Origin of the sequence: Streptomyces sp. NBC_00448, assembly GCF_036014115.1 — a bacterium.
Lineage (GTDB): Bacteria > Actinomycetota > Actinomycetes > Streptomycetales > Streptomycetaceae > Actinacidiphila.
In genome coordinates this window covers 8630664-8687582 of record NZ_CP107913.1, presented here as the reverse complement: position 1 = coordinate 8687582, position 56919 = coordinate 8630664, and the positions used below count along the sequence as shown (strand labels likewise).

The 56919-nt window shown below is 73.4% G+C and carries 46 protein-coding genes and 3 pseudogenes (2 of these 49 running past the window's edge); 25 read left to right on the top strand and 24 right to left on the bottom strand.

Translation table 11 applies throughout. From position 1 onward, the window contains the following. Window positions 1-1137: the 3' portion of an ROK family protein gene (locus tag OG370_RS37315; RefSeq protein ID WP_328472260.1), read on the top strand. Its footprint begins 87 nt before the window's first position; 1137 of the gene's 1224 nt are visible here — the last part of the coding sequence; the start codon falls outside the window, past its left edge; it ends in the stop codon at window positions 1135-1137. A gap of 163 nt (window positions 1138-1300) precedes the next feature. Then, entirely contained in the window at window positions 1301-1954 is a 654-nt protein-coding gene (locus OG370_RS37310) for a Type 1 glutamine amidotransferase-like domain-containing protein (protein ID WP_328472258.1), read from the top strand. Window positions 1955-2057: 103 nt separating this feature from the next. On the opposite strand, the gene OG370_RS37305 is transcribed toward OG370_RS37310, so the two are convergent. The 4 genes and pseudogenes from OG370_RS37305 to OG370_RS37290 all read right to left on the bottom strand — a co-directional run bounded on the left by OG370_RS37305 (window position 2058) and on the right by OG370_RS37290 (window position 5135). Next, the gene (locus OG370_RS37305; protein ID WP_328472256.1) at window positions 2058-2234 is read right to left on the bottom strand and encodes a hypothetical protein; all 177 of its coding nucleotides are present in this window, start codon (window positions 2232-2234) and stop codon (window positions 2058-2060) included. Between the two features lie 132 nt (window positions 2235-2366). Further along, window positions 2367-3419: a helix-turn-helix transcriptional regulator gene (locus OG370_RS37300; protein ID WP_328472254.1), complete on the bottom strand. Its 1053-nt coding sequence runs from the start codon at window positions 3417-3419 to the stop codon at window positions 2367-2369. A 254-nt stretch (window positions 3420-3673) separates the two neighbouring features. Further along, window positions 3674-3943: pseudogene (locus tag OG370_RS37295) on the bottom strand (NUDIX domain-containing protein); the annotation flags it as partial. A 226-nt stretch (window positions 3944-4169) separates the two neighbouring features. After that, the gene (locus OG370_RS37290; protein ID WP_328472252.1) at window positions 4170-5135 is read right to left on the bottom strand and encodes an ROK family protein; all 966 of its coding nucleotides are present in this window, start codon (window positions 5133-5135) and stop codon (window positions 4170-4172) included. 401 nt (window positions 5136-5536) lie between these two features. Between OG370_RS37290 and OG370_RS37285 the strand changes: the two genes are divergently transcribed. Then, window positions 5537-6526 carry a LacI family DNA-binding transcriptional regulator gene (locus OG370_RS37285; protein ID WP_328472250.1) on the top strand — a complete coding sequence of 330 codons (990 nt, stop codon included), beginning with the start codon at window positions 5537-5539 and terminating at the stop codon, window positions 6524-6526. Between the two features lie 95 nt (window positions 6527-6621). Continuing rightward, window positions 6622-6918: pseudogene (locus OG370_RS37280) on the top strand (helix-turn-helix domain-containing protein); the annotation flags it as partial. Window positions 6919-6998: 80 nt separating this feature from the next. Here OG370_RS37280 and OG370_RS37275 read toward each other — a convergent pair. From OG370_RS37275 to OG370_RS37255, 5 genes are all read right to left on the bottom strand, one after another. Beyond that, window positions 6999-8270 carry a DUF6986 family protein gene (locus OG370_RS37275; protein ID WP_328472248.1) on the bottom strand — a complete coding sequence of 424 codons (1272 nt, stop codon included), beginning with the start codon at window positions 8268-8270 and terminating at the stop codon, window positions 6999-7001. A gap of 198 nt (window positions 8271-8468) precedes the next feature. Then, window positions 8469-9431 (bottom strand): electron transfer flavoprotein subunit alpha/FixB family protein, encoded by a 963-nt coding sequence (locus tag OG370_RS37270; RefSeq protein ID WP_328472246.1) that lies wholly within the window; start codon window positions 9429-9431, stop codon window positions 8469-8471. A 70-nt stretch (window positions 9432-9501) separates the two neighbouring features. Further along, window positions 9502-10287 carry an electron transfer flavoprotein subunit beta/FixA family protein gene (locus OG370_RS37265; RefSeq protein ID WP_328472244.1) on the bottom strand — a complete coding sequence of 262 codons (786 nt, stop codon included), beginning with the start codon at window positions 10285-10287 and terminating at the stop codon, window positions 9502-9504. A 189-nt stretch (window positions 10288-10476) separates the two neighbouring features. Further along, complete coding sequence (locus OG370_RS37260) at window positions 10477-10998, bottom strand: flavin reductase family protein (protein ID WP_328472242.1); 522 nt, start codon at window positions 10996-10998, stop codon at window positions 10477-10479. A 391-nt stretch (window positions 10999-11389) separates the two neighbouring features. Further along, the gene (locus OG370_RS37255) at window positions 11390-11803 is read right to left on the bottom strand and encodes a TlpA family protein disulfide reductase (protein ID WP_328472240.1); all 414 of its coding nucleotides are present in this window, start codon (window positions 11801-11803) and stop codon (window positions 11390-11392) included. A gap of 182 nt (window positions 11804-11985) precedes the next feature. On the opposite strand from OG370_RS37255, the gene OG370_RS37250 reads away from it, so the two are divergent. Continuing rightward, window positions 11986-12396 carry a DUF4395 domain-containing protein gene (locus OG370_RS37250; RefSeq protein ID WP_328472238.1) on the top strand — a complete coding sequence of 137 codons (411 nt, stop codon included), beginning with the start codon at window positions 11986-11988 and terminating at the stop codon, window positions 12394-12396. A 33-nt stretch (window positions 12397-12429) separates the two neighbouring features. On the opposite strand, the gene OG370_RS37245 is transcribed toward OG370_RS37250, so the two are convergent. The 4 genes from OG370_RS37245 to OG370_RS37230 form a co-directional block, all read right to left on the bottom strand. Next, complete coding sequence (locus tag OG370_RS37245) at window positions 12430-13029, bottom strand: transglutaminase-like domain-containing protein (RefSeq protein ID WP_328472236.1); 600 nt, start codon at window positions 13027-13029, stop codon at window positions 12430-12432. A gap of 68 nt (window positions 13030-13097) precedes the next feature. After that, on the bottom strand, window positions 13098-14210 hold the full coding sequence (locus OG370_RS37240) for a threonine aldolase family protein (protein WP_443060814.1): 1113 nt from the start codon (window positions 14208-14210) through the stop codon (window positions 13098-13100). Continuing rightward, on the bottom strand, window positions 14189-14944 hold the full coding sequence (locus OG370_RS37235; protein ID WP_328472232.1) for an SDR family oxidoreductase: 756 nt from the start codon (window positions 14942-14944) through the stop codon (window positions 14189-14191). Before OG370_RS37235 ends, OG370_RS37240 begins: the two co-directional genes overlap by 22 nt. A 23-nt stretch (window positions 14945-14967) precedes the next feature. Next, a complete protein-coding gene (locus OG370_RS37230) occupies window positions 14968-16365 on the bottom strand; it encodes a DUF6421 family protein (RefSeq protein WP_328472230.1) in 1398 nt (465 codons plus the stop codon). Window positions 16366-16691: 326 nt separating this feature from the next. Between OG370_RS37230 and OG370_RS37225 the strand changes: the two genes are divergently transcribed. From OG370_RS37225 to OG370_RS37210, 4 genes are all read left to right on the top strand, one after another. Continuing rightward, window positions 16692-17393, top strand: coding sequence for a glycerophosphodiester phosphodiesterase (locus OG370_RS37225; protein ID WP_328472228.1), 702 nt, complete (start codon window positions 16692-16694; stop codon window positions 17391-17393). A 174-nt stretch (window positions 17394-17567) separates the two neighbouring features. Then, window positions 17568-18473: an ABC transporter substrate-binding protein gene (locus OG370_RS37220; protein ID WP_328472226.1), complete on the top strand. Its 906-nt coding sequence runs from the start codon at window positions 17568-17570 to the stop codon at window positions 18471-18473. Further along, entirely contained in the window at window positions 18470-19420 is a 951-nt protein-coding gene (locus OG370_RS37215; protein ID WP_328472224.1) for an amino acid ABC transporter permease, read from the top strand. The genes OG370_RS37220 and OG370_RS37215 overlap by 4 nt, the downstream gene beginning before the upstream one ends. Before the next feature lie 194 nt (window positions 19421-19614). Further along, window positions 19615-20367, top strand: coding sequence for an amino acid ABC transporter ATP-binding protein (locus tag OG370_RS37210; RefSeq protein WP_328474776.1), 753 nt, complete (start codon window positions 19615-19617; stop codon window positions 20365-20367). 40 nt (window positions 20368-20407) lie between these two features. Here the strand turns inward: OG370_RS37210 and OG370_RS37205 are convergent, their stop codons facing one another. After that, window positions 20408-20941: a GNAT family N-acetyltransferase gene (locus tag OG370_RS37205; RefSeq protein ID WP_328472222.1), complete on the bottom strand. Its 534-nt coding sequence runs from the start codon at window positions 20939-20941 to the stop codon at window positions 20408-20410. 283 nt (window positions 20942-21224) lie between these two features. On the opposite strand from OG370_RS37205, the gene OG370_RS37200 reads away from it, so the two are divergent. From OG370_RS37200 to OG370_RS37165, 8 genes are all read left to right on the top strand, one after another. Further along, window positions 21225-21869: a DUF5134 domain-containing protein gene (locus OG370_RS37200; protein WP_328472220.1), complete on the top strand. Its 645-nt coding sequence runs from the start codon at window positions 21225-21227 to the stop codon at window positions 21867-21869. A 108-nt stretch (window positions 21870-21977) separates the two neighbouring features. After that, window positions 21978-22916, top strand: coding sequence for a M56 family metallopeptidase (locus OG370_RS37195; protein WP_328472218.1), 939 nt, complete (start codon window positions 21978-21980; stop codon window positions 22914-22916). Window positions 22917-23000: 84 nt separating this feature from the next. Further along, the gene (locus OG370_RS37190) at window positions 23001-23804 is read left to right on the top strand and encodes an HAD family hydrolase (protein WP_328472216.1); all 804 of its coding nucleotides are present in this window, start codon (window positions 23001-23003) and stop codon (window positions 23802-23804) included. 139 nt (window positions 23805-23943) lie between these two features. After that, window positions 23944-24597 carry a TetR/AcrR family transcriptional regulator gene (locus tag OG370_RS37185; protein WP_328472214.1) on the top strand — a complete coding sequence of 218 codons (654 nt, stop codon included), beginning with the start codon at window positions 23944-23946 and terminating at the stop codon, window positions 24595-24597. A gap of 96 nt (window positions 24598-24693) precedes the next feature. Beyond that, window positions 24694-25371: a uracil-DNA glycosylase gene (locus OG370_RS37180; protein ID WP_328472212.1), complete on the top strand. Its 678-nt coding sequence runs from the start codon at window positions 24694-24696 to the stop codon at window positions 25369-25371. Between the two features lie 26 nt (window positions 25372-25397). Then, entirely contained in the window at window positions 25398-26249 is an 852-nt protein-coding gene (locus OG370_RS37175) for a phospholipid scramblase-related protein (RefSeq protein WP_328472210.1), read from the top strand. A 3-nt stretch (window positions 26250-26252) separates the two neighbouring features. Further along, window positions 26253-27311, top strand: a complete 1059-nt coding sequence (locus OG370_RS37170) for an N-acetylglucosamine kinase (protein WP_328472208.1) — start codon at window positions 26253-26255, stop codon at window positions 27309-27311. 136 nt (window positions 27312-27447) lie between these two features. Continuing rightward, the gene (locus OG370_RS37165) at window positions 27448-28341 is read left to right on the top strand and encodes a sirohydrochlorin chelatase (RefSeq protein WP_328472206.1); all 894 of its coding nucleotides are present in this window, start codon (window positions 27448-27450) and stop codon (window positions 28339-28341) included. Between the two features lie 159 nt (window positions 28342-28500). Here OG370_RS37165 and OG370_RS37160 read toward each other — a convergent pair whose 3' ends face one another. Next, window positions 28501-29541 (bottom strand): lactonase family protein, encoded by a 1041-nt coding sequence (locus OG370_RS37160; RefSeq protein ID WP_328472204.1) that lies wholly within the window; start codon window positions 29539-29541, stop codon window positions 28501-28503. A gap of 153 nt (window positions 29542-29694) precedes the next feature. Then, complete coding sequence (locus OG370_RS37155) at window positions 29695-31494, bottom strand: hypothetical protein (protein WP_328472202.1); 1800 nt, start codon at window positions 31492-31494, stop codon at window positions 29695-29697. 250 nt (window positions 31495-31744) lie between these two features. On the opposite strand from OG370_RS37155, the pseudogene OG370_RS37150 reads away from it, so the two are divergent. Then, a pseudogene (locus OG370_RS37150) lies at window positions 31745-32212 on the top strand (Lrp/AsnC family transcriptional regulator); the annotation flags it as partial. A 263-nt stretch (window positions 32213-32475) separates the two neighbouring features. Here the strand turns inward: OG370_RS37150 and OG370_RS37145 are convergent. Then, a complete protein-coding gene (locus OG370_RS37145; protein ID WP_328472200.1) occupies window positions 32476-33096 on the bottom strand; it encodes a DJ-1/PfpI family protein in 621 nt (206 codons plus the stop codon). Window positions 33097-33321: 225 nt separating this feature from the next. Then, the gene (locus tag OG370_RS37140) at window positions 33322-34395 is read right to left on the bottom strand and encodes a GlxA family transcriptional regulator (protein WP_328472197.1); all 1074 of its coding nucleotides are present in this window, start codon (window positions 34393-34395) and stop codon (window positions 33322-33324) included. 479 nt (window positions 34396-34874) lie between these two features. Here OG370_RS37140 and OG370_RS37135 point away from each other — a divergent pair, with 479 nt between their 5' ends. The 3 genes from OG370_RS37135 to OG370_RS37125 are packed head-to-tail and all read left to right on the top strand — an operon-like array spanning window position 34875 to window position 36852. After that, window positions 34875-35297 (top strand): hypothetical protein, encoded by a 423-nt coding sequence (locus tag OG370_RS37135; RefSeq protein ID WP_328472195.1) that lies wholly within the window; start codon window positions 34875-34877, stop codon window positions 35295-35297. A 26-nt stretch (window positions 35298-35323) separates the two neighbouring features. After that, entirely contained in the window at window positions 35324-35956 is a 633-nt protein-coding gene (locus OG370_RS37130; RefSeq protein ID WP_328472193.1) for a cell wall protein, read from the top strand. A gap of 11 nt (window positions 35957-35967) precedes the next feature. Then, the gene (locus OG370_RS37125) at window positions 35968-36852 is read left to right on the top strand and encodes a MauE/DoxX family redox-associated membrane protein (protein ID WP_328472191.1); all 885 of its coding nucleotides are present in this window, start codon (window positions 35968-35970) and stop codon (window positions 36850-36852) included. A gap of 112 nt (window positions 36853-36964) precedes the next feature. Here the strand turns inward: OG370_RS37125 and OG370_RS37120 are convergent, their stop codons facing one another. Together OG370_RS37120 and OG370_RS37115 are read right to left on the bottom strand one after the other, a co-directional pair. Continuing rightward, a complete protein-coding gene (locus OG370_RS37120) occupies window positions 36965-41536 on the bottom strand; it encodes an endo-alpha-N-acetylgalactosaminidase family protein (RefSeq protein WP_328472189.1) in 4572 nt (1523 codons plus the stop codon). A gap of 305 nt (window positions 41537-41841) precedes the next feature. Further along, complete coding sequence (locus tag OG370_RS37115) at window positions 41842-42873, bottom strand: LacI family DNA-binding transcriptional regulator (RefSeq protein ID WP_328472187.1); 1032 nt, start codon at window positions 42871-42873, stop codon at window positions 41842-41844. 279 nt (window positions 42874-43152) lie between these two features. On the opposite strand from OG370_RS37115, the gene OG370_RS37110 reads away from it, so the two are divergent. Beyond that, complete coding sequence (locus OG370_RS37110; protein ID WP_328472185.1) at window positions 43153-45057, top strand: glycoside hydrolase family 35 protein; 1905 nt, start codon at window positions 43153-43155, stop codon at window positions 45055-45057. Window positions 45058-45183: 126 nt separating this feature from the next. On the opposite strand, the gene ligD is transcribed toward OG370_RS37110, so the two are convergent. Then, window positions 45184-46203 carry a non-homologous end-joining DNA ligase gene (gene ligD, locus OG370_RS37105; RefSeq protein WP_328472183.1) on the bottom strand — a complete coding sequence of 340 codons (1020 nt, stop codon included), beginning with the start codon at window positions 46201-46203 and terminating at the stop codon, window positions 45184-45186. 130 nt (window positions 46204-46333) lie between these two features. On the opposite strand from ligD, the gene OG370_RS37100 reads away from it, so the two are divergent. Then, window positions 46334-47410 carry an ATP-dependent DNA ligase gene (locus OG370_RS37100; protein WP_328472181.1) on the top strand — a complete coding sequence of 359 codons (1077 nt, stop codon included), beginning with the start codon at window positions 46334-46336 and terminating at the stop codon, window positions 47408-47410. A gap of 24 nt (window positions 47411-47434) precedes the next feature. Here OG370_RS37100 and OG370_RS37095 read toward each other — a convergent pair whose 3' ends face one another. After that, the gene (locus OG370_RS37095; RefSeq protein WP_328472179.1) at window positions 47435-48136 is read right to left on the bottom strand and encodes a TetR/AcrR family transcriptional regulator; all 702 of its coding nucleotides are present in this window, start codon (window positions 48134-48136) and stop codon (window positions 47435-47437) included. A 1129-nt stretch (window positions 48137-49265) separates the two neighbouring features. On the opposite strand from OG370_RS37095, the gene OG370_RS37090 reads away from it, so the two are divergent. Both OG370_RS37090 and OG370_RS37085 read left to right on the top strand, forming a co-directional pair. Continuing rightward, complete coding sequence (locus OG370_RS37090) at window positions 49266-51902, top strand: helix-turn-helix transcriptional regulator (RefSeq protein WP_328472177.1); 2637 nt, start codon at window positions 49266-49268, stop codon at window positions 51900-51902. 244 nt (window positions 51903-52146) lie between these two features. Then, entirely contained in the window at window positions 52147-53199 is a 1053-nt protein-coding gene (locus tag OG370_RS37085; protein WP_328472175.1) for a helix-turn-helix transcriptional regulator, read from the top strand. A 4-nt stretch (window positions 53200-53203) separates the two neighbouring features. Here OG370_RS37085 and OG370_RS37080 read toward each other — a convergent pair whose 3' ends face one another. Both OG370_RS37080 and OG370_RS37075 read right to left on the bottom strand, forming a co-directional pair. Then, window positions 53204-54100 (bottom strand): proline iminopeptidase-family hydrolase, encoded by an 897-nt coding sequence (locus OG370_RS37080; protein ID WP_328474774.1) that lies wholly within the window; start codon window positions 54098-54100, stop codon window positions 53204-53206. Between the two features lie 111 nt (window positions 54101-54211). Beyond that, window positions 54212-56919, bottom strand: partial view of an SDR family NAD(P)-dependent oxidoreductase gene (locus tag OG370_RS37075; protein WP_328472173.1) — the end only. The gene runs 11908 nt beyond the window's last position; 2708 of the gene's 14616 nt are visible here — the last part of the coding sequence; the start codon falls outside the window, past its right edge; its stop codon occupies window positions 54212-54214.

Sequence of the window (56919 nt, the reverse complement as noted above, 5' to 3'; positions counted from 1 at the left end):
CGCGCCCTGCTCACCGCGGAACTGGGTGTGACCCGCGCCACCGCCGGGGCGGTGGCGGCCGAACTCGAGGCGCTCGGCCTGATCCGGGTCGACACCCGGCCGACCGGGCCCTCCGGCGCGCAGGGTCGCCCCTCCCACCGGCTGGAGGTGGCCCCCGAAGGACCGGTCGCGCTCGCCGCGCAGGTGCACGCCGACGGCTTCCGCGCCGCGCTGGTCGGCCTCGGCGGTGAGACGGTGGCGACCGCGCCCGGCTGCATGACGGTCCCGGCCGACCCCGCGCACGTACTCGGCGAGGTGGTGGCGGCCGGCGCGGAGCTGCTGCGCGCCCACAGGCGGGAGTGCGTCGGCGCCGGGCTCGCGGTGCCGTCCGCGGTCGCCGAGCCCGAGGGCACCGCGCTCAACCCGCTGCACCTGGCCTGGCCGGCCGGCGCGCCCGTGCTGCGGGTGTTCACCGAGCAGGTGGCCAGGGCCGGTATCACCGGTCCCGGCGGGCGCCCGGTGCCCTGCTTCGTGGGCAACGACGTCAACGTGGCCGCGCTCGCCGAACACCGCCACGGGGCCGGCCGCGACGCCCAGCACCTGCTGGTGGTCGCCTCCGGCCACCGCGGGGTCGGCGGCGCCCTCGTGCTCGACGGCCGCCTGCACACCGGCAGCGCGGGGCTGGCCCTGGAGGTCGGCCACCTGACCGTCCGGCCGGACGGGCGGCCCTGCCACTGCGGCTCCCGCGGCTGCCTCGACGTCGAGGCGGACCCGCTCGCCTTCATCGAGGCCGCCGGACGCCCGGCGGGCCCGGAGATCTCGCTGCTGGAGCAGTCCCGCGACCTGCTGCGCACCGAGTACGACGACCCGTCCGTGCGCCGCGCCGCCCATATCCTCATCGACCGGCTCGGCACCGGCCTGGCCGGACTCGTCAACGTGCTCAACCCCGACCGCATCCTGCTCGGCGGCCTGCACGGCCACCTGCTGGACGCCGACCCCGACCGGCTGCGCGCGGTCGTCGCCGACCGCAGCCTGTGGGGGCGCAGCGGAAGCGTGCCGCTGCTGGCGTGCGCGCTGAACCACAACAGCCTCGTCGGCGCCGCCGAACTCGCCTGGCAACCGGTCCTGGACGACCCTTTGAGCGCGCTCGGCGGCTGAGCGGCCACGTGCCCCGGACCGCGGGTGGAGGGCCGTCGGTACGCAACCCGGCGACGGCCTCGGACGCGGCCGCCTCGGCCGCCCCGGACATGGCCCATCGAGGTCCGACGGGGCGGTACGGTGTCGACCACTTCCGTTGTGCGGCCAGTTGGGGGCGGACATCATGCGGCTTCTTCTCACCTCCGCCGGCGTCACCAACCAGAGCATCCGGGACGCGCTGGTCGACCTCCTGGGCAAACCGATCGCCGAGGCCCACGCCCTGTGCATCCCCACCGCGGGGTACGGGAGTTCCTTCGGACCGGTCGGGCCCTGGCGCTTCCTCCGCGGGGCCGATCTGGGGTGGAGGTCCGTGGGGGTGCTGGAGCTCACCGCGCTGCCCAGCATCGACCGGGAGCGCTGGGTGCGGTGGGTCCGAGCGGCCGACGTCCTGCTGGTGAACGGCGGCGACACCCTGTACCTGAGCCACTGGATGCGGGAGTCCGGGCTGGCCGACCTCCTGCCGTCGCTGCCCGAGACGGTCTACGTGGGAATCAGCGCCGGGAGCCTGGCGCTGACCCCCCGCGTCGTGCGGGACTTGGACGACTGGATGCCGCCCACCGGTGACGACCGCACGCTCGGGTTGGTCGACTTCTCGATCTTCCCGCACCTGAACCGCGCGGAGCTGCCGGAGAACACCATGGCCGCGGCGGAGAGTTGGGCGGCCGAGATCGCGGGGCCGGCGTACGCGATCGACGACGCCACCGCCGTCAAGGTGGACGGCGGCGCCGTGGACGTCGTCTCCGAGGGGAACTGGAAGCTCTTCACGCCCGCCCCGTGAACTCCCGCCGCATGAACGCCTGTCCCATGAACGTCAGCGACTGAACGTCAGCGACCTTCCGTACGCACCCGGCGGCTCGTGAAACACGGCCGGGGCCGCCCGGTCAGCGCGAGGCGGCCGGCCCGACACCGGCGAGGACGAGATCGACCCCGGCCGGGAACTGCTCGCCGTCGTCGTGCTCGCGCGGCTGATCCGCGACCGGTTCGCGTGAGCGGATACTTCTCCGGGTCCAGCGCCTCCCAGCCTTCGCCACGCTGTCGAGGAACGTGGCGCGGTCCATGTCGGGCCGAACGTGCGGGCGCTCGCGCTGTTCGCGGCGTTCCGGCCGGCGGCACCGAGGATGTAGTGCACCAGCACCGAGGTCGCCGTGGACCAGCCGCCCTCGGGCACGCCCAGCGCGGGCGGAAACCGCTCAGGAGACGCGCGGAGGCACCGGCCGCGCGGGCCGCGGCGACGGCACCGTGTGGCTCGGCGCCAGCCCCACCGAGTCCCCGTCAGCGCCCATGACGCGGGCCAGTTTCAGACCGGCCTCGAAGCGGCTGGTCGCGTTCAGCCGCTCCATGAGCTTGGCCACCGCGCGCTGCACGGTCCGGCGGTGCACACCGAGCTTGCGGGCGATCTGGTCGTCGCTGAGACCGCTGGCCATGAGCCGTACGACCACCCGCTCCTGGGCGCTGAGCGCGGTCCGCTCGGACTGGGCGACCGCCCGATGGTAGGGCACCGCACGCAGCCAGTAGTCCTCGTAGAGCGCCACCTGGGCGCTGACCAGGGCCGAGCCGTGCAGCAGGATCACGGCCCGCGAACCCGTGCCCGCGGCGGCCGGGTTGAAGGCGATCAGGCCGTCGAGCACGAGCAGGTCGTAGACCGCGTGGTCGATCAGCCGGACCTCGACGCCGGCCTGCGCGAGGTCGTGCAGATAGCGCGCGTGCTTGGGAGTCTCGAGCAGCGCCTGCCGGTAGATCGCCCGGCACCGCACCCCCCGTGCGACGAGCGCCCTGTCCTGGGCCAGCGAGCGGTTGAGCACCTCCATCGACGGCATGGCGCCGGGGTGCAACGCGTCACAACTCACCTTGATCGCGGTCGCAAGCTCCTGCAACCTGCGGTCCTTCTGCTTCGGATCGGTGATCAGCTCCACTTCGGCTTGGAGCGTGTCCGGCGAAAGGGGAGGTTGATAGAGCGTCAGCAGCACGTGCGCGAGCTGCTCCAGGTCGCTGACGCTCGCCGCGTGCGCTGCGGCAGTCGCCTGGTGGGCCTGCGCCTTCCCGAGCAGCGCCGCGTTGGCTTCGACGGGCTCGATCGACTCCTGCACGTCACGTACCAGGCCCAGCCGGCGCAACTGCCGTATGCCGCGCTCCACCTGATCGAGATCGAGTCCCGTCTCGGCGGGCAGGTCGACCACCGCCGCCTTACCCACGGTCCGCAACACCTGATAGGCGGAGAGTGCGTACTTCTCGTCGTCCTCCATCGGCCCCCCTGCTGTCTTGCCGTGTCATCGCCCGCAACCGGTTCTCCGCAGTGGCGGGGAAACAGTATGCCGGGTCCGTATCCTCGCCCCCGCGCCGGCGACGCCCGCGTCCTGCCCGCCGCGCGCGGGTCGGCGCGTACGGGCGGCGCGTACGGGCGGCGCGCGGGTCGGCGCGTACGGGCGGCGCGTACGGGCGGCGCGTACGGGCGGCGCGCGGGTCGGCGCGCACGAGAGGCTCGCGGGTCGCCTCCCCGTCAGGGAGTGCGGACGGACGGGAGGATGTGGCCGAAGAACTCGCGATCGCCGGGGAAGACCGGGGTGAGGGTGAGGAACTCGCGCGGCGTCACCCAGCGGACCTCGACGACCTCGCGAGGGTCGGGGACGACCTCGCCGTCATCGACGCGGGCGGTCCACCAGTGCAGCAGGAACACGCCGTCCGCGGCCCGCGACTCCCAGACCTTCGCGGCCGGGGCGACCGTGAGGCCGACCTCCTCGCGCATCTCGCGGACGAGCGCGTCCTGCTGGCTCTCACCCGGTTCGAGCGTGCCGCTCGGCGGCGCCCAGTAGCCGGCATACGGGCGCCGGGCCCCCGTCTGATCACCAGCACCCGCCCGGCCCGCGGCAGGACCGCGACGACCGCCTCACGCCCGGCCATGACACCCGTCCACGACGCCCTCCCGTGAAGTCCGGAACCGAAGCCCGGAACCGCAATCCGGGACCGAAGTCCGGGACCGAAGTCCGGGACGGAGCCTACGCGGTGGTGGGGAAGAGCTGCAGCGCCTGCGCGGCGGCCGCGGCGGCCCCGACCAGTCCCGCGTCGGTGCCGAGCTTCGCGGGCACCACGTCGACACCCGCCGCGAAGGACAGCGTGGCGTAGCGGGACAGATGCTCGCGCAGCGGGTCGAAGAGCAGCGGCCCGGCCGCCGAGACACCGCCGCCGATCACGGCGACGTGGATCTCGACGAGCGTGGCGGTCGCCGCGATGGCGGCGGCGAGGGCCTGGGCGGCGCGGTCGAACGACGCCAGGGCGACCGGGTCGCCCTGGCGGGCGGACGCGGCGACCGCGGCGGCGGTCGGCTGCGCGCCGGCCGGCGGCCGCCAGCCCTCCTCGACCGCGCGCCGGGCGATGTTGGGGCCGCTGGCGATCCGCTCCACGCAGCCGCGCGACCCGCACGGGCACGGGTCGCCGTCGAGGTCCACGCTGATGTGCCCGATGTGCCCGGCGTTGCCGGTCGGCCCGGGCAGGAGGGCACCGCCGAGCACCAGACCGCCGCCGACACCGGTGGACACCACCATGCACAGCGCGTTGTCGTAGCCGCGGGCCGCGCCCTGCCAGTGCTCGGCGGCGGTCATCGCGACACCGTCGCCGGTCAGTACGACGGGCAGGCCGCCGGCCGCCGCCGAGACCCGCGGTACGAGCGGGAAGTCGCGCCAGCCGGGCACGTTGACCGGGCTGACGGTGCCCTGCGCCGCGTCCACCGGACCGGCGCTGCCGATGCCGACCGCGACGGCCCCGGGCCAGTGCGGGGCGGCGCGCAGTTCGGCGAGCACCTCGTCGACCGCGGCCATCACCCGCTCGCCGTCCGCGCTGCCGGGCGTCGGGCGCAGCGCGCGCGCCAGCAACCGCCCCTCGGCGTCGATGAGGGCCCCGGCGATCTTGGTGCCGCCGATGTCCAGTGCGGCCACGATCGGACCGGTCGCGCTGTCAGGGTGCATCGCTGCGGCGTCTCCTTGTGCGTTGTGCGTGCGTCGTGCCCGCGGTGGGCGCTTCGTCATGCGTCGTGTGTGTGGGGGGGTCGTGGGGGCGGGTGTGGCGGGAGTGAACGGGGGCGTGATGCGTGGTGCGTGTGGTCGGCGAGCGGCGGACCGCGGTCGGCACTCGGTCCCCACTGCGGTCTGTCCCTTCCTGCGTTCTGTGTACGTTCTGTGGCGGTCGGATGTGCGCGGAGCGTAGATATTCGGTCGCTGGGCGTTCGTACTACGTGGGTTGTAGGGGCCGTATCGACAAGGGTGCGGACGAGGGTAGTCTCGCCTGATCGTGACAACGTTGTCCATCTCTTGTCGCAGGGAATACTACGACCGTGACCCAAACACCAGGACGTACCCCCCGGCCCACGATGAAGGATGTCGCCGCGCGGGCGGGCGTCGGCCTCAAGACGGTGTCGCGGGTGGTGAACGAGGAACCCGGCGTGACACCTGATACCGCCGCCCGCGTTCAGGCCGCCATCGACGCGCTGGGGTTCCGGCGCAACGACAGCGCGCGACTGCTGCGGACGCGGCGTACGGCGAGCGTCGGCCTGGTGCTGGAGGACCTCGCGGACCCCTTCTACGCGGCGCTCAGCCGGGCCGTGGAGGACGTGGCGCGCTCGCACGGCGCGCTGCTGTTCACCGGGTCCAGCGCGGAGGACCCGCGCAGGGAGCAGGAGCTCGTGCTGGCGTTCTGCGCGCGGCGGGTGGACGGGCTGGTCGTGGTGCCGGCCGGGGACGACCACCGCTACCTCCTGCCGGAGATCGCGGCCGGGGTCGCGACGGTCTTCGTGGACCGGCCGGCCGGGCGGCTGGACGCGGACGTGGTGCTCACGGACAACGCGGGCGGTACGCGGGAGGGCGTCGCGCATCTGATCGCGCACGGCCACCGGCGGATCGGGTTCATCGGCGACCAGCCCGGCATCCACACCGCGGGTGAACGGCTGCGGGGGTACCGCGAGGCGATGGCGGCGGCCGGGCTGACCGTACGGCCCGAGTGGTACGCCATGGGGCCGACCACGCCGGAGCGGGTCGAGGCGGCGCTCGACGCGATGCTGAACGGGGTGGAGCCGGTGACGGCCCTCTTCGCCGGGAACAACCGGGTGACGGTCACCGCGGTGCGCGTGCTCGCGGGGCGGCCGGAGCGGATCGCGCTCGTCGGGTTCGACGATTTCGAGCTGGCGGATGTGCTTGACCCGGCGATCACGGTGGTGGCGCAGGACGCGCCGGGCATCGGGCGGGTCGCCGCGCAGCAGTTGTTCCGGCGGTTGGACGGGATCGCGACGGACGAGGCGAGCCGGACCGAGCTGCCGGTCCGGTTGATCGAGCGCGGCTCGGGCGAGTTCCCGCCCGAGCGGTGAGCGATCCGTCCGGGGCCTGGTGCCGTCGTTTCCCGGAGCGGCGGCCGAACGCAGACAACACGTGAGCCCGGGGCCCGTCGGCATACCTTAAAGGTGTGGCGAGTGAAGACCTGGGACGGACGCTGCGTCGCTTGCGGCGATTGGCCGATCTCACGCAGGAGCAACTGGCGGAGCGTTCCGGTGTGTCGGTGGACGTCATCCGGCAGTTGGAGCAGCGGCGCAAGCACTCGGCGCGACTGCCCACGTTGCACGCGCTCGCCAACGGCCTGGGCGTGGAGCTGACGACGTTGCCCGGGGACCCGCCGGCGGTCGCGGCGACCGGTGAGAACGACGGTCCGCGCTTCGTCGCCGTGCGCCGCGCGATCGGCCTCGCGACCGACCGCCCACGCCCCGGCTCCGACGTCGGACCCCGGCACCCTCCCGCCCGGCGGGTGGTCCCGGGGGGGGTGACAGAGCCGGGGCGCCCGGGGGGTCAGCGGCCGGCGAGGGCCGCGAGGGTGGTGGGGGCGGGGAGCTCCGCGGGGGTGAGGGCGCCGCAGTCGAGGCCGCGCAGGAGGTAGGCCGCGAGGGCGCGGGCGGTGGCGGGCTCGTCGAGGACCGCGGAGGTCGCGGGACCCGCCGAGTCCGCGGTGCCGGTGGAGTCGGCCGTGTACGCGGCGAGGCGGGCGGTGGCGGCGGCCAGGCCCTCGCGGTAGAAGGCGTAGGTGGCCGCGTAGCGGGTGGGGAGGTGGGCCGGGTGCATGTCCCAGCCCTGGTAGTACGCACGGGCGAGGGAGCGGCGTACCAGGCCGTGGTGGAGCCGCCAGGCGGAGTGCACGTCGGTGGTGGAGCCGACCGGGAGCACGTTGGTGGAGCCGTCGGAGAGGCGTACGCCGGTGCCGGCCGCGGCGACCTGCATGACCGCCTTGGCGTGGTCGGCGGCCGGGTGGTCCAGGGACTGGTGGGCGGCGCTGACCCCGCAGGCGGCGCTGTAGTCGAAGGTGCCGTAGTGCAGCGAGGTGGCGCGGCCGCGGGCGGCGTCGATGAGGCGGGGCACGGTGGCGGTGCCGTCGGGGCCGAGGATGGCCTGGGTGGTCTCGATCTGGATCTCGAAGCCGAGCCGCCGCTCGGGTAGCCCCGCGGCCCGCTCGAACTCCTCGCACAGGTCGGCCATCGCGGCGACCTGCTCGGGGAAGGTGACCTTGGGCAGGGTGAGGAGGAGCCCGTCCGGCAGCGCGCCGCCGTCGAGCAGGGTCGTCAGGAACAGGTCGAGCGTGCGGATGCCGCGGTCGCGTACGGCGGCCTCCATGCACTTCATGCGGATGCCGACGTACGGCGGCGCGGTGCCGTCGGCGACGGTGGCGGCGACCGTACGGGCGGCGGCGACGGCCGTGGCGTCCTCCTCCGCGTCCGGGCGCACCCCGTAGCCGTCCTCGAAGTCGATCCGCAGGTCCTCGACGGGCTCGCGGCGCAGCTTGGCGCGGACCAGGTCGTAGACGTCGGCGGCGAGTTCGCCGGACAGGCCGAGCACGGTGCCGAACGCGGCCGGGTCGGGCGCGTGGGTGTCGAGCGCGGCGAGCGCCCGGTCGCCCCAGGCGCGCACGGTGCCGGCGTCGAAGGCGTCGGCGGGCACGTACACGGTGTGCACGGGCTGGCGGGTGGCGCGGTCGCCGGGGTAGCGGCGGGCCAACTCCGCGTCGGTGCCGGCCAGCGCGGCGCCGATCCGCGTGCGTACGGCGTCTGCGAGTGTCGTCACGGCCGGCATCTGCACCCTCCCGGAATTCAACAAATCGTTGAAATGCAAGCTAGCGGGGGCGTACGCACCGGTCAACAGGGCGGCGGCTCGCGTCGGTCGGGTCGCGCGGGGGCGCATCGGCCCCGCGGACGCGCGCATCGGCCTCCCGGACGCGCGTCGGCCCCCGCGCACCACAGCAGCGCGGGGACCGACATGCGTTCAAGCGGCTCAGCCCTTGCGGGCCTTGACCTCATCGGTGAGCTGCGGGACGACGTTGAACAGGTCGCCGACCACGCCGTAGTCGACGAGGTCGAAGATCGGCGCCTCGGCGTCCTTGTTGACCGCGACGATGGTCTTCGAGGTCTGCATGCCGGCCCGGTGCTGGATCGCGCCGGAGATGCCGTTGGCGATGTAGAGCTGCGGGGAGACCGACTTGCCGGTCTGGCCGACCTGGTTGCTGTGCGGGTACCAGCCGGCGTCGACCGCCGCGCGCGAGGCGCCGACCGCGGCGCCCAGCGAGTCGGCGAGCGCCTCGATCACGGAGAAGTTCTCCGCGCCGTTGACCCCGCGGCCGCCGGAGACCACGATCGCGGCCTCGGTCAGCTCCGGCCGCCCGGAGGACTTGCGCGCGGTGCGCGAGACGACCTTGGTGCCGGTGGCCAGCTCGCCGAAGGCGACCGTCAGCGGCTCGACGGTGCCGGCGGCCGGCGCGGACTCGACCGGCGCGGCGTTCGGCTTGACGGTGATCACCGGAGTGCCCTTGCGCACCGTGGACTTGGTGGTGAAGGCGGCGGCGAACACCGACTGGGTGGCGACCGGGCCGTCCGCGCCGGCCTCCACGTCGACGGCGTCGGTGATGATGCCCGAGCCGAGCCGCAGCGCCAGGCGCGCGGCGATCTCCTTGCCCTCCGCGGAGGACGGCACCAGCACCGCGGCCGGGTTCACGGCCTTCGCGGCGGCTTCGAGCGCGTCGACCTTGGGGACGACGAGGTAGTCCGCGAACTCCGGCGCGTCGGCGGCCAGTACGCGGGTCGCGCCGTGCTCGCCGAGCACGGCCGCGGCGGCCTCGGCGCCCGGGCCGAGGTGGACCGCGACAGGCTCGCCGATCCGGCGGGCGAGGGTGAGCAGTTCGAGGGTCGGCTTGCGGACGGCACCGTCCACGTGGTCGACGTAGACGAGGACTTCAGCCATGGGAATCGTTCTCCTGCGAATTCGGGAAGGGGCGGCGGGCCATCGGATGGGGCGGCGGCGCGGCCGAGGCTCAGATGAACTTCTGCGCGGCCAGGAACTCGGCGAGCTGCTTGCCGCCCTCGCCCTCGTCCTTGACGATCGTGCCCGCACTGCGCGCGGGGCGCGCCGTGGCGTCCTGCACCGCGGTCCAGGCGCCGCCCAGACCCACCTCGGCCGCGTCCACACCGAGGTCGGACAGGTCGAGCGTCTCCAGCGGCTTCTTCTTCGCGCCCATGATGCCCTTGAAGGACGGGTAACGGGCCTCGCCGGACTGGTCGGTGACCGACACCAGCGCCGGCAGCGCCGCCTCCAGTTCCTCGCTCGCCACGTCACCGTCACGGCGGCCGGTGACCTTCCCGTCGGCGACCGCGACCTCCGACAGCAGCGTCACCTGCGGGATGCCCAGCCGCTCGGCCAGCAGCGCCGGCACCACGCCCGCGGTGCCGTCGGTGGACGCCATGCCGGTGACGACCAGGTCGTAGCCGATGTGCTCGATGGCCTTGGCCAGCACCAGCGAGGTGCCGATGATGTCGGTGCCGTGCAGCGCGTCGTCCTCGACGTGCACGCCCTTCGCCGCGCCCATCTGCAGCGCCTTCAGCACCGCGCCGCGCGCGTCCTCGGGGCCGATCGTGACCGCGGTGACCTCCGCGTCGTCGGCGGCCTCCGCGATCTGGAGCGCCTGCTCCACGGCGTACTCGTCAAGCTCCGACAGCAGGCCGTCGACCGCGTCGCGGTCGGTGGTCAGGTCCTCGGCGAAGTGACGGTCACCCGTGGCGTCGGGCACATACTTCACTGCGACTACGATCCTCAAGCTCACGCCTGCTCTCCTACTGCTTCCGTCCTGCACGTCTTCGTGAACTGCCCAGGTTAGGCGCCCGCGGTGGCGGCTCCCTGCCAGGGCACGGCTACTACCCCGCCGAATATATTACTCGTCAGTACACAGAGGTGCTTACCCAGGCGCAAGGGCCTTGAACTGTGACGTGCCCGACGCGCCCACCTGTCCCGTTCAGTGGAACAACCGGTGGTACCCGCCCTGATGGTGGACCAGCGGCCCGCCGGGCCCGTGCGGGTCGCCGGCGACGGCCCGGGCCACCACGATCCGGTGGTCGCCGGCCGGCACCCGGCCCACCACCCGGCCGACCAGCCAGGCGGCCACGCCGTCGAGCAACGGCACTCCGTGCGGGCCGGACGACCAGCCGGTCGGCGGCCCGAACCGGTCCGCCCCCGAGCGGGCGAAGACCGCGGCGAGTTCGCGCTGGTGGTCGCCGAGGACGTGCACGCCGACGTGCTCGGCGGTGGAGAGCGCCGGCCAGCAGGAGGACCCGACGCTGATGCCGAAGGAGAACAGCGGGGGTTCGACGGCCACCGAGACGAGCGAGGTCGCGGTGAAGCCGACCGGACCGTGCACGCCCTGGGCGGTGACCACGGCGACGCCCGCGGCATGGCGGCGGAAGACCGAGCGGAAGACGTCCGGGTCGATGTCGGGGGCGTCCGGGCCGGCCGAGGCGAGGTCGTGCGTTGCGGTCACGGGTGGGTACGTCCTTCCGCGGCGAGCGGGCGGGGCGGCGGCCCCTCGGGCCGGGCCGACCGTCGGGGCTGGGAGGCGGCGGTGCTCAGCGAACCGGGCGGCACACACGGGCGTGTCGGCCGGATGCGGCAGCGGCAGGGGGGCTCTGCGGCGAGTCTCGGGACATCACGTCAGAGTGACGATTCGCGGCGTCAACCGTCAAGAGCGCACGGGCAGATGCAAGGACCGTCACACCGGCCCCGCGTCGCGCCGGACGGGTGCCCGCGACCCGATGCCGCCGCCGCGACCGACCCCGCCCCCGCTGCCGACCGCGCCCCCGGTCACCGCCGCCCGTGCGCCCGCCGCGCTCACCGCCGCCCGCCCGCAGAACGCCGTCCGCGGACCCCCGCGCTCAGACCGCGGCGCCCAGCGCGGCGATCACGTCGGCCGTACGCGGCTGTCCTGCCGCCCTGCGCACCACCGCGCCCTGCGCGTCGAGCACGAACACGGTCGGGGTCTTCAGCACGTCCAGCCGCCGCACCAGTTCGAGATGCGCCTCGGCGTCGATCTCCACGTGCCGCACGCCGTCCACCATGCCCGCCACCTCACCCAGCACCCGCCGGGTGGCGCGGCAGGGCGCGCAGAAGGCGCTGGAGAACTGCACCAGCGTGGCCCGCTCCCCCAGCGGCTCCCCGAGGTCGTCGGCCGTCAGCCGCTGCCCGCCGTCCTTGGCCCGCACCCTGATCCTCCCGTCCCGGCGCCGGTGCACGATCCCGTAGCCGCTCGCGGCCACGAGCACGGCCAGGCAGACGATCAGTCCGGTCACGGCGGTCGCGCCTCCCTCGTCGTTCGTTCGTACCCCGTCGCGTCCCTCGCGCCGCGGGCGTCCTCGCACCACGTGCCTACGGGCCCGCCGGCCGCGCCGGCAAGTCCACCGTGGGCAGCGTTCACGCGACCGCAATGATTCCCGCGGGTGCGGCACACCGTCCTTGGGCGATGATTCCAGCCATGCAGATCGATGTACGAGGGCCCCGCTTCGGTGCCGCGGTGACCACGGTGGTCCTCGCGGTGGTGCTGGTCACCGGCAGCGGCCGGCTGCTGGCGGCGCAGGCGGTCGTCTTCGCCGTCGGCGCGGCGGCCGGCGCGTCCAGGTCGCCCTACGGATGGGTGTTCCGGGCCCTGCTCCGGCCGCGGCTCGGGCCGCCGACCGCGACGGAGGACGCGGCGCCGCCGCGTTTCGCGCAGGCCGTCGGGCTGTTCTTCGCGGTGCTCGGCACCATCGGCTACCTGGTGGGGCCGCAGTGGCTGGGCCTGGCGGCCACCGCGTGCGCGCTGGCCGCCGCCTTCCTCAACGCGATGTTCGCCTACTGCCTGGGCTGCGAGATGTACCTGCTGCTGAAGCGGGCCACGGCCGCCTGAGCGGGGACCGGCCGGGGTCCGGGACCGCCGGTCTCACTCCAGCGCGGTCGGCAGCCGTGTCGCCAGTTCCGTACGGTCGGCGGACTCCCGCAGCGCGGCGAGCACCGCCGCGGGCGGGGCCGCGTACACCGTCGGGTAGTCGTACTCGCCGCTCTCGGGCCGCACGGGGAAGGCCAGCCGCTCCTGGCCGAGGGAGAAGCGGGCGTCGACACCGGGTTTGTTGCCGCGCGGGTCCTGCCGGGCCCAGCGGTCGCCGCCGGGCAGCAGCAGTGCGACGAGCCCGTGCACGACCGGCCGGCCGTCGTCCTCGGTGAGCCGCTGGTAGCACAGCCCCGCGGGGATGCCCTCGGCGCGCAACAGGGCAGCCAGGGCGTGGGACTTGGCGTAGCAGATCCCGTTGCGGGTGCGCAGCACCTCGGAGGCGCGCCAGCTGACGCGGTCGTCGCCGCTGTCGAAGGAGTGCGGCACCTCGTCGCGCACGTAGTCGTACGCGGCCTTCGCATACTCATACGGCGTGGATGCACCGGAGCGCAGCAGCGCGGCGGTCTGCCGGACCTGCGGATGGTCGTGGTCGAGCACCTCGTCGGCGCCGAGATACGCGGAGAGGTCGGTGGTTTCCGGGATGGGCTCCATGCTGGAGGAGCCTACGGAGCCACCGACCTCTCGATCAATCACTTTACGAAGCTACGCATATTCATGCACTATCCGGCCCGCATCTCCTCGGCGATCGCGGCGGCGAAGCCGTCCACGTCCTCCTCGGTGGTGTCGAAGGAGCACATCCAGCGCACCTCGCCGGTCGCCTCGTCCCAGAAGTAGAAGCGGTAGCGCTTCTGCAGCCGCTCGCTGACCTCGCGGGGCAGCAGCGCGAACACCGCGTTGGCCTGGACCCGTTGGGTGACCGTCACCCCGTCGATGTCCCGCACCGCGCGCTCCAGCCGGCGGGCCATCGCGTTGGCGTGCGAGGCGCTGCGCAGCCACAGGTCGCCGGCGAACAGCGCCTCGAACTGCACGGACACGAAGCGCATCTTGGACGCGAGCTGCATGGACAGCTTGCGCAGGTGCTTGAGCGCGCGGACCCGCTCGGGGTTGAGCACGACCACGCACTCGCCGAGCAGCAGGCCGTTCTTGGTGCCGCCGACCGACAGGATGTCCGCGCCCGCGTCGGTGGTGAAGCGGGACAGCGGCTGCCCCAGGCTCGCGGCGGCGTTGGCGATCCGGGCGCCGTCGATGTGCACGGCCATGCCCAGCGCGTGGGCGTGGTCGCAGATCGCCTTGATCTCCTCCGGGGTGTAGCAGGTGCCCAGCTCGGTGCTCTGAGTGATCGACACCACCTGCGGCTGCGCGCGGTGCTCGTCGTCGAAGCCGTACGCCTGCCGGTCGATCAGCTCGGGGGTGAGCTTGCCGTCCTCGGTGGGCACGGTGAGCAGCTTCAGGCCGCCGACCCGCTCGGGCGCGCCGCACTCGTCGACGTTGATGTGCGCGGACTCCGCGCAGATCACCGCACCCCAGCGCTCGGTGACCGCCTGGAGGGAGGTGACGTTGGCGCCGGTGCCGTTGAAGACCGGGAAGACCTCGGCGGTCGGGCCGAAGTGGCCGCGGAAGAGCTCCTGCAGGTGGTCGGTGTACGCGTCGGCGCCGTAGGACACCTGGTGGCCGCCGTTGGCCAGGGCGAGGGCGGCCAGCACTTCGGGGTGCACCCCGGCGTAGTTGTCGCTGGCGAAGCCCCGGGTGCCCGGGTCGTGGCGCCGTACGGCGTCGGTGTCGCGGGTGGAGGTGGGGTCGGTGGACTCGGTCACGGTCGGGGCGTCAGCCACTGTCGGGTCCCGTTCACTTGCTGAGGGCTTGCGTTCCACACGTCCGCGATGGCCTCGGCGAGGTCGCGCACGTCGGTGAAGCCGGCGAATTTGGCGTTGGGGCGCTGGGCCCGCATCTCATCGTGCACCAGGGCCTTGATCACCAGTACGGTGGCCGCCGCGCTGGGGGCGTCACCGCCGAGCTTGCGGAACGAGTCGCCCATGGCCAGTGTCCACGCCTCGGCGGCGGCCTTGGCGGCGGCGTACGCCGCGTTGCCGGCCGTGGGCGCGCTGGCGCCGGCCGCGCTGATCAGGACGTACCGGCCGCCGGGGCTGCGCAGCAGGCCGTCGTGGAAGGCGAGGGTGGTGCGCTGGACGGTGCGTACCAGCAGGTCGTGCAGCACGTCCCAGTCGGCGAGTTCGGTCTCCGGGAAGGACGCGGAGCCGCGCCATCCGCCGACCAGGTGCACCAGGCCGTCGACCCGGCCGTGGTCCTTCTCGATCCGGCCGGCCCAGTCCTGCGCGGCCTCCAGGTCCAGCAGGTCCACCACCTCGCCGGTGATGTCGGCGCCGCCCGCGTCGTAGCGCGCGGCGTCGACCGCCTGCGCCAGCCGCTCGGGGTCCGCGTCGGCCGCGACCACATGGCTGCCGGCCCTGGCCAGCCGCTGGAGCACGGCCCGTCCGGCCGGTCCTGCCGCGCCCGCGACCGCGATCACCGCGCCGTCGAGCCCGCCTGTGTACGTGTCGGTCGTCATCTCCGCCTCCTCGCCTGCACCGGTCACGCGGCACCTCGCAGCGCGCTGTTCCCGGTGATGCCCCGGGTTGAGGCAATCGTCTCGCGGAGCTTCTTCGCAAGGGCCTCGTAGAACATGCTGAGCGGAAACTCGTCCGGCAGCACGTCGTCCACCAGCTTGCGCGGCGGGAGCGACAGGTCCAGGGCGTCCGCGCCCTTGGCCCAGACCGAGCCGGGGTTCGGCGAGAGGTACGTCGCGACCAGGTCGTAGGCGGCCAGCCAGTGCACGAGCTTGGGCCGGTCGATGCCGTCGCGGTAGAGCGTCTCGATCTCGCCGCACAGTTGCGTGGTGACCTGGGGCGCGCGCTCCCAGTCGATGTGCAGGGTGTTGTCCGTCCAGCGGACGGCGTCGTGCTTGTGCAGGTAGGCGAAGAGCAGCTGGCCGCCGAGGCCGTCGTAGTTGCGCACGCGCTCGCCGGTGACCGGGAAGCGGAAGAGCCGGTCGAAGAGGATCGCGTACTGCACGCCCAGGCCCATCGGGTGGCCCTCGGCCTGGAGCGTGACCGCCTCCTTGAAGGTGGTCAGGTCGCAGCGCAGCTCCTCCAGGCCGTACATCCAGAACGGGGCGCGCTGCTTGATCATGAACGGGTCGAACGGCAGGTCGCCGTGGCTGTGGGTGCGGTCGTGGATCATGTCCCACAGCACGTAGGTCTGCTGGGCGAGCTCCTGGTCGTCGACCAGGCGGGCGGCGTCCTCGGGCAGGTCGAGGCCGAGGGTGTCCACGGCGGCGGAGGTGACCGCGCGGAAGCGGGCGGCCTCGCGGTCGCAGAAGATCGCGCCCCAGGTCCAGCGGTCGGGCGCCTTGCGCACGGCGACGGTCTCGGGGAAGAGCACCGCGGAGTTGGTGTCGTAGCCCGGGGTGAAGTCCTCGAAGGTGATCGGCACGAACTGCGGGTTGTCGTAGCGGGTGCGCTCCAGCTCGGCGAGCCACTCCGGCCACACCACCCGGAAGACGACCGCTTCGAGGTTGCGGTCCGGGTTGCCGTTCTGGGTGTACATCGGGAAGACGACCAGGTGCTGGAGGCCGTCGCGCCGGTCGGCGGCGGGCTGGAAGGCCAGCAGCGAGTCGAGGAAGTCGGGTACGGCGAAGCCGCCGTCGGCCCAGTGGCGCAGGTCGGTGGTCAGGGCGCGGTGGTACGCCTCGTCGTGCGGCAGCAGCGGGGCGAGCTGTTCGAGGGCGTCGATGACGCGGCCGAGCGTGCGGGCGGCGTCGTCGCGGGTGGGCGCGTCCTCGGCGTCGAAGTCGATCGAACCGTCCTTGCGCTGCCAGGGCCTGATCGCCTCGACCGCCTGCTTCAGCACGGGCCACTGGGGGTGTCCGAGCACGCCTTCGCCGGATATCCCGCCTCCGGTCGCCACCTTCGACGAAAGAACTTCGCCCATGACCCCTCCTCCACAAAAGAAACTGTCGTGCGAACAGCGTAGCCATGGCCGGGCCCCGTCTTCAAGGCCACTTCCTTGAGATTGTGCGGTCAAGGCCGCTGAAGGCCGTAGTTTTTACGGCCCGACTCCGGGATGGGGCGCTAAAAGTTGCGATGGGCGCCGAGGTGTGCCCGGGCGCGGCAAGGCCGGCCGAGACCCCGCGGCGGCACCCGGGAGGGCCGTCCGGGACGGGCTGGGGGGCGGGCGTCGTGGCGGCGTCGGGCAGGCCGCTCAGGGGCGCCGGGGCGGTCAGACGGCAGGCCGGACGGTGGCACTAGGGTGCCCTCATGAGCTTCCTCACCGTGGGCCATCGCGGGGTCATGGGCGTCGAGCCGGAGAACACCCTGCGGTCCTTCCGCCGCGCGGAGCGCGAGGGCGTGGACCAGGTCGAACTGGACCTGCACCTGAGCAAGGACGGCGCCCTGGTCGTCATGCACGACGCCTCGGTCGACCGCACCACCGACGGCACCGGCCCGATCAGCGACCTCACCCTCGCCGAGATCCGCCGCCTGGACGCGGGGCAGGGCGAGGGCGTACCGGTCTTCGAGGAGGTCCTGGACCGCGTGACGTGCCCGATCCAGGCCGAGATCAAGGACACCGCCGCCGCAAGGGTGCTCGCCTCGGTGCTGCGCGAGCGCGACGAGACCGGCCGGGTCAGCGTGCTGTCCTTCCACGACGACGCCCTCGCCGAGATCCACACCCTGCTGCCCGAGGTCGCCACCGTGCTCGTCGCGAGCGACCTCGGCCCGGACATCGTGCCGCGTGCCCAGGCCGTCGGCGCCCGCCTGGTCAGCCTCGACCTCACCCAGCTCACCCTCGACGTCGTGAGCCGCTGCCACGCGGCCGGGATCGCCGTCATGGCCTGGAGCGTCAACACCCCGCAGGACTGGGCGCTGACCCGCGCGCTGGGCCTGGACGGCGCCGCCACCGACCTGCCGCCCGCGCTGGGCCGCGACCGCACACCGGCGGACGGGGTCTCGGCGCCGTAAGGCGTCAGCCATACGCCGTAAGGCATGATCCCTAAGCCGTCAGCCGTCACCTGGCGCGATGACGTCGCGACCGACCGCGTACGGCCGGAAACACCGCGGACACAAAGGTCCGGCATCCGGACGGAGTGCCGAATGACGTGGACAGATCGGCCCGCCGGGTGCCAAGGTCCCGCCATGCGTCCCGCGATCCTCCCGTCCCGTCATCGCGCGGCCCTCGCCGCGGCCGCCCTGCTCACCCTGGCCCTGGCCGCCTGCTCCCCGCAGGACGACGGTGACTCCTCGGCGGCGTCCTCGCCGTCCGGCAGCGCCTCCGGCACCACCGCCGGCGCGTGCAGCCCCGGCGGGCTCGCCACCCGCACCGCGGGCAAGTTCACCGTCGGCACCGACAACCCGGCGTACGACCCCTGGTTCGTCGACGACAAGCCGTCCAACGGCAAGGGCTACGAGTCCGCCGTCGCCTACGCGGTGGCGAAGCAACTCGGCTACACCGGCGACCAGGTGGTCTGGCAGAAGGTGCCGTTCAACAGCGCCTTCTCGCCGGGTGCCAAGAACTTCGACGTGGACATCAACCAGGTCTCGATCACCCCCGAACGCCGCAAGACGGTGGACTTCTCCCCCGGCTACTACGACGTGCGGCAGGCGGTCGTCGCGCCCAAGGGCTCGAAGATCGCCGGGGCGCGCTCGCTGGCCGACCTGAAGAACGCGAAGCTCGGCGCCCAGGTCGGCACCACCAGCCTCGACGTCATCGACGACCTGGTGAAGCCCACCAAGCAGCCCGCGGTCTTCCAGCGCAACGACCTCGCGGTGGCCGCCCTCAAGAACGGCCAGGTGGACGGCATCGTGGTCGACCTTCCCACCGCCTTCTACGTCACCGGCGCCCAGGTCCCCGATGCCAAGGTGATCGGGCAGTTCTCCACCACGGGCACCACACCGGAGCAGTTCGGGATGGTGCTGGACAAGGGCAGCAAGCTCACGCCGTGCGTCTCGCAGGCGGTCACGGCGCTGCGCAAGGACGGCACGCTCGCCGCGCTGGAGAAGAAGTGGCTGTCGGACGCGGTGAACGCCCCGGTGCTCAAGTGACCGTCCAGGACGGACCGGAGCGCGGCGGCGGGGACGTCACCGCTCCCGCGCCACCGGCCGCGGCGCGGGACCTTGGCGGCGGCACGACGAGTGCCCCGGACGAGTACCGCCCCTCGGCGCGGCGGGTCGCGCGGGAGCGCTACCGGCGCACCCGCACCCGCCGCGCGTTCGCCGTCGCCACGGCCAGCACCCTGGCGACGGCCGCCGTGCTGTACGCGCTGATCGTCAACTCGCCCGGCTGGGACCGCACCCGGCAGACGTTCTTCGACGCCCACTACGCGCGGATCTCCCTCCACCCGATCCTGCACGGCCTGTGGCTGAACCTGCGGCTGCTGGCGGTGTGCGGCGCGGTCGTCCTGGTCGCCGGGCTGCTGATGGCGCTGCTGCGCACCCTGCGCGGCCCGGTGTTCTTCCCCGTCCGCGCCCTGGCGACGGCCTACGTGGACTTCTTCCGCGGGCTGCCGCTGATCATCTGCATCCTGCTGTGCGTCTTCGGCATCCCCGCGCTGCGGCTGACCGGGGTGACCAACAACCCCGTGCTGCTCGGCGCGTTCGCGCTCTGCCTGACCTACACCGCCTACGTGGCCGAGGTGTTCCGCGCGGGCATCGAGAGCGTGCACCCCAGCCAGCGCGCCGCCGCCCGCTCGCTCGGCCTCAGCAACGCCCAGGCGATGCGCTACGTCGTGCTGCCGCAGGCCGTCCGCCGGGTGGTGCCCCCGCTCCTCAACGACCTGGTCTCCCTGCAGAAGGACACCGGCCTGGTCTCGATCGGCGGCGCGGTGGACGCGGTCTACGCCGCGCAGATCATCGCCAGCCGCGACTTCAACTACACGCCCTACGTCATCGCGGGCCTGATCTTCGTGGCGATCACCATCCCCATGACGCGCTTCACCGACTGGGTGGCCGCGCGGATGAACCGGCGGCAGTCGCAGGGAGGCGCGGTATGAGCGCGGAAGGCCGCCCGGCGGACGGGCCGAAGGCCGGCGGGGCCGAGTCCGGCAAGGCGAAGACCGGCGGGCCGAAGGACGTCGGGGCGCGCCCCGGCGGGGCGAAGGACATCGGGGCGACGGGCCTCGGGGCCGGGCCCGGCGACGCGGGTGAACGGCCGGCCGCCGCACCCGCACCCGGGGCTGAACCCGCGCTGCGCGCCGAACCCGTGCTGCGCTTGGAGGCCGTCCGCAAGACCTACGGCGAGACCGTGGTGCTGCGCGACATCGCGCTCGACGTGCCCGCGCACACCGTCACCGCGCTGATCGGCGCGTCCGGCTCGGGCAAGTCCACGCTGCTGCGCTGCGCGAACCTGCTGGAGGACGTCGACGACGGCGCGATCTTCCTGGACGGCGAGGACATCACCGACCCGCGCACCGACGTCGACGACGTACGGCGCCGGATCGGCGTCGTCTTCCAGGCGTACAACCTCTTCCCGCACATGACGGTGCTGGACAACATCACCCTCGCGCCCCGCCGCGTGCACAAGGAGCCGCGCCCGCAGGCCGAGGCCCGGGCCCGGGAACTGCTGGAGCGGCTCGGCCTGGCCGACCGCGCCCGCGAGTACCCGGACCGGCTCAGCGGCGGCCAGCAGCAGCGGGTCGCGCTGCTGCGCGCGGTCGCGACCCGGCCGCGTCTGCTGCTCCTCGACGAGATCACCGCCGCGCTCGACCCGGAACTGGTCGGCGAGGTGCTCGCGGTGGTCCGCGATCTCAAGGAGGAGGGCATGACGATGGTGATCGCCACCCACGAGATGGCCTTCGCCCGCGAGGTCGCCGACCAGGTGTGCTTCCTCGACGGCGGTGTGATCCTGGAGCGCGGCACCCCCGCCGAGGTCTTCGGCGCCCCCCGCGAGCGGCGTACCCAGGACTTCCTGCGGCGCATCACGGCGGCCGGGCGGCTGTGAGCGCGGCGCCGAGCCGAGGCCGTACGGCAGGCGGCCGCGGTCAGCCGAGCCGCTTCGTCAGCAGCTCGAACTCCAGGTCGTCGCGGGTGGGGCGGCCGAACCGCTCCTGGCCGTAGGGGAAGGGCGACATCTCACCGGTGCGGGAGTAGCCGCGGCGCTCGTACCAGGCGATCAGCTCCTCGCGGGCGCTGATCACCGTCATGTGCATCTCGGACACGCCCCACTCCTTCGCGGCGACGCGCTCGGCCTCGGCGATGATCACCTTGCCGAGGCCGGCGCCCTGGAGCGAGGGGCGGACCGCGAACATGCCGAAGTAGGCGTGCAGGCCGCGGTGTTCGAGCTGGCAGCAGGCCACCGGCTCACCGTCGCGCTCGACCACCAGCATCATGCCGTCCGGCTTCTCCACCACGTCCAGCACGCCCTGCGGGTCGGTCCGCTGCCCCTCGATGAGGTCCGCCTCGGTGGTCCACCCGGTGCGGCTGCTGTCGCCGCGGTAGGCGGACTCGACCAGGGCCACGAGCGCGGTCACGTCGGCGGGGGTCGCGGGGCGGAAGCTGAGGGATGCGGTGTCCATGCCGGTCAGGCTACCGAAGGCGGCCACCGTCGCCGAGGCCCGCGCACCGGCCGGCAGGCGGCGCCCCCGCGCGTGGTGCCGCCCCCGCCGAGGGGGCGCGCGCCGATCCGGCGCACTCCCCCGGGCGATCCCGTGCGCTCGGCTGCGCGCCCGCCTGGCCGGGTAGGACCCGAACGGACAGGCGGACCCGACGGGACCGGGCCGCGGCCGTGCCGGGGTGGGGCGTGCCGGTCGGGGCGGCTCGGCACGGCTCGGAGCAGAGCGGACGGGAGGGGGATCACCGATGCGCGAACCGCTGCTGGTCGCATGGCTCCTCGTGGCGCTGAGCGCGGCCGCCGCCGTGTCGTGCCTGGTGCGCGCCGAGAACAAGGACGAGGCGGTGATGGGCGCCGGCATGGCGGTGATGGCCGTGCCGGTCTCCGTGCTCGACCCGCACCGCTGGGCCGCCCCCGTCTTCGCCGTCGTCTACGCGATGGCCGCGCTGCGCGCCGTGCTCCCCGGCCGGCACCCCTCGGGCCACCGGGTGCACCACGTGGTCTGCTCGGCCGCCATGGTCTACATGGCGGTGGCCATGGCGCGGGCCGCGCCGTCCGGAGCGGGGCACACCATGGTGATGGGCGGGGCCGGCAGCTCCGCGGTGACCGGCCTGTTCCTCCTCTACTTCGCGGTCTACGTGCTGCGTACGGGCGTGCGGCTCGCGTACGCGCCCGTGCCCGTGTCGGCGCCCGGCGGGTTGATACCCGGCGCCGCCACGGTCGCTGTCACGGTCGCCGGACCGGCCGCCGTGCCATCGGGCGGAGCCTCACCCGGGCCGTCGCCACGCGGGCCGTCGCGCGGGCGGGTACAACTGCGGCACGCCCCCGAGGTGGCCGTCGCCTGCCGGGTCTCGATGGCGTTGGGCATGGTCGTGATGCTGCTCGTCATGTGAGCCGCGCGTCGCGCGCGGCCCGGACGGCCGCACGGACCCGGTGAGTCGTGCGTCACATCGGCGCGCTGCCACGTCCCTGTGAGCAAGGCGACTCCTAGGGTGATCAGCATGACGGTCCCGTTCGTGCTGCTGGTTCTCGGCGCACTGGCGGCGGCGACGGCGCCGCGTCTGCTCGCACGTGCCGACTGGCCCGAGCGCGAGCCGGTACTCGCCCTGTGGGTGTGGCAGTGCGTGGTCGCCGCGGTGCTGCTGTGCTGCGTGTCGGCGATGGCGCTCACCGCCTCGGCCGCCTGGGTGGCGGTCCGCGGCCACGTCTTCGCGTTCGCGCCGCGCGGCGTCGAGGACGCCTACGGGCTGCCCGGATACGGCCGGTGGGCCGGCGCGCTCGCGGTCCTGCTCGCGCTCGGCGGCGTGTGGACCGCGGCGATGCTCACCCGCGAGGTGCGCACCGCCCGGGGCCGGCGGCGCTCCCGCCGGGCCGAACTCCAGGTGCGCGCGCCCCGGCTGCCCGGCGAGTCCGTGCCGCCCGGCGAGCGGCTGGTGGTGCTGGAGGACCCCCGTTCCGACGCGTGGTGGCTGTCCGGCGCGGAGCCGCGGCTGGTGATCACCACGGCCGCGCTCGGCCGGCTCAAGGGACGCCAACTCGACGCCGTCATCGCCCACGAGCAGGGCCACGCCCGCGCCCGGCACGACCTCCTGCTGCACTGCGCGGGCGCGCTCGCCGGCGGGTTCCCCCAGGTCCCGGTCTTCGCCGCCTTCCGCGACCAGGTCCATCACCTGATCGAACTCGCCGCCGACGACACCGCGTCGCGCCGCTTCGGCCGCCTCACCACTGCCCTCGCGCTGGTCGAACTCAACGAGCCGCGCGGGGTCTTCGGCCCCTCCCCCGGGCCGCTCGCCGAACTCCCCGGCCGCGTCAACCGCCTGCTGGCACCGGTCCCGCGGCTCCCCGTCGCCCACCGGCTGCGGCTGACCGTCCTGTCGCTGCTGGTCCCGGCCGTCCCCCTGATCATCACCTTCGGCCCCGGCCTGCACGCCCTGACCTGACCTGCCGGGTGCGACGACCCGCCCCGCCGGCCCGGCCGTCCGAAAACACACCGTGCACCCGAACCGCCCCGGAACGCGTCTGGAATGCTGGAGCCGAGCGACCACTACCGGGGAGGCACCATCAAGGCGGTCATGTTCGATTTCTCGGGCACCCTGTTCCGGATCGAGCCCTGCGAGCGATGGCTCAGGGGCGCGCTCGCGGCCGAGGGCATCGAGGTCGCGGACGACGAAGTCATCAAGTACGCACAGGAGTTGGAGCGGGTCGGCGCGCAGCCCGGCGGGCAGTCGCCCACCGTGGTGCCGGCGGACCTGGTCGAGGTGTGGCAGGCGCGGGACCTGACCGCGGAGCTGCACCGAGAGGCGTACACGGCCCTGTCCCGCGCGGCGGGGCTGCCGTGGGACGTGCACGACGCGCTGTACGAACGGCACCGCACCCCCGCGGCGTGGCAGCCGTATCCGGACACCGCTCAGGTGCTGGCCGGCCTGCGCGAACGCGGGGTGCCGGTGGCGGTGGTGAGCAACATCGGCTGGGACCTGCGCCCGATCTTCCGGGTGCACGGCGTGGCGGACGACATCGACGCCTTCGTGCTCAGCTACGAGTACGAGGTGCAGAAGCCGGACCCGCGGCTGTTCCAGGTGGCGCTGGAGGCGCTCGGCGTCACCGGCGACGCGGTGCGGGAAGCGGTGATGGTCGGGGACAACGCGGCGGCCGACGGCGGCGCGGCGGCCCTGGGCTGCCGGTTCCTGCTGGTGGACCCGCTGCCGGTCGCGGACCGGCCCGACGCGCTGCTCGCCGTGCTGGACCCGCCGGACGGTACGGAGCCGGACGGTACGGAGCCGGACGGTACGGAAAGCGCTCACCGGGAGCCGGAGCGGGACGAGCCGTAGGGAGTACATCGGGCGCCTGCTCCGGCGATCCCCCGTGTCGCCGGAGCCGGCGCCCGATCCCCGTACACCCGCCATCCATCTGGCCCGGCGAGCCGCGTTGAGTATATTGGCTCGCAGCCAGTCAACGCAGGAGTTCATCATGTCCCCTCGTAGCGCATCGGTCAATGAAGCGATGCGTCAGCGTTCGATCGATCGCCTCCTGCAGGCGACCGTCGAACTGGTCGAGGAGCGCGGCTACGAGGCCACGACGCTGGCCGACATCACGCGGCGGGCCGGTTCCGCCCGCGGCCTGGTGTCGTACTACTACTCGGGCAAGCGCGCGCTGGTGCAGTCCGCGGTGCACCGGTTGATGAACCAGGAGCTGACCGCGGCGCTGGAGGCGGAGCCGGCCCCGGCCGAAGGCGACGAGGTGCTGGCGCGGGCGATCGACGCCATCCTCGGGCTGACCGTCACGCACACCAAGCTGATGCGCATCCACATGGCCCAGATACTCGCGGACGAGGGCTTCATCCAGTGCCCGGAGCAGCAGCGGCTGGCGGCGCTGCTGGAGTTGGCGGTGACGCGGTGGGGCGCACAGGCGCCGCAGGAGGAGTACCGGCTGCTGCGGGCGCTGCTGATGGGCGCGACCGTGGCCCTGCTGCTGCCGGGGGCGCCGATGCCGGTGGCCCGGCTGCGGGCGGAGCTGTTCCAGCGGTACGGCCTGAACTGGCAGGCGGGCTCGCCGCCTTGCCCGCAGGACCCGCGCGACCAGCAGGACCGGTCCGGGACCGCCCGCGCCGTCGAGGGCTCCTGACCCGGGCCCGGCACCTGGGAACGGGCCCGGCACCTGGGACCTTGATCGCGGACTCCGGTACGCGGCACGGCTGTTGAGCCAGTAGAGTGACGGACCGTGACTGCGCGACCGTTGCACGAAATCGTCGAGGCGGGCTGGGCGAAGGCGCTCGAACCCGTGGCGGACCGGATCGCGGCGATGGGGGACTTCCTCCGGGCCGAGATCGCCGCCGGCCGCACCTACCTGCCGTCGGGGGCGAACGTGCTGCGCGCGTTCCAGCAGCCCTTCGACGAGGTGAAGGTGCTGATCGTCGGCCAGGACCCGTATCCGACACCGGGGCACGCGGTCGGCCTGAGCTTCTCGGTGGCGCCGGACGTACGGCCGCTGCCGGGCAGCCTGGAGAACATCTTCCGCGAGATGCACGGCGACATCGGCGCCCCCCGGCCGTCCAACGGCGACCTGACGCCCTGGACGCAGCAGGGCGTGCTGCTGCTCAACAGGGCGCTGACCACGGCGCCGCGCCGCCCGGCCGCGCACCGCGACAAGGGGTGGGAGCAGGTGACCGAGCAGGCGATCAGGGCGCTGGCCGGCCGCGGCCGGCCGCTGGTGTCGATCCTGTGGGGCCGCGACGCGCGCAACGCGCGGCCGCTGCTGGGCGAGCTGCCCGCGATCGAGTCCGCGCACCCGTCGCCGATGTCGGCGGACCGGGGCTTCTTCGGGTCGCGCCCCTTCAGCCGCGCCAACGATCTGCTGGCGCAGCAGGGCGCCCAACCGGTGAACTGGCAACTGCCCTGAGCCGCGCCCCACGGTAGTCTGCCCGGGTGACGACGCACTCCAACACCCCGGCCGGCTGGTACGCCGACCCGCAGGGCACTCCGAATCTGCTCCGGTACTGGGACGGCGCCCAGTGGACCGAGCACACCAACCCCGGCCAGGTCCCGGGCCAGCAGGGCGCGCCCAAGCAGGAGGGCGGCAACGCCTGGGAGCTGGACGTCAGCCGCGCGCCCGACCCGGCGAAGATCCAGCACCAGGTCCAGGGCCAGGCCGGTGTGATGTCGCCCGGCTACGGCGGCGGCACCCTGTTCACCGAGCCGGTGCTCGTGGTGAACCAGAAGGCCAAGCTGATCGAGCTGGTCAACGAGTACACCGTCTTCGACCAGAACGGCCGCACCCTGGGCTCGGTGGTGGAGGTCGGCCAGAGCACCGCCAAGAAGGTGCTGCGGTTCGTCTCCAGCGTGGACCAGTTCCTCACCCACAAGCTGGAGGTGCGGGACGCCCAGGGCCAGCCGCACCTGGTGCTCACCCGCCCGGCGAAGTTCATCAAGTCCAAGGTGCTGGTGCACCGCGCCAACGGCGAGCCGCTGGGCGAGATCGTCCAGCAGAACGCCTTCGGCAAGATCAAGTTCGGCTTCATGTACAACGGCCAGCAGATAGGCGCGATCAAGGCCGAGAACTGGCGGGCCTGGAACTTCGCCATCGTGGACCACACCGACACCGAGATCGGCCGGATCACCAAGACCTGGGAAGGTCTGGCCAAGACGATGTTCACCACGGCCGACAACTACGTGCTGCAGATCCACCGGCAGCTCGCCGACCCGCTGCTGAGCATGGTCGTGGCGTCCGCGCTCACCGTGGACACCGCGCTCAAGCAGGACTCGCGCGGGCTCGGCTGAGGCGTGCGGCACTCCTCCTCCGACACCGGCCCCTCCTGGGTGCTGGGCGTCGACTCCGGCGGCTCCGGCGTGCGGGTGGCCCTCGCGCCCGCCGACGCGGTCACCGGCCCCACGGGGTCGGCGGACCATGCGCGGACGCCCGTCACCGTGGACACCTCCGTGGCGACCGTGGCCGCCGCCGACCGCCCCGCCGTCACCGGGCCGCGCGGCATCGACGCGGCGAGCCTGCTGGAGCGCGTCCTGCCGCTCGTCGAGGGGCTGATGGCCGCCGCCGGGGCGCGGCGGATCGCGGCCGCCTGCGTCGGCGCGGCCGGGATGGCCACCCTCGGCGACGACCTGCGGGACCGCCTGCCGGACGCCCTCGCCGACGCCTTCGGGGTACGGCGCCTGGCGCTGGCCGGCGACGCCGTGACGGCGTACGCGGGCGCGCTCGGCCTGCGCCCCGGCGTGGTCGTGGCCGCGGGCACCGGCATGATCGCGCTCGGCACCTCGGCCGACGACGGCGGTTGGCGCCGCGCGGACGGCTGGGGCCATCTGCTGGGCGACGCCGGCGGCGGCGCCTGGATCGGCCGGGCCGGCCTGGACGCGGCGATGCGCGCCCACGACGGGCGGGCCGGCGGCTCGCCGGCGCTGCTGGCCGCGGCCGAGAAGCAGTTCGGGCCGCTGGACGCGATGCCGGGCCGGCTCTACCCGCGGCCGGACCGGGCGGCGGTGCTCGCCTCGTTCGCGCCGCAGGTGGCGCTCCACGCGGGCGACGACCCGGTGGCCGCCGGAATCCTGCGGCAGGCGGCGCGGCACATCCTGGAGTCGGCCGCCGCCGTACGACCCGGCACCGGCCCGGTGGACGTGGCGCTGGCCGGCGGGCTGTTCAGGACGGGCGAGCCGCTGCTGGGGCCGCTGCGGGAACTTGCGGCCGAACTGCTGCCCGGCGCCACGCTCGTGCCGGCGGCGGGCGACCCGCTGGACGGCGCGGTGCTGATCGCCGGCGCCACCCACCACGGCCACCTCACCCTGCCGCTCGACCCGGGGCTGCTCACGGTGACGGACCGCCCGGGCGCGTGAGGCCGGCGCCGCCCGTACCGGTCGGGCTCGCCCACTGACCGAACGTGACCGGTGAAACGGACACTTCTGGACAGGTCTGACCTCCTTCGCACCCGGGCGAACAAGCAGGTGGCGCAAGGCGTTAGCATGCGTCGCCATGAGCAATGCCACAGGGCCCGCCTCCGGCCTCCCCGTTCGAATGCCGCGTCCGCGCCAGCCGGGACGACACCGCCGCCCGGAGGCGCTCAGCGCGCCCGAGGGCTCGCCGGTGCTGGTCCTCGCCGTGCCGGGCACCCCGACCGCAGCGGCGCTCAGCCTGGCCGAGGAGGTCGTGAGCATCGCGCGCTCCGAGCTGTCCGGGCTCGACCCCCGGATCGCCTTCGTGGACGGCGAGGACGGCGACCTGGACGAGTTCCCGTCGCTGCGGGGCGTGCTGGACCAGGTGGCGGTCGAACGGCCCGGAGAGGACACCTCGGCGGTCGTGGTGCCGCTGCTGGCCGGCCCCGAGGCGGCCGTGCTGCGCCGGATCAAGCAGGCGATGGTGGACAGCAAGGCGCAGGTGGAGCTGACCGACGTGCTCGGCCCGCACCCGCTGCTCGCCGAGGCGCTGCACGTCCGGCTGTCGGAGGCGGGCCTGGCCCGCGCCGACCGCGCCCGGCTGTTCACGGTCGCCACGGCGGCCGACGGCATCATCCTGGCCACGGTGGGCGGCGAGGAGGCGGCGCAGGCCGCCGGCGTCACCGGGCTGCTGCTGGCCGCGCGGCTCGCGGTGCCGGTGCTGGCCGCCGCGTTGGACGTGGACGGCGCGATCGCGGGCACCGCCGAGCAGTTGCGGTCCTCGGGCTCCTCCACGCTGGCGCTCGCACCGTGCCTGATCGGCCCGGAGATCGCCCCGCAGCTCCTGCACACCGCGGCCGCGGAGGCGGGCTGCTCGGGCGCCGACGCGCTCGGGCCGTACCCGGCGGTCGGCAAGCTCGTGGTGACGCAGTACGCGACGGCGCTGGGCATCGCGCTCCAGCCGGTGCAGCAGGGCGGCGCTCAGCAGCAGTGACAGGGGCTCCCCTGCCGCCCGTCACGGGGCCGCTGGGAGGCGAACGGCGCGGGCGCCTCCTCGGACAGCCGAGGGGGCGCCCGCGCCGCTCCAGGAGGCACCTGCGCGGGCGCTCGCGCACCGGCGGACGGACCGACCACCGGTCAGACCGACCGCCGGTCAGACGAACAGCACGCAGGACACCGCGGGCAGTGCCAGCGAACCCGTCTGCTTCGGGATGCCGGTGGCCGGGTCGACGTCGAACCAGCTCACGTCGCCGGAGTGCTCGTTGGCGGCGTACAGGCGGGTGCCGGACGGGTCGAGGGTGAGGTGGCGCGGCCAGGCGCCGCCGCAGCTCACGGTGTCGAGGAGTTCGAGCTGCTCGCCGGTCTCGTCGATGCCGAGCACCGCGATGCTGTCGTGCCCGCGGTTGGCGGCCCAGGCGAACCGGCCGCCGGGCGAGACCACCAGCTCCGAGGGGTAGTTGTCGCCCTTGACGCCGTCGGGCAGCACCCGCGTCTCGGCGAGCGGCCGGAGGCTGCCCTTGTCGGCGTCCCAACGGCAGACGGTGACGACCGAGTCGAGCTCGTTCATCACGTAGGCGTGGCCGCCGCCGGGGTGGAAGGTGAGGTGGCGCGGGCCGATGCCGGAGCGCAGGCCGAGTTCCCGCTCGACCTCCAGCTCGCCGGTGGCCGGGTCGAGCTCGCAGACCCGTACCGAGTCCGTGCCGAGGTCCACGCTGAGCAGCCAGCGGCCGCTGGGGTCGGGCAGCACCGCGTGCGCGTGCGGGGCCTCCTGGCGCTGCGGGTTCGGCCCGTCGCCCTCGTGCGCCAGGACGCACCGGACCGCGCCCAGCGCGCCGCCGTCCTCGACGCCCAGCACGCTCACGCTGCCGGGCGCCGCGTAGTTGGCGGTCACCAGGTGGCCGTGGTGCAGCGCCAGGTGCGTCGGCGCGCCGCCGCGGACCGGCACGGGGTCGCCCAGCAGCTTGGGGGCGGCCGGGTCGGCCAGCGAGAACGCGGCGGCCGTGCCGTCCGGGTCGGTCTCGCCGACCGCGTAGAGCGTGCCCCCGTCGGCGGACGCGGTGAGGAAGGACGGGTTCCGCACCTCGGCGGTGTGGCCGAGCGCGGTCAGCGCGCCCGTGCCCGGGTCGACCTCGGCGGCGGTGAGCCCGTGCCCGCCCGCCGACGTGAACGACCCGATGTATGCATGTGCGGCCACTTGCCGTACCTCTTCCGACTGACACCTGTACGGCGGCTGAGAGTAGTACCTGCGGCGGTCGGCGTCGCCCCCGGGTCACCCGGTGGGGGCACGACGGACCCCCGGGGCGACGCCGTCGGGCGCCCCGGGGGTCGGATTCCGTTCCGTGGACGGTCAGAAACCGCCGTAGGACGACACGGTGTAGGCGCAGTCCGTGTAGTAACTGCCCGAACGCAGCGTCTCGGAGTCCGCGTGCGAGGTGGCGCCCGAATCGCCCGACGGCTTGTGCAGGAAGTAGACGGTGCCGGTCGGCAGGTAGATGGTCTTCTCCGGGTAGTGCTTGCCGCTGGCCTGGCAGGCGCTGCCCTGCGCGCCGGCCTCACTGGAGTAGGCGTGGCAACTCCCGCACGCCTTGAGGGTGAAGCTGCCGGTGACCTTGCCGGTGTAGAGGATCTGCACCGGGTCAGGGCTGTCGTTGCTGACGATCAGTTTGATGCTCCCGCCGGAGGCCATCGTGGGCACGTGCTTGCCGGCCGGGGCCTCCTCCTTGGCGATCTCCGCGGCGATGGCGAACTTGTGGGCCAGCGCGTTGTTCTTGTCGTGCGGGTACTTGCCGGTGAAGTCGTTCATCGTGGTGAGCGCCGTGTCGAAGTCACCGGACTTGTACTGGTGCACGCCGCACGCGTACGTACCCGACTCCACATGGCTCCCTGCACGCGAGGAGTCCTTGGCCAGGGCCGCCGCGGCGCTGCCGTGCGCCTTGCCGGAGAGGGTGGTGGCGAAGGAGCCGAGGCCGGTGACCTTCTGGGTGGCGCCGCAGGGGTCGCTGCCGCCGATCGCCTTGGCCGCCTTGTCGATGGTGGAGCTGACCGCCGGTTCCACCTTCGCGGCCTGCGGCGACTGCGGGAAGGTGGTGAGCAGTTCGCCCAGGTCGTTCTCGTCGCCGCCGGAGGAGGTGGACTGGTCGGTGCTCTGCAGGTCGGCGACCCCGCACTCGTACAGCGACGTCGCCAGCTTGTCGTCGGGCCAGGTGGCCAGCGAGCCGACGCCGTCCTTGCCGAACGAGTCGGGCACGGTGCGCAGGTACTTCAGCGGGGGTATGGCGTCGCAGTACTGCTGCTGGTCGAACGGCGCGGCGACCGTCGAGTAGAACGTCTGCAGCCGGTCGGGCACCAACTTGGCGGCCTTGGAGCCGGAGTGGTGCTTCTTGAGGTCGCCGTAGGAGGCGAGGGCCGACTTGTACGCGGGCTGGGCGGACGAGAAGTCCTTGCCCTTGGCGGCGGTCACCTTGCTGTCGGCCGCGGCGAGGCGGTCCAGCAGCATCTTCTGCGTCGCGTTGTCCCGTGCGTTGTCGTAGAGGACCACGCCGCCGGCCGGCACGGCCAGCAGCACCAGGCCGACCAGGACCGCGACCGGTGCGAGCGGCGGCCACGACAGGCGGGTGCGCAGGCCGCGCCACGCGCCGTGTGCGGCGGCCAGCACCAGGAAGGCCAGATAGCCGGCGAGGACGCCGCCGGAGACGCCGTCCGGCTTGGCCGGCAGCGCGACGACCACCAGCGCGGCGGTGGCGATCAGGCAGATCGCCAGGCCCAGCCAGCGGCGCATGAAGGCGTAACCGAGGCCGAGGCCGCTGAGGTTGAGCAGCCCCACGGCGACGGCTCGCAGCGCGTCGGCGGGCGGTTTGGGCGCGGCGGGGGGCGCGGGCGGCGGGGGTGGCGGATATCCGCCGGGGCCACTGCCGGGCGGGCCGAAGCCGCCCGCCGGGGCGCCGTAGCCACCGTAGCCGCCGGCGGTGGGCGGAGCCGGCGGGACCGGCGGGACGGGTGGCGGCGCGCCGTAGCCGCCGGGGCTGCCGTAGCCGCTTCCCGGCGGGTTGCCGGGACCGCCCGGACCACCGGGGCCTCCCGCGCCGCCGGGTGGCGGCGCACCGTAACCACCGCCGCCACCGGCCCCGTTCTGCCCATCCCAAGACACCGCGAACTCCCCCACCCTCGGTCACCGTCGACATCGCCGGGCGCGCGTGATCGCGCCCGGGTGTGGCCGGAGCCTATGCGCACGGCCCGGTTCGTGCCCGTGAATATGAAGATTCCGCCGGTGGTCCGCCGGTTCCCTTCCGGCGCGACTTTTCCGTCGGCCATGGCGGTGGCTCGAAATGATCGTCGGCCGACGACCCGTCGGTACGGTGAATATGCCAAGAACACAGCCGTGAGGGGACCACCGGCCCATGCCCGTCGACGCCCTGGACGCCCGTATCCTGCGGCTGCTCCTTCAGCAGCCGCGTACCAGCGTCCGCGAGTACGCCCGTATCCTCGGCGTCGCCCGCGGCACCCTCCAGGCGCGGCTGGACCGCATGGAGCGCGACGGCGTGATCACCACCGCCGGTCCGCGGGTCTCGCCCGCGGCCCTCGGCCACCCGGTGCTGGCGTTCGTCCGGATCGAGGTCGCGCAGGGCCATCTCGACGAGATCGGCTCCGAGTTGGCGGTGGTGGCCGAGATCATCGAGGCGTTCTCGATCACCGGCGGCGGCGACCTGCTGGCCCGGGTCGTGGCCCGCGACAACGCGCACCTGGAGGACATCATCCAGCGGCTGATACGGCTGCCGGGGGTGGTCAGGACCCGCACCGAGATCGCGTTGCGGGAGCGCGTGGCCGAGCGGGTGCTGCCGCTGGTGGAGACGGTGGAGCGGGCGGCCGAACGGCTGCGGGCCGCCGAACCGCGGCTGCCGGAGGGGCAGGAGGCGGACGGGGCGGGGTCCGACGCCGATCGGGAGCCGGACCCGGGTACGGACGAGGGTCCGGCTACGGACGCAGGTACGAACGCAGCTACGGACGAGGGCGCGGGCCCGTCGGCCTCCGCTCCGGCCGCGCGCTCCGCCTCCCCCGCACCCGGTGCCCCATCGGCGCCGCGCCCGCAGGGCGGGTGGCACGGCGGGGCAGCGTCCCACGCGCCCGCGGCTCAGCGCGCCGCGAGGTAGTCCTTCGCCTCCTGGGACGCCTTGGACAGCGCGCCGGAGTCGAACGGCGGCTGCGGGTCGTACTCGATGGCGAGCTGGAACGCCTCGGCGGCGACCCGGCCCGCGGCGAGTTCGGCGAGCCGCAGCGCCATGTCGATCCCGGAGGAGACGCCCGCCGAGGTGATGATTCCCCCGGGCTGCTCCACCACCCGCTGCTCGGTGTAGGTGGCGCCGAAGGAGGCCAGTTTCCCGGCCGCGCTCCAGTGCGTGGTGGCCGTCAGCCCGTCCAGCAGCCCGGCGGCGCCCAGCAGCAGCGAGCCGGTGCACACCGACGTGGTCCACCGGGTGGTGGCGTGGATGCGGCGAATCCACTCCAGCAGCGCCTCGTTGCCGAGGTTGCGGGACGCGCCGGGGCCGCCGGGCACGAGCAGCACGTCGGCCGACGCCGTCGCGTCGAGCGTGGCGGACGGGATCACGGTCAGCCAGCCGGCGTCATCGGTGACCGGGGCGGTGGACCGCGCGGCGAAGACCACCTCCGCTCCGGGCAGCATCCGCAGCAACTCGTAGGGGCCGATGGCGTCGAGCGAGGTGAAGCCGTCGAAGACCGGAACGACGATTCGCACGGGCGGAACCTTTCGGGAGTGATCGTTTTCGGGCGTGTCCGACGCCGTTCCGGACCCTTGAGGGCCGGTACGTGTCGCTGTACGGGCGTGTCGGTTTGTCGACCTGATATGCGGTCGGTTCATCGACTCCTGGGCAGAAAAGGGGCAGTTGGGGGTCAGGGGTCCCGTGGGTACGCCGAGCCCGGGCGAGTGGCCGGAAGGCGCCCAGGGCACCGATCCGGCCGGCTACCGGGGCGGTTCGGCGACCGCGGCCGGGCCCGCGGTCGCGGGGGCGAGTACGGGGGTGAGCGCCGGCGCGGGCGCGGAGAAGTGCCGTCGGTACTCCCCCGGGGTGACCCGGACCCGCCGCTTGAAGCTGCGGTGCAGCGTCTCGACCGTGCCGAATCCGCATCTGCGGGCCACGCCGTCGAGCGTGGCGCCGGTGGACTCCAGCAGCCGGCGCGCGGCCTCGATCCGGGCGCCCTCGACGTACGCCCCCGGGGTGCGGCCGGTCTCGGCGCGGAAGACGCGGGTGAAGTTGCGCTCGCTCATCCCGGCGCGGGCGGCGAGCGCGGGCACCGCGAGGTCGTCGCAGAGGTGGTCCGCGATCCAGTCGAGCACCTCCCGCAGCGGCGACCTGTCCGGGCGCTGCGCCGCGAGCTGGGTACTGAACTGGGCCTGCCCGCCCGGGCGTTGCACGAACATCACCAGGTGACGGGCGATCGTCCTGGACACGTCGGGGCCGTGGTCCGCCTCGACCATGGCGAGCGCGAGGTCGATGCCCGCGGTGACCCCGGCCGACGTCCACACGTCGCCGTCGCGGACGAAGATCGGGTCGGGGTCGACCGTGACGGCCGGGTAGCGCTCGGCCAGTTCGGCGCAGACCGACCAGTGGGTGACGGCCCGGCGCCCGTCGAGCAGCCCGGCCTCGGCGAGCAGGAAGGCGCCGCTGCACACGGACGCGGTACGCCGGGCGGTGCGCGCGGTGGCCGCGAACCACTCGACGAACTCCCTTTCCCGGCAGGCTCGTCGGACACCGGGTCCGCCGACCGCGACGAGCGTGTCCACCGGGCCGCCGGCTCGCGCGGCGGGCAGCGTCGGGGTCACCGCGAGGCCGCCGCTCGACGCGACCGGGCCGGCCCCGGCGGCCACGACCTCGATCACCGTCCGGTCCGCGCCGTCACCCACGCGGGGGTCCGCCGCCCCTCCGCCCGCCGCGGCGGCTATCCGTCCGGCGCTCGTGAACACCTCGTGCGGCCCGGTCAGATCCAGGATCTGGAAGTCCGGGTAGACGGCGAAGACGATGCGGCGGCTGGTCACGTCACCATCCTGGGCGTGGGCCGGGAATGGCGGCAAGGACAGGGTTATGACGATTCCGGCCACCGTCGGTGCACCGGGAAACCATCTACGCGCGTCCGCCCTCTGGCGGACGCGCGTAGAAGCGCGCATCATGGCCGTGCCCCACCGCACTGCAGCCCCAACGTCCCCACCCGGCACAGCCGGAGGCGCCCGATCCCGGGGCCCACGCGCGCAGCGCCGCGTCGCGTGCGGCTCCACGAGACACCGCGGGCACGCCACACCCCGGGCACGTCGCAGACCGTACGTCGCAGACCGCGTTTCGCACGTCGCACCTCGTACGCCGCACCCCGCGCATCGCACCCCGTACGTCACACCCCGCGCATCGCACCCCGTACGTCGCACCCTGAACTCCTCCCGAACTCCCGCGAACCCCACCCCGTATCCCGAGTTGTCATGCACAGGACATCTCGACATTTCGACATCAGCGAAGGGAACCCGACATGGCTTGCGGATCGACCAGCCTCTGGGCAGGTGAGACCTCCTGGTTCTGCTGCGGCAGCTCCTGGGGCCCCTGCGGCAGCGCCGGCACCGGCGCCTGCGGCACCTGCCAGTCCAGCTCCAACCAGGCCGCCTGGCCCTACGCCAGCCAGGCGTGCTTCAACATCACCCGGCCCGACCTGTGCGGCGAGGGCCTTCCGCAGCGCGGCTGCGGTTCGGTGATGAACGTCAAGCACCAGTGCTCCGGCGCCCAGGTCTGCGTCACGATCTCCGACTGCGGCCCGAGCACCCACAGCTTCTGCGGCGAGGCCACCTGCTGCAACGGCGCCTGCCGCACCAACCGCGTGATCGACCTGACCCCGGCGGCCTTCTCCGCGATCGGCAGTCTCAGCTCCGGCCTGCTGCCGGTCTACATCTACGAGTGACCCGACCCGGCAGGAGGAGCACCGACATGAGCAACCGCCAGGACCCCAGGGCCCGTTCCGGGTTCGACCGCAGGCGCTTCCTGACCACCGCCGCGCTCGGCGGCGCCACCATCGTGGGCGCCTCCGCGCTCGGTGGACTCGACGCGGACGCCGCGTTCGCCGCGCCGTCCCCCTCCCTCGACCCCGCGATCGCCAAGTCGGCGTTCGCCGAGGGACGAATCACCGCCATCAAGGGCACCGTGCTCGAAGTCGCCGGCTCGTACGGCGACCGGCACCTGATCCAGCTCACCAACGCCACCAGCGTCTGGAAGCTGCACACCACCACCGCCGACGCGATCGAGGTCGGCGACGGCCTGTACGCGCGGGGCGTCGACATGCCCGACGGCACCATCGCCGCCGACGCGGTGTGGGTGAACATCGTGAACCTGTTCTGCACGATCCGGGGCATCGCCAAGGACCGCCTGCACCTCACGCACGGCGACGGCAACCACGCCGTGGTGGGCCGGATCGTGCCCCGGACGACCACCGCGTCCTACCTCGGCGGGTCGCTCACACCGGACCTGTCCCGGGTGCGGATCGGGCAGTCGGCGCAGGTGCTCGGCGCCTGGCGGCCCGCGGACGACTCGGTGGACATCGCCCGCGTCACGGTCGGCCATTGAGGAGCGGCGCGATGATCCTCGACCTCGCTCCCCTGGTGTGCGGTGTGCTGCTCGCGGTGAGCGGCGCGGCCAAGCTGCTGGGCCGGCGCACCGCGCAGGTGGCGGCGAACACCGTACTCGTGCGGGTGCTCGGCAACGGCCACCGGGCGGCGTTCGCGCTGCGCGCGGTGGGGGCCGTCGAACTCGTGGTGGCCGCGGGCCTGCTGGCCGCCCCCGGCACGCTCCTGCCCGGCGCGGCCACCGCGCTGCTCGGGGCGGGCTTCACCGGCTACCTCGGCTATGCGAAGGCGACCGCGCCGCAGTCCTCCTGCGGTTGCAGCGCCCGTGACGAGGGTCCGATCGGCGTGCGCTCGTTCCTGCGGGCCGGCGCGGTGCTGGCCGGCGGGGTGGCCGCGGCCTTCGCGGGCACCGCCTGGTGGTCGCGGCTGGCCCGGGACCCGGGCTGGTCGGTGCTGGTGGCCGCGGTGGCCGCGGCGGGCCTGCTCGCCCTGTCCACCGACCTGGACCGGGTGTGGATGCCGCTGCGGCGGCTGCGGCTGCGGGTCTTCGGCACTCCGCTGCCGGCCGGCCCGCGCGGCTGGGTGCCCGTCGAGGCGTCGGTGGAACTGCTGGAGCGCTCGCTCGCCTGGCAGGCGTCGGCGCCGATCGTCCGTTCCGCGCTCCTGGACTCCTGGGACGACGAGGGCTGGCGGGTGCTGCGGTTCGCCGGCGTGCACCACGACGCGGGCGGCGCGCGGCCGGTGAACGTGCTGTTCGCGCTGGACGACCAGGCGACCAGGGACGCGAACCCGAGCCCCGCGGTGCGGGTGTCGGTGATCGACGACCGCACCCAGGAGGTCGTGCCGGTGGACCTGCTGGAGCTGTCCGGGCTGCACAAGCCGCTGCGGATGGCCTGACCCGGCCCGCCCTCGCGGGACCCGCGCCCCGGGCGAACCGCGGCTGCCGGAACCGCGCCCGGGGTGGCCGCTCTCCGTGAAGAGCGGCCACCCCGGTTTCCGTGCGTCCGCCCTACTGCGGCGGGTAGCCCACCGGCGGGTTGGCGTACGACCCGTAGACCCGCATCTCGGCGGCGGCCGCGAACGGCAGGCCGTTGAGCGCGTTCAGCCCGGTGAAGCGGACGTAGGAGGCCCTGACCGGGGTGAAGTTGATCTGCTGCGTCTGCGGGGAGTCCACGAGGGTGCCGTGGGTGACGGTCTGCCAGGTGGTGCCGTCGTCGGAGACCGCGATCTCGTAGTCACCGATCCGGCCGTTGAGGCCGCCGCTCTGGCGGTCGAGGTAGCCGAAGCCGTCGACGTCGGCGGGTCCGGACAGCTTCAGGGTGACCCAGTGCGGGTAGGGCGCCTCCGAGTTGGTGTAGTCGGTGTGCCAGATGGTGCCGGGGTCGCCGTCGAGCACGTTGGCGACCGGGCCTTCGGTCGGGTCGGAGGAGAGGTTCTCGGAGTCGGCGGTGGCGGTCATGGAGCCGGGCGAGAGCAGCGCGCGGGAGGCGACCGTCGCCTTGGCGTCGGTGGCGACGGTCTTGGTGGCGCCGCCGTTGGTGTAGGAGGCGGTGGCCTTCCAGCTCGCCGAGGTGCCCGCCGCACCGGCCGGCGCGGTGATCAGCCAGGTGGTGGTCGCGCTCGCGCCGGGCTTGACGGCCGCGAAGGCGTTGCCGCCCTGCTTCTCCACTTCGGCGGTCCAGCCGGCGGGCAGCCCGTCGAGCGTCATCCGCACACCGGTGGCGTCGGTGGTCTCGCTGTTGGTGAAGGTGGTGGCGTACTCGCTCGGCACCCCGGGGCTCAACTCCGCGGTGGGCGGCACCGTGACGCTCGCGCAGGCCGGCCCGGTGGCCGAGGGGCCGAGGTCGGTGACGGTGAAGTCGTCCAGCACGAAGTCCGTGCCGGAAGCCCCGCCGAGCTTGCGCAGGCCCACCCAGGTGTCACCGCACCCGGCCACGATGTCCTTGCTGTAGGTGGCGGTGTCCAGCGCCGGGTCGAGGGTGTCGCGGGTGACGTCCTTCGACGTGACCTTGCCGCCGCCGACGGTGTCGGCGCCCGTCACCCAGGCCCACTGCCCGTCCACGTTGGTCTGGTACCTGAACGACACCCGGTACTGGTGCCCGGCGGTGAACGGCACGGTCGCCGGCACGGTGCGGTAGACCAGTCCGGTGTTCTCCTCGTGGGCCTTCAGCGAGTGGTCGCCGCCGATGACGTCGTCCACCGCCTGACCCTTGAGGGTGCCGGAGTTGTAGGGGGCGTAGGTGTTCTTCCAGGTCTTCTGGCTGTAGGGCGCGTGCAGGTCGCTGATGCTGGTGCGCGGGTCGGTGACGCCTCCCGCGTCGCCCTTCACGAAGGGGCCCCAGCCGGGCTGGTTCCCCTCGAAGTCCTCGCTCGCGACGAGGGTGCCGCCGTCCGCCTTGCTGCCGGCCTTGGGCAGCGGGACGGTGCTGTCGGCCATCAGCCGCACGTCGTCCAGGGTGACCGCCGCGTCGCCCGCGGCGGCGCCGATGGCGACGGTGACCCGGCCGCCGGGCGGTGCGGTGAAGGTGACCGAGGCGCGCTGGGCGTACGTCCCCTCCTTGGCGTCGGCCGCGACCTCGTTGGGCGCGGGTGTGGTGTCGAAGGTGTTCGCGGCGGGCTGCTTGCCGCCGCTGACGCCGAGGGTGACGGCGCGCCGCTGCCCCTTGGCGATCTCGACGTCGGCGCTGAGCGTGTAGGTCTTCCCGGCCTTCAGTCCCTTGACCTGCTGGGAGATGCCGGACGCGGCGCCGGTGCCGAGGCGGGCGACGTTGTCGCCGTTGGTGGTGCGCGCGACGGCCGCGCCGCCGGTCGGGTGCCAGGCGGTCAGGTCGCCCGCGTTGAAGCCCGGGTCGGACAGGCCGCTGCCCTGGCCGTAGTCCACGTCCGTGTGCGGGGCCTTGCCGCCGGTCGGCACCAGGACGTACGGCTGGTTCTTGGTGGTGGTCAGGGTGACCTGGCCACCGGACGGGGTGATGTCGGCGGCCTTGACCCGGCCGGTGTCGGTGAGCCGGTAGAGGGTGAAGTGCCGGTCGCGGGCGAACTGCGCGGTGAGCCCGAAGGTGTGGGTGCCGCCCGACGCGCTGAAGGCGTACATCTTGTCGGCGTCGCTCGGCGAGGAGGTGCCGTCGCCGCCCTTGGCCTCGCCCCACGGCAGCAGGTAGCTGTCGCCCTTCAGGACGAGGGCGCCGCCCATGGTGATCTGCCGCACCCCGTCGGTCATCGCGACGCCGACCCCGCCGGTGAGCCGGGCGGACTTCCCGAAGTCCCAGCCGGTCACCTGGTAGTGCTGGAGGAACTTGGTGGGCAGGTTCTCGGTGAAGATGTTGCTGTAGAAGGCGTTCCAGTCGTCCTGGCCGGTCCAGCCCTCGAACTCCTTGATGTCGGAGCCGCCGAGCAGCGGGTCGACGTTCCACACGTCACGGTCGGTGTTGCCGATGAAGCGGACGATGTTGGAGTTGATGCCCTTGTTGGTGGGGCCGCCGTAGTTCTTGTCGCTGGCCCAGTGCGACCAGATCGACTCGCCCTCGAACTTGTACGCCCACTCGCTGGCGACCTCGAAGCCCATCTTGTGCAACTGGGTGGCGAGTTCGTCGGCGAGCCAGCCGCTGGAGTAGTAGGCGTCGATGTAGACGGTCTTGATGCCGGGCGCTTCCTTGCGCAGCTCCTTGAAGCGGTCGAGGATCGCGCCGCTGCCCAGGTCGGTGCGCTGGTCGATGTGGTACGACTGGTTGAGCCAGTCCCAGCCGTTGACCTGGCCCTGGACCAGGCCGGAGCTGAAGTGCTTCGCCTGCGGGTACGCCTCGGTGACGTTGACGTGCACGGCCAGGTCGGCGTTGTACTTCGCGCCCTGGGCGGCGAGTTGGTCGAGGTCGCTCAAACCGCCGGCCCGCACGTTGTAGTCGCCGCCGTAGTCCGGGTGCCCGGAGTCGTGGCCCTCGTTGGCGTAGCCCTTCTCCAGCACCCACTGGCCGAGGTCGTCGGTGGCGAGCGAGATCCGCTTGACGTTGTCGAGCGTCTTCAGGAACGGGTTGGTCGCCTCGCTGGCGAAGTTGAACGGGATGTGCTGCACCACGCGTTCCGGGACCCGGTCCGCGCCCAGCGGGCGCGTCATCGCGTTCCGGTAGGCGATCGCGCCGTCCTCCCAGGTCACCTGGCCGTCGCCGTTGGCGTCCCCGGCCAGCACCACCGTGGTCTTCGGCAGCGTGTACGTCGCCACCCGCGGGTCGGTCGCGCCCTTGGCCGCGTAGGTGTAGTTGCCGACCGACAGCTCCGCGCGCCGGGCGCCGCCGCCCGCGTCCACGATCCGCGACTGGAGCCGGGTGTTGCCGTTGTCGTTGTTGTCCTGCGCGGCGTCGTCGGTGGCGTCGGTGAGCAGCCCTGCGGACAGCCGGGAGTCGGCGACGAAGCCGTAGGGGGTGCCGACCGACGCCGCGTCCGGCGTGGTGGCACCGGTGACCGCGATGAACTGGTCGGCGGTCGTGGTGGAGTCGGTGGAGATCCTGGTACGGGCCAGGTTCGCGTGCGGGTCGGAGGTGTCGACCGACACCAGCGACTGGTCCGGGATCGACAGCTCGTCCACGGTGCGGGCCGCACTGCCGGCGATCTTCTTCACCTCGAACACCACGGTCTTCTTCGCGGTCACGGTGATCGCCGAGGTGATGGTGACGTTCGGCAGGTCGGCGAAGGTGGAGGTGTACGTCGCGGTGTCGCCCGTGACGCGCGTCGCGGTGGTCGCGGTGTGCGCCTTGCCGTTGATGTCGAACGTGTCCAGCACCGACGGCTGCCCGCCGAGCGTGCCGCCGTCCATCACGTACGACACGACCTGCGGGAACTCCTTGGCCACCTGGACCTTCAGCCCGCCGCGCGACAGGGTCACCGGGGTGGCGGGGTGCGCCGGGGGCGGCGGCGTCACCGGCGCGGGCGTGGTGTCGCCGGTCGCGCGCACCCGCAGCTCGGAGACGGACGCGTTGTCGCTGCCGTTGACCGCGCTGTCCGCCTCGAACCTGACGTAACGGCCCTTGACCGGCTTGTCGAACGCGACCGTCTGCACCTCGGTGTCGGCGGTGGGCTGGTGGAACGACCCCGTGGCGGCGGGTGCGCCCCAGTCGCCCTTCGGGTCCTTCGCGACGGCCGGGTCGTCGGTGACGTAGACCTTGAAGTCCTTGACCGGGCCGTTGTCCTGCTTCTTCACGGAGTAGTCGAGGCCGGTGAGGGTGAACGACCCGCCCACGTCGACGGTGAGCCAGTGCGGCATCGGCGTCTTGGCGACGCCGGCCCCGTTCACGACGTCGTAGGCGACGGTCCACTGCGTGCCGGTGTCGTCGTCGAACGCCGCGAGCGCGGTGCCGTCCAGCGCCGGCGGCGCCGGATACGCCGGCGACTGCGAGTCGGCGCCGACCAGGCTGTACTGGCCCGGGTCGATGGGTGTGCCGGGGTCCGCGGCCGCCAGCGCGGCCGGCGCCGCCGCCAGCGCGGGGGTCACGCCGACCGACAGCAACGTCAGCGAGGCGAGGAACGCGACCGCGGTCGCAAGCCGCCGGCTACGTCTGCGACGCGGTGAACGGGGTGGGCTCGAGGTCATGCCAACTACCGCCTAGGGCTGGGAGAGAGCCGAAAGTGGTGCCGACTGTAGCCGCGATGGCATCGATAACACCAGAGCCTGTGAACCAAGCGAGCAAGCCTGATATCGCCGCACACACCCGATGAGCACCCGGTCCAGCCGGAAAGGGGGCGCGGGGAACGGCGCGCGTAACCCACCACCGGTAGGTGGTCCCTCGACGGGCAGGACGGGGCACTCAGGTCGGCAAAAGGGGCGCGGGGAACGGCGCGGCCGACCCACCACCGGCGGGTGGTCCCTCAACCGACAGCACCCACCACCCCGGAGGGTCAGCGCACCCTGACGGGAGCAGTGCTCGCGCGGACCACCAACGTGGGCTCCACGGAAGCGGGTTCGGGAGCGGCGCCCGGCTCGGCGATCGCGCGGACCAGGTGCGCCACCGCGAGCGCCCCCATCTCAGCGAACGGCTGCGCGACCGTGGTCAGCGAGGGCGAGCAGTACTCGGCGAGCGCGATGTCGTCGACCCCGACCACGGAGATGTCGTCCGGCACCCCGCGCCCGAGTTCGTGCAGCGCCCTGATCACGCCGAACGCCATCTCGTCGCTCGCCACGAACACCGCGGTGACGTCGGGGATGCGGCCCAGGATCAGGCCGTTGCGGTAGCCGGACGCGGGCGACCAGTCCCCCGCCAGCTCCGGCGGGACCGTACGCCCGGCGGCCTCCAGCTCGGCCCGCCAGCCGGCCGCGCGGCTCGCCGCGTCCAGCCACTGCCCGGGCCCGGACACGTGCCACACCGTCTCGTGGCCCAGGTCGAGCAGGTGCCGCGTCGCGAGCCGCGCGGCGAGCGACTGGTCGACGGCGACCACCTCAGTCGCCGAGGTGCGCGAGCCGTCGATGGTGATGGTGGGCACCGCACCGGTCAACTGCTCGATCTGCCGCGAGACATGGATGAGGGGCACCGCGAGGATCACGCCCTCCACGTGCTGGTCGGCCAGCCGCTGCAGCGCACCCTCGATCGCGGAGGTGTCCAGCGACGCGGTGGTGGCGGTGCTCACCGCGTACCCGGCGGCCTGCGCGGCGTGCTCGATCCCCGAGGTGAGCGCGGTACGCGAGTAGAAGCTGGTCTGCAGGGTGACCACGCCGATGGTGCGGCTGCGGCCCGAGGAGAGCATGCGGGCGGCGTTGTTCCGCCGGTAGCCGAGCTGCTCCACCGCGGCCAGCACCTTCGCCCGGGTCTTCTCCTGCACGTTAGGGTGCCCGGCCAGCGCCCGGGAGACCGTCTGCGCGGACACTCCCGCGACCCGCGCGACGTCCGTCATCCCCGGCGGCCGTACGCTCTCGCGCCCGCTCTGCTTCTCCATGGGCCCCTTCCGCTCCTCCCCTCGATGATAACGGTCCCATCCGCCACCCTCCCGTGCGGCCGAGCGCCCCTCGGGGGTGGCCGCCGCCCGCGAAGGGCACCCTGGCCCCGGAGAGGGGCCGCCCAGGGGCCGCCAGGCACCCGGCACGGGCCGGGCTTGGCATCGATATCATCCTGTGCAACAGTTCCCCCGAGGTTGCTCCACCCGTGAGCACGTCACTAGGGAGCGAGCATGGCGAAGTCGGCGGTGGACCGGACGGTATCGGTATCATTCCGCGGGATGGCGGTGGGCGTGGACGCCGATCAGCGGGACACTGCCGATCAGCGGGACGCGACGGCCGCCGTGGTCCCGGTCGGGAGCCCGGCGCAGCCACCCGCCCCGATCCTGTCCTACCCGCGGGGCGAACTCCTGCGGGACGGCGAGCCGCACCGGATACTCGCCGGGTCGCTGCACTACTTCCGGGTGCACCCGGCTCAATGGGCGGACCGGCTGGCCCGGTTGGCCGCGCTGGGCCTCAACACCGTGGACACGTACGTTCCGTGGAACTTCCACCAGCCGCGCCGGTCGGCGCCCCGCTTCGACGGTCCGCGCGACCTCGCACGGTTCCTCGACCTCGCGCAGGACGCCGGCCTGGACGTGATCGTCCGCCCGGGCCCGTACATCTGCGCGGAGTGGGACAACGGCGGGCTGCCCTCGTGGCTGACCGGCATGCCCGGGCTGCGGCCGCGCACCTCGCAGCGGCTGTTCCTGGACGAGGTGGCGCGCTGGTTCGACGTCGTGGTGCCGAAGATCGCGGCGGCGCAGGCGGCGTACGACGGGCCGGTGGTCGCCGTGCAGGTGGAGAACGAGTACGGCAGCTACGGCGACGACACCGACTATCTGGAGTGGCTGCGGGACGCGCTGGTGGATCGCGGGATCAGCGAGTTGCTGTGCACGGCGGACGGCCCGACCGAGCTGATGCAGGACGGCGGTTCGCTGCCAGGGGTGCTGACCACCGCGACGTTCGGCTCGCGGGCCGGGCAGGCGGCGCGGCTGCTGCGCGAGCGCCGGGCCGACGAGCCGTTCGTCTGCGCCGAGTTCTGGAACGGCTGGTTCGACCACTGGGGCGACCCGCACCACGTCCGCTCGGCCGACAGCGCGGCGGGCGCGCTCGGCGAGATCCTGGACGAGGGCGGCTCGGTGAGCCTCTACATGGCGCACGGCGGCACCAACTTCGGCCTGTGGGCGGGCGCCAACCATGACGGCACCCGCTTCCAGCCGACCGTCACCAGCTATGACTCCGACGCGCCGATCGCCGAACACGGCGCGGTCGGGGCGAAGTTCTTCGCGCTGCGGGAGCGGCTGCGGGCGGTGGCCGCCGGGACGCAGGACGGCGCCGCGGCGTCCGAGGTACGGGATCGCCCGCTGCCGCCGCCGGCCGAACTGCTCGCCCCGCGCGACCTGCCGGTGCGGCAGGGCGCGGGTCTGCTCGGCGGGCTCGCCGCGATGTCCACGGCGGTGCGCTCGCCGTACCCGATGAGCTTCGAGGAGCTGGGGCAGCCCTCCGGCTTGGTGCTGTACCGGGCGTGGCCGCGACTGCCGCACGGCAGCTGCGAGTTGACGGTGACCGGACTGCACGACCGGGCGCAGGTCTTCGCCGACGGGGTGCCGTTGGGCGTGATCGACCAGGAGACCGGCTCGCTGGCCGTCGAGGGCACCGGGCAGCGGGTCCGGCTCGAACTGCTGGTGGAGAACCAGGGCCGGATCAACTACGGCCCGCTGCTGGGCCAGGGCAAGGGCATCCTCGGCGGGGTCCGCGTCGAGCGGCGGCTGGTGCACGGCTGGGAGATGTGCGAACTCCCGCTGGACGAATGGTCGCCGGACGACGTGCGGATCGCGCCGGACGCGGCCCCGCCCTCGGGCGGCGCGGGCTTCGCCGTCGCGTCGTTCAGCGTGCCGCGGCCCGCCGACACCTTCCTCGCCTTCCCCGGCTTCGGCAAGGGCTTCGCCTGGGTCAACGGCACGCTGCTGGGCCGCTATTGGGAGATCGGTCCGCAACTGACGCTGTACGTGCCCGCGCCGCTGCTGGCCGCGGGCGGCAACACCGTGACGGTGCTCGAACTGGAGCGCTTCGGCGACCGGATCGAGCTGCGCGACCGGCCGGAGCTGGGCCCGCCGCAGGAGTTCGTGGAGACCTTCGACTGAGGCCCGCCCCCATGACGTGACCCGGGTCCCGGTGCCTCCGGGCCCGGGTCACCCCCACCGCGCTCCCCCGGCCGCTCCGCGTCGGTGCCTTCCGGCGCCCACGCTTCCTTCCGCGTCCCCTTCTTCTTACTCTCCTTGCTTCTCCTTCTTCGCGCGGCTCGGCTGCACCCGCTTCGGCTCGCCCGCCATCTTCGGGTGGTCCGGCGGATAGGGCAGGTCGCCCAGCCCGTGCTCGGCCTCGTCGCGCGCGGCCAGCTCCAGGGCGGCGTCGAGCCGGAAGGCGTGCTCCTCCATGTCGGCGTGCAGGTCGCCGACCTCGGCGTACCGGCCCGGCATGGTGGCGAGGTCGAAGTCGGCGGGCACCGCGCTGTCCAGCTCGTCCCAGCGCAGCGGTGCGGAGACGGGGGCCTGCGGGCGGGGCCGTACCGAGTAGGCGCTGGCGATGGTGCGGTCGCGGGCGGTCTGGTTGTAGTCGACGAAGATCTTCGCGCCGCGCTCCTCCTTCCACCAGGCGGTGGTGACGTGCGCCGGGTCGCGCCGCTCCAGTTCGCGGGCGATCGCGATGGCCGAGCGGCGGACCTGGACGAAGGTCCACTCGGGGGCGATCGGCACGAAGACGTGCAGGCCCCGGCCGCCGGAGGTCTTGGGCCAGCCGGTCAGGCCCAGCCCGTCGAGCACGTCGCGCAGTTCGTGGGCGGCGCGCACCGCGTCGGCGTAGTCGGTGCCCGGCTGCGGGTCGAGGTCGATGCGCAGCTCGTCGGGGTGCTCGGTGTCGTCGCGGCGCACCGGCCAGGGGTGGAAGGTGAGGCAGCCGAGGTTGGCCGCCCAGGCGACGGCGGCGGTCTCGGTGGGGCAGATCTCGTCGGCGTGACGCCCGCTGGGGAAGGAGATGCGGCCGGTCGGAATCCAATCGGGCAGGTTCTTGGGCGCGCGCTTCTGGAAGAACGACTCGCCGCCGACGCCGTCGGGGTAGCGCTCCAGGGTGGTGGGCCGGTCCCGCAGGACGCGCAGGATGCCGTCCCCGACGCTCAGGTAGTAGTGGACGACGTCGGCCTTGGTGAAGCCGCGCTCCGGGAAGTACACCTTGTTCGGGTTGGACACGCGGACCGTGCGCTCGCCGACCGTGAGTTCCAGCGCCTCTGCCATGCCCCTCACGCTAGGCCGCCTCGCCGCGGATCGCCCGTCGGCGCGGGAGCCGCCTCACGCGCGCGGGCCGGGTCTCCCCCTCATCGTCACTCGGCGGGCGCCCGGCCGCGGTGCGGCGGAGAATCCCGGCATGGACCTTCCCGTGATGCCGCCGGTGCGGCCGATGCTGGCGAAGTCGGCGGCGGCCGTCCCGCCGGGGATGCTGTACGAGCCGAAGTGGGACGGCTTCCGGGCGATCGTCTTCCGTGACGGCGACGAGGTCGAGCTGGGCAGCCGCTCGGGCAAGCCGCTGACCCGCTACTTCCCCGAACTGGTCGAGGCGCTGCGCGAGCAGGTGCCCGCACGCTGCGTGCTGGACGGGGAGATCGTGATCGCGCGGGACGGCCGGCTGGACTTCGACGCGCTGCTGGAGCGCATCCACCCCGCCGACTCCCGGGTGCGCCATCTGGCGGAGGTCACGCCGGCGAGCTTCGTCGCGTTCGACCTGCTGGCGCTGGACGACACCTCGCTGGTGGCGGCCCCCCAGCGCGAACGGCGCGAGGCGCTGCTGCTCGCGCTGCGCGACGCGGCGGCCCCCGTGCACGTCACTCCCGCCACCGACGACCTCGCCGTCGCGCGGGAGTGGTTCGCGCAGTTCGAGGGCGCGGGCCTGGACGGCGTGGTCGCCAAGCCGCACGAACTGCCGTACCGGCCGGGGGCGCGGTCCATGGTCAAGGTCAAGCACGAGCGGACCGCGGACTGCGTGGTGGCGGGGCTGCGGCCGCACAAGAGCGGGCCGGTGGTCGGCTCGCTGCTGCTGGGCCTGTACGACGCGGACGGCCGGCTCCAGCACGTCGGGGTCTGCGCGTCCTTCCCGATGGCCCGGCGCGCGGCCCTCATGGAGGAACTGGCGCCGCTGCGGATGGAGTCGGTCGAGGGCCACCCCTGGCAGGAGTGGGCCAGCGAGGAGGCGCAGTCCGCCGGCCGGCTGCCGGGCGGGCCCAGCCGCTGGACGGGCAAGAAGGACCTCTCCTGGGTGCCGTTGCGCCCGGAGCGCGTCCTGGAGGTGGCCTACGACCACATGCAGGGCGACCGTTTCCGGCACACCGCCCAGTTCCGCCGCTGGCGCCCGGACCGGACCCCGGACAGTTGCACGTACGCGCAACTGGAGGAGCCCGTCTCCTACGACCTGGCGCAGGTGCTGGGCGGCGGCGGGCCGACCGGCTGAGCGCCGGGCCCGAGCCGCGCGGGCTCAGGGCTGTACGGGCTCCGCGCCGGCCCCGGGTGCCGCGCTGTCCTCGTGGGTGCCCTCCTCCTGTTCCTGGGCGGTTTCGGACTTCTCACGGGACGGCTCCGCGCCGGATGCCCCCTGCGTGGACGCGGCCGGGCCGCCGGCGACGATGCGCAGCGCCTCGGCGAGGTCGCGACCGGTGGGGGCCTGCTCCGGATCGATGAGCCACAGCGCCAGCACGCCCGTGAGCAGGGCCTGGTGGAACATGCCGACCAGCTGCGCCGACTTCTCGTCCGCGGCGCTGTCGACGCCCTGGAAGAGCTCGGCGATCGCCTCGTGGGCGTCCGGCAGGGCCCCCGCGATCGTCTTGCGGAGCTCCTCGTCGTGCGGGATCTGTGCGAAGACCTCGAAGCTCACTCGCCACAGGCGGCTGTTGTCCGGAAACAGTTCGATCATCCGCGTCCAGGTGGACTCGAAGCGCTCCAGCGGGTCCTCGGACGCGGGGGCCTCGGCCGGAAGCGCGCGCAGCATCTCGCTGCCCCACTCGTTCATCGCCCTGATCAGGGCGGCGCGCAGCAGGACTTCCTTTGTCCCGTAGTGGTAGCCGATGGAAGCAAGATTGGTGCCGGACGCCGCCACAATGTCACGTGCCGTAGTCCGGGCGTAACCCTTTTCATACAGGCAGTGCTTGGCGCCTTTGAGCAGTTCCTCGCGATGTCCCATGGTCCAACTGTAGCTCTGGATCAGACGTATGTATTACACACTGCGCGCAATTCGTAGGAACGCATGTGGCTGCTGGTGAAGAAGCCGCTTTGCCGGACGAAAAGCCGAGGTGAGCGAGGGCGTGGCCCGGGACGCGACCGCACGCCGCGAACCGGCCCGCGCCCCCGCCCACCTGGCGTCGAGCCGATCTCCCGAGGGGCCGGCGCGGCCCGCGGACCCCTCCGCGCACCCCTCGGACGGCGGCGCGCGGACCCCCGGGGGCGGCCGGCGATCGGGCGACCGGGGGGAATTCCGGGCGCCGGAACAGGGTCGGGCGAGGGTCGTCGGAAAAACCGCCGAGCCCGGCGAACCGAGGTGGCGGAATTTCTCCGCGTGGCGCTCCGCGGTGGGCTCCGGTCCCCCGGCCGGCCGTCGTCCGGCACCTTTTCCCGTTCCCGTACAGGGCGGACAAGGGGCGTTCGGCCCAGGAACACGCGGCGAGCCGAAGCCCCCTTCTCCCCGCCACCGCATAACATTCCGACCCGATTCCGATAGCCATTCCCGAGGAATATCGCGGGTATCCGCATTCGCCGGAGGCCCCGGCGCGGACCCCGCTCCCGCACGCGGACGCGGTAGGGGCCGTATACAAGCGAAAGTCATCCAACTGTCAACCAGATTTTTCCGGCCAGGCCATTCCGGCGCGTCGGGGCAACCCGGCAGCGGCCGCCTCGGCCGCCGATCAACGGCCCGCCCGCGCGGGCGCGGCCGCTCGGCCACCGGCGTTCGCAGGGCGTCCGGCCTGGGCCGACGCCCCCGCTCAGGGTGTGCCGGCTCCCCCGCTCCGACGGCGAACCGGCCGAATGTGGATCATAGGGGCCCGCGGACCGAAGGAGCCCTGTGAGTCCGCCACGAACTGCCGCGGACTTCAGGACCGGAACGTGCCCCCGCGGCTAGCCGGCGGAGGGACATCTCCCCTGATCCAACCCCCTATGCGCCCGTAGAGAGGGCGCCACCCCTACATGCGAACTTACTGCCGTGCAACTTGCGGTCAGCGCGAAACGACTGCCCGCTCTCTAGACTTACGCCGTTGATCGCACGTTGCATCGAGTCGCCAATTCGGGGGAAGATGATGACTCTCGTGGAACATCGTATGGACATTGAGATCATCGAATCAACACTGGCCGATTTCCTCTCCGGGCAAGCCCGTCTGCTGTTTATCGAGGGCGCCTCAGGCTGCGGAAAGAGCGATTTAATCGACTTCCTCGCAAAGCGAGCGGTGGCCGAGGGCGCCGCCCTCCTGCACGGGGTCGGGTCACCGGGCGAGGCGGACGTCCCGTCGGGAGTACTGCGGCAACTGCTCGCCGACGCGCCGACCCCGCGGCTGGCCCAGGTGCCGCAGGCCACGGACGGACGGCCGCGCGCCGAGGCCATGCGCGAGTTCTGCGCGGCGATCCAGGAACTGAGCCAGAAGGTGCCGGTCGTCTGCTGCGTGGACGACCTCCAGTACGCGGACGCCGTGTCGCTGCAGTACCTCCAGGCGCTCATCCGGCACGCCCGCACCGGTCCGGTCTTACTGGTGGCGGCGCGGTCGCTGCACTTCAGCTCCCAGGACCCCACGTTCGACACGGAGTTGCTGCGCCGGCCCGACTTCCGGCGCATCCGGCTGGGCCGGTTGAGCGAGGCGGCCGTCGCGGAGGCGGTCGCCGGCTACCCGCGGATCGCCGCCATCCCCGGGTCCGCCGCGGCGCTGCACCACATCAGCGGCGGCAACCCCCTTCTCCTGCGGGCCCTGCTGGAGGAGACCCGCGCCACCGCCCCGCCCGCCACCACCACGGAGGAGTTGGAGCCGGAGCGCGGCGGGCTCTTCTCCCAGGCCGTGCTGACGTGCGTGCTGCGCAGCGGCCCGGCGGCCTTCGACCTGGGCGTCGCCCTCGCGCTGCTCCAGGACCGCGGCTCGCCGGAGCAGGCCGCGCTGCTGCTGGGCATCCCGGTCTCCGCGGTCGAGCAGGCCGACACCGCGCTGCGGGCGGCGGGCATCCTCGACGGCCACCGCTTCCGGCACCCGGGCGCCGCGGCCGCCGTACTGGACGCGCTGGAGCCGGCCAAGCGGGCCCGCCTGCACCGGCGTTGCGCCCGCCTCGCCTACCAGGCGCAGGAGCCGGCCGCGAAGGTCATCCAGCACCTGCGCGCCTCCGTCCACGCCCACGAGCCGTGGCCGGACACCCTGTGGGCGGTCGACGTGCTGCGGGAGCGAGCCGAGCAGCTGATGGTCACCGACGACCCGCGGCAGGCCGCCGACCTGCTCCACCTGGCCTACGACGCCTGCACCGACGAGGGAACGCGGGCGGAGATCAAGACCCGGCTGTCCTCGATCACCTGGCGGTTCGACCCGGCCGCGGCCGAGAAACACCTCACCGAACCGCTGCGGCTGGCGCGCGCGGGCCAGCTCAGCAAGGGCCGGCTGACCGCTCTGGTCCGCTCGCTCAGCGCGCAGGGGCGGATCGCCGAGACCGACGAGGTCCTGCGGCGGATGAACCCGCCCGGGCCGGAGTCGGACACGGCGCACGATCCGTATCCGAACCTGCCCCACGCGGCCTTCTGGGCGGTGCGGGACCGGGGCATGAGCGATCTGGCGGACTGCGAACGGTTCCTGCAGGACGCCGTCCTGACCGAGACCACGCTGCTGCCGATCGTGCAGGCCCTCCAGACGCTCATCCTGTCCGAGCACCCGGAGCGGGCCACCCCGTGGTGTCAGACCTTCGCCGACGACGCCGCCTGCCGCAACGCCCCCGCGTGGACCGCGGTGTTCGCCACGCTCCACGGCGACGTCCTGCTGCGTCTCGGTGATCTGCGCGGCGCCGAACGGCAAGCTCTACGCGCGTGGGAGGCGCTGCCCGGCCGCAACGGCACCGTCTTCGTGGCGGCGCCGGCGGCCCTGTTGATCAGGGCGCGGACCGCGATGGGCCAACACGCCACGGTGGCACGGCTGCTGGACCTGCCCATCGCCAACTCCCGTGACGACAGCGTGTACCTGTCCTCCTACCTGTACGCGCGTGGCGTGCACTACGTGGCGACCAACCAGTACGCCTCCGCGCTGCGTGACTTCCTGGAGGTCGGCAGGCTGTTGCGGTCATGGGGACTGGACAGGCCGGTGGCCCTGCCGTGGCGGACGGAGGCCGCGGACGCGCTGGTGCGGCTCGGGGAGCCCGAGCAGGCCGAGCAGTTGGTGGCGGAGCAGTTGTCCCTGCCGGACGCCCGGCATCCGCGGGTACGGGGCATCTCGCTCCGGCTGCGCGCGGCGATCCGGCCGCCGGAGCAGCGGCAGGCGCTGCTGAAGGAGGCCATCGACGAACTGCGGCTGTCGGGGGACCGGGTGGAACTGGCCCGGGCGCTCGCCGACCTCGGCCAGCACCTCCAGGCGGTCGGGGAGACCAACCGGGCGAGCATGCTCACCCGGCGGGCCTGGAACCTGGCGCACGCGTGCGGCGCGAAGACGCTGCGCGAGGTCATCCTGCCCGGGCTCGCCGCGCAGTTGAACCCCTGCTATCCCACGGTGCCGCGGCAGAGACGGGGAGCCGAGGAGAGCGACGCGAAGCTGAGCGAGTCCGAGCGCCGGGTGGCCGCGCTCGCCGCGCACGGCTACACCAACCGGGAGATCTCCTCGAAGCTGTACATCACGGTCAGCACCGTCGAGCAGCATCTGACCCACGTCTACCGCAAGTTGAGCATCAGCCGCCGCCAGGACCTGCCGGTGGACCTCCCGCTCGGCTCCATGGAGAGCGCCTGAGCGACCGGGCGACGCGCAGGGCGGCCGCCCCACCGGCCGCCCCGTCCTGCCTCCCCACCGGCTTGCCCCACCGACCGCCCCATCGGCTGCCCGTCCCGCCGCCGCACCGACTGCCCCACCGGCCACCCTCGTCGCCGGCGCCGGCGGCGGAAACTGTGGGCGTTCGCACACCCGCCGTGCAAAGCAACCTGGAGTACGTTGACCCTCGGCATATCCAGATGCGACGGACGGGGGTCCTGTCAGGATGTCGGAGCCGGTATCTGATGAGCGGAACTGCCTCGAACTGGACGACGTCAGCGCCGCGGCCTACCGGGAAGCGATCCAGATCGGAACGTTCTCCCGCCAGGAGCTGGGCGACCGGATGGAGTTGCCGTCGGAGGAGGTCGTCAGGGCCGAACGGGTCCTGCGCCGGCTCCGCCTCCTGCAGGCGATGCCGGGCGCGCCGGACGTGCTCGTCCCGGTGAACCCGGACGTCGCCTCCGCCGATCTCGTCGGGCCGCTGGACGAGGAGGTCCACCGGATACAGAGGGCGGCGGCCGAGATCCGCAGCCAACTGCTGTCGCTCGTACCCGTGTACTTCGAGGCGCGCCGGCGGCGCAACGAGGTGGAGGCGTTCGACATCGTGTCCGACGCCGACACCGTCCAGTCGATGCTCGACCACTACCGCAGGCGGTGCCGCAGCGAGGTGCTGGACGTGCAGCCCGCCCGCCCCCGGTACGGCGCCGAGTCGGACCGGCCCGGGCCGTCCATGCTCTCCGCCCTCGAACGCGGGGTCGAGCTGCGGACGATCTACCAGCACACGGCGCGCGGTGATCTGACCACCATCGCCTACGTGCGGCAGATCACCGCCCGCGGCGCGCACGTGCGCACCACGGAGGAACTCGTCGACCGGATGGTCGTCTACGACCGGGAGGTGGCCTTCCTGCCCGCGCAGTCGGCCCGGGGCGGCGGGAGCGGGGCGGTCGTCGTGAAGGAGCCGAACCTGGTGGCCTTCATCTGCTCGCTCTTCAACTACTTCTGGAGCCGGTCGGTTCCGTTCGCGCCGAACACCGCGTCGCCGGCGCCGCGCACCGACGACCTGAAACGGTCGATCCTGCGGCTCATGGCGAACGGCTACAAGGACGAGATGGTGGCGCGCCGGCTCGGGATGTCGGTGCGCACCTGCCGCCGGCACATCTCCGACCTGACGGAGGAGCTGAAGGCCACGAGCCGGTTCCAGGCGGGTGTCATCGCCGCGCAGCGCGGTCTGATCGACGGCCAGCCGGAGCCCGGGGCGGGCTGGCTCGACGACAGGTGAGCGGTCACAGCCCCGCGAGGAAGGCCAGCAGGATCTCGTCGAAGCGCTCCGGCTCCTCCAGGTGGGGCAGGTGGCTGGATTCCTCCAGGATCTTCCAGCGCACGTCGGGGATCAGGTCCTGGTAGGGCTGCACGGTCGCCGGCGTCGCCTCGTCGTGGCGGCCTGAGATCAGCAGCGTCGGCACGGCGATGTCGGCGATGACGTCCTCCACGGACCAGTCGCGCAGGGTGCCGACGACGTGGAACTCGCTCGGGCCGTTCATGGCGTAGTACACGGTGGGGTCGTTGTACAGCTCGTAGAACGACGCGGTCCAGTCCCGGGGCCAGGGCTTGAGCCGGCACACGTGCCGCTCGTAGAAGGGCTGCGCGACGGCGTGGTACGCGTCGGTGTCAGTGGTTCCGGCCGCTTCGTGACGGGCGAGTTCCTCGTCGGTGCCGGGCGGCAGTTGGGACCGCAGCACCTTCATCTCCCGCATCCACAGCGGGTAGGAGGCGGGCGAGTCGGCGATGACGAGGCCGCGCAGCCCGGCGGGGCGGGTCGAGGCGTGCTTCGCGGACAGCAGGCCGCCCCAGGACTGCCCGAACAGGATGTAGTCGTCGGCCACGCCCAGGCCGCGCAGCAGGTTGTCGAGTTCGTCGAGGAACAGCTCGACGGTCCAGAAGTCCGCGCCGGCGTCCGGCAGATGGGTGGAACCGCCGTTGCCGAGCTGGTCGTAGTGGACGACCGGCCAGCCGTGCGCGGCGAAACCGGCCAACCTGAGCAGGTAATCGTGCGTGCTGCCGGGACCGCCGTGCACGGCGACCAGTGCCGGCCGGCCGGCGCCCAGCTCGCCGGTGACGCGGTACCAGGTCCGGTAGGGACCGAACGGCAGGGTTCCTCGGGCGCTCGGGGCCGGGTGCATGATGTCCATCGCCTCTCTTTGACACGTCGGTGACACGTCGGTTCCTGACGGTGGGGGGAGGCCGGCCGGGCCGGCCTCCCCCGGAGCCGCCCGCACAGGGGCGGGCGCCGCTCAGTCCAGGGTGGTCAGCCACTCCTGGACGACCCGCGCGGTGTCCGCTGCCTTCCCCTCGATGAGGCTGAAGTGGTTGCCCGGGACGGTCCGGTACTCCTGGCGGCTGTCCCAGGGCTTCGCCTGCCAGTCGTCGTCGGGGCCGGCCGAGTCGCCGGCGCCTGGCAGGAACGACTCCTCCGCCCCGACGAACAGCACCGGTGCCCGCAACTCCCCGACGGTGAACTGCGGGACCAGGTCGAAGTAGCAGCTCATGGCCGACAGCACGGTGCTGTCGAACATCTCGTACTCCGAGTCCTTGGCCACCAGCCCCATCACCAACTGCCGCATCAGGTCGCGCTGGTCGCCGTCGCCGGTGTCCACCTGGTAGGTGTCGATCAGCACCAGGCCGGCGGGACTGACCCCCATGTGCTGCTCCAGGTGGACCGCCACCGCGTGGGCGATCACCCCGCCCCCGGAGTAGCCGAGGAGCACGAACGGCTCGCCGGCCGCCGTCTCGACGGCGCCGGCCGCGAACGCGGCGGTCGCGGCCTGGACGGACGACGGCAGGCTCTCGCCGTGTCCGAAGCCGGGTGTCGGCAGCGAACTGACCGAGCGCAGGCCGCGGAAGGGCGCCGCCAGCCGGGCGTGCTGGTGCGGGCCGGCCGTCGCCATCGGCGAACTGATGCAGATCAGCCGGTTCGTGGCCGGTCCGTCGGCCAACCGCACCCCGACGGGCGGGTGTTCCAGCTCCGTCACGGAGGAGAACATCGGCCGCAGCGCGGCCACCGCCCGCAGCAGGTCGAAGCCCTGCGGGACGTTGTCGGACAGCACCGCGCCGCGGAACAGCTCCGACAGCGTGTCGGGGCGGCGGCCGGGCACCTGCTCCGGCTGCTGCGCCGCCGCGGGTTGCCCGGCGAGCGTCCCGTCGAGCTGGCCGGCGAGCTCCTCGTGCAGCCGGGACGCCAGCTCGGCGGGCGTCTTGGCGTCGAAGACGGCCATGGGCGGCAGCCGCAGTCCCGTCGTGGCGTTGAGGTGGTTGCGCAGCTCGACGGCGCTGAGCGAGTCGAAGCCGGACTCCAGGAAGTCCCGTTCGGGCTCCACGGCCTCCGGCCCGCTGTGGCCCAGCACCATCGCCGAGTACCGCAGGACGACGTCCTGGATGGCCCGCTTCTGCTCGGCCTCGGCCATGCCGGCCAGCTGCCGGCGCAGCGAGACCGCGTCGGCGCCGCCGCCCGCCGCACGGCGCCTGGCCTTCGGCGCGAGCCCCCGCAGCAGCGCCGGCGGCTCGCCGGACCAGCCGCGCAGCCCCCTCGGATTGACCCGCAGCGGCACCAGCGTCGGGTGCGCGGTGGTCAGCGCCGCGTCGAACGCCGCGAGGCCCTCCTCCTCGGTCAGGGCGGGCAGGCCCTGGCGCTTCATGCGCTCCCGGTCCGCGTCGGTCAGCCACCGGCTCAGCCCGGTCGCCACGTCCCACAGGCCGTAGGCGAGGGAGCACGCCGGCAGGTTCAGGGCGCGCCGGTGCCGGGCCAGCGCGTCGAGGAACACGTTCGACGCGGCGTAGCCCGCCTGGCCCGCGGCCAGCACCAGGCCGCCCGCGGAGGAGAACATCACGAACGCCGCCAGGTCCATCTCCCGGGTCAGCTCGTGCAGGTGCCAGGCGGCGTCGGCCTTGGGCCGCAGCGACGTCTCGACGTTCTCCGGGGTCAGCGCGGAGACCAGCCCGTTGTGCGCGACACCGGCGACGTGGACCACGGCCCGCAGCGGATGCCCGTCGGGGATCGCGGTGAGGACACCGGCGAGCGCCGAGCGGTCCGAGACGTCGCACGCGGCGATCGTCACCTCGGCGCCGGCCCGCCGCAGTTCCTCCCGCAGTTCCTCCGCCTCCGGGGCGTCCGGCCCGCTGCGGCTGACCAGCAGCAGGTGCCGGACGCCGTGCGCGGTCACCAGGTGCCGTGCGACCAGGCCGCCCAGACCGCCGGTGCCGCCGGTCACCAGTACGGTGCCGCCGCCGGCGAGCACGCCCGGTTCGGCCTCGCCCGAGTCGCCCTCGCGCGGTGCGCTCTCGGGCGGTGCGCTCTCGGCCGGTTCCTCCTCGGCCCTGACCAGCCGCGGCGCCAGCAGTTCACCGCCGCGCAGCGCCGTCTCCGGCTCGTCCCCGGCGACGGCGGCCGGGAGCGCCCGCTCCGACCCGGGGGTGCCGTCGACGTCCACGAGCAGGAAGCGGCCCGGGTTCTCCGCCTGCGCCGCCCGCACCAGACCCCACACCGGTGCCTGCTCCAGCCGGACGTCGGCGCCGTCGGCCGCACCGGTGGTCACGACCGCCAGCCGCGACCCGGCGTACCGTTCCTCCGCCAGCCACTCCTGGACCAGTGCCAGGACACCGTGGACGGTCCCGCGCACCGCGCCGGGCATGTCCGCCTCCCCGGGCGGGCCGTCCACGGCGGCCACCGCGTCCGCCCGTACGGCGACCACCTCGGGTACGGCGGTGCCGGCCTCGACGGCGGCGGTGAGCGCGGCGAGGTCCGCGTAGGAAGCGGCGTCGCCGAACCCGGTCGGGTCCGCGAAGGAGCCGATCAGCGCGGAGGGCACCGCGCGGGCGGGCAGGGCGACCGGCGTCCAGTCGATCCGCAGCAGCGGCTCCTTGCGCCCCGCGGCGGGCACCCGGAACTGCTCCGGCGACGCCTCCCGCAGCATCAGCGACTCGATGTGGACGACCGGGGCGCCCG

What these genes read in the sequence shown, in the direction of transcription:
- OG370_RS37310 (WP_328472258.1), top strand. Translation starts at nt 1,301, where the DNA reads ATGCGGCTTCTTCTCACCTCCGCCGGCGTCACCAACCAGAGCATCCGG.
- OG370_RS37305 (WP_328472256.1), bottom strand. Translation starts at nt 2,234, where the DNA reads ATGGACCGCGCCACGTTCCTCGACAGCGTGGCGAAGGCTGGGAGGCGC.
- OG370_RS37300 (WP_328472254.1), bottom strand. Translation starts at nt 3,419, where the DNA reads ATGGAGGACGACGAGAAGTACGCACTCTCCGCCTATCAGGTGTTGCGG.
- OG370_RS37290 (WP_328472252.1), bottom strand. Translation starts at nt 5,135, where the DNA reads ATGCACCCTGACAGCGCGACCGGTCCGATCGTGGCCGCACTGGACATC.
- OG370_RS37285 (WP_328472250.1), top strand. Translation starts at nt 5,537, where the DNA reads ATGAAGGATGTCGCCGCGCGGGCGGGCGTCGGCCTCAAGACGGTGTCG.
- OG370_RS37275 (WP_328472248.1), bottom strand. Translation starts at nt 8,270, where the DNA reads ATGCCGGCCGTGACGACACTCGCAGACGCCGTACGCACGCGGATCGGC.
- OG370_RS37270 (WP_328472246.1), bottom strand. Translation starts at nt 9,431, where the DNA reads ATGGCTGAAGTCCTCGTCTACGTCGACCACGTGGACGGTGCCGTCCGC.
- OG370_RS37250 (WP_328472238.1), top strand. Translation starts at nt 11,986, where the DNA reads ATGCAGATCGATGTACGAGGGCCCCGCTTCGGTGCCGCGGTGACCACG.
- OG370_RS37245 (WP_328472236.1), bottom strand. Translation starts at nt 13,029, where the DNA reads ATGGAGCCCATCCCGGAAACCACCGACCTCTCCGCGTATCTCGGCGCC.
- OG370_RS37235 (WP_328472232.1), bottom strand. Translation starts at nt 14,944, where the DNA reads ATGACGACCGACACGTACACAGGCGGGCTCGACGGCGCGGTGATCGCG.
- OG370_RS37230 (WP_328472230.1), bottom strand. Translation starts at nt 16,365, where the DNA reads ATGGGCGAAGTTCTTTCGTCGAAGGTGGCGACCGGAGGCGGGATATCC.
- OG370_RS37225 (WP_328472228.1), top strand. Translation starts at nt 16,692, where the DNA reads ATGAGCTTCCTCACCGTGGGCCATCGCGGGGTCATGGGCGTCGAGCCG.
- OG370_RS37220 (WP_328472226.1), top strand. Translation starts at nt 17,568, where the DNA reads ATGCGTCCCGCGATCCTCCCGTCCCGTCATCGCGCGGCCCTCGCCGCG.
- OG370_RS37205 (WP_328472222.1), bottom strand. Translation starts at nt 20,941, where the DNA reads ATGGACACCGCATCCCTCAGCTTCCGCCCCGCGACCCCCGCCGACGTG.
- OG370_RS37200 (WP_328472220.1), top strand. Translation starts at nt 21,225, where the DNA reads ATGCGCGAACCGCTGCTGGTCGCATGGCTCCTCGTGGCGCTGAGCGCG.
- OG370_RS37195 (WP_328472218.1), top strand. Translation starts at nt 21,978, where the DNA reads ATGACGGTCCCGTTCGTGCTGCTGGTTCTCGGCGCACTGGCGGCGGCG.
- OG370_RS37190 (WP_328472216.1), top strand. Translation starts at nt 23,001, where the DNA reads ATGCTGGAGCCGAGCGACCACTACCGGGGAGGCACCATCAAGGCGGTC.
- OG370_RS37185 (WP_328472214.1), top strand. Translation starts at nt 23,944, where the DNA reads ATGTCCCCTCGTAGCGCATCGGTCAATGAAGCGATGCGTCAGCGTTCG.
- OG370_RS37165 (WP_328472206.1), top strand. Translation starts at nt 27,448, where the DNA reads ATGAGCAATGCCACAGGGCCCGCCTCCGGCCTCCCCGTTCGAATGCCG.
- OG370_RS37135 (WP_328472195.1), top strand. Translation starts at nt 34,875, where the DNA reads ATGGCTTGCGGATCGACCAGCCTCTGGGCAGGTGAGACCTCCTGGTTC.
- OG370_RS37130 (WP_328472193.1), top strand. Translation starts at nt 35,324, where the DNA reads ATGAGCAACCGCCAGGACCCCAGGGCCCGTTCCGGGTTCGACCGCAGG.
- OG370_RS37125 (WP_328472191.1), top strand. Translation starts at nt 35,968, where the DNA reads ATGATCCTCGACCTCGCTCCCCTGGTGTGCGGTGTGCTGCTCGCGGTG.
- OG370_RS37120 (WP_328472189.1), bottom strand. Translation starts at nt 41,536, where the DNA reads ATGACCTCGAGCCCACCCCGTTCACCGCGTCGCAGACGTAGCCGGCGG.
- OG370_RS37115 (WP_328472187.1), bottom strand. Translation starts at nt 42,873, where the DNA reads ATGGAGAAGCAGAGCGGGCGCGAGAGCGTACGGCCGCCGGGGATGACG.
- OG370_RS37110 (WP_328472185.1), top strand. Translation starts at nt 43,153, where the DNA reads ATGGCGGTGGGCGTGGACGCCGATCAGCGGGACACTGCCGATCAGCGG.
- ligD (WP_328472183.1), bottom strand. Translation starts at nt 46,203, where the DNA reads ATGGCAGAGGCGCTGGAACTCACGGTCGGCGAGCGCACGGTCCGCGTG.
- OG370_RS37100 (WP_328472181.1), top strand. Translation starts at nt 46,334, where the DNA reads ATGGACCTTCCCGTGATGCCGCCGGTGCGGCCGATGCTGGCGAAGTCG.
- OG370_RS37095 (WP_328472179.1), bottom strand. Translation starts at nt 48,136, where the DNA reads ATGGGACATCGCGAGGAACTGCTCAAAGGCGCCAAGCACTGCCTGTAT.
- OG370_RS37090 (WP_328472177.1), top strand. Translation starts at nt 49,266, where the DNA reads ATGGACATTGAGATCATCGAATCAACACTGGCCGATTTCCTCTCCGGG.
- OG370_RS37085 (WP_328472175.1), top strand. Translation starts at nt 52,147, where the DNA reads ATGTCGGAGCCGGTATCTGATGAGCGGAACTGCCTCGAACTGGACGAC.
- OG370_RS37080 (WP_328474774.1), bottom strand. Translation starts at nt 54,100, where the DNA reads ATGCACCCGGCCCCGAGCGCCCGAGGAACCCTGCCGTTCGGTCCCTAC.